We start from the raw sequence: 40790 nt of genomic DNA, 5'->3' as shown, positions 1-40790 counted from the left end.
GGGGCTTATGCTGACGGTACATCATGGCAACACGTTATTCCATTGTTAGAGCAGGATGGCTACAAAGTGACTGCTGTGCAGATTCCGCTCACTTCTCTTGCTGATGATGTGGCAACGACGAAGCGGGTGATTAATAATCAAAAAGGTTCTGTTGTAGTAGTTGGACATTCCTATGGTGGAAATGTGATTACGGGTGCAGCGGCTGGCAATTCACAGGTGAAAGCTCTGGTTTATGTTAATGCTTTCGCACCAGATGTCGGTGAAAAGACGAGTGATTTGAATAAAAGGTATGCAGCACCTCCGATTAGTACGGCAATTGTGTCTGATGCTGCAAACTTTCTCTATATCGATCGCGGGAAGTTTCACGAATTTTTTGCCCAAGACGTATCAAAGGCTGAGGCGCGAGTGATGGCAGCAACCCAAAAGCCGATCGCCAGCGCCGCGTTTGAGCAATCAGTGGATGAAATCGCCTGGAAAAAAATTCCTTCCTGGTTTCTAGTGACTCAAAGCGATCGCGCCATTAACCCTGAACTTCAACGATTTATGGCTAAACGGATTAATGCTAAGACAACCGAAGTTAACTCTAGTCATGTTCCTTTTATCTCTCATCCAAAAGAAGTTACCAAAGTGATTGAAGCAGCAAGCACGGCTCTGTGAAGTAATCCCAATTTAACGATTTGTTAGTGAGCTAAGTCCTGCGAACCAATGAGACGCAAGTTTGGTTTCTGGCAGAACATTTGGTGCATACACCATTGGTACGCAGTTAAATTCAGCAGATCGGGTGTTGTAAATCAAATAACTAACAGTATCTCAGCGATCGCTCTTTAAATGAATTCATTCTTGACTCCATTTATCCATTGTAGATAACAGAGGAAGAGAACTTTATGACTAATTATGACTACATTGTAATCGGTGCAGGTTCGGCTGGTTGTGTGGTTGCCAATCGTCTAACCGAAAACAATGACACAACTGTGTTACTCCTCGAAGCGGGTAATCCAGATACGAAACCAGAGATTTTCATCCCAGCGCAATGCGTCAATCTACTAGGCTCAGAGGTGGACTGGAGCTATTTCTCTGAACCAGAACCCTTCTTGAATAATCGCAAAATGTTTTGTTCCCGTGGCAAAGTCTTGGGAGGCAGCAGTTCGATTAATTTCATGATGTATGTCCGAGGCAATCATCACGATTATGACCACTGGCAGGAGTTGGGAAATCCTGGTTGGAATTACCAGGATGTCTTGCCTTATTTCAAGAAATCTGAACACCAGCAACGCGGTGCCTCCGCCTACCACGGAGTTGATGGGGAGTTGAGCGTTACCGATCTCATTGCGCCTACTGCAATTTCTCAACGATTTGTAGAGGCATCTGTGGCAATGGGATTTGACTACAATCCTGATTTCAACGGTACGCAGCAAGAAGGAGCCGGACTCTATCAGCAAACTATCAAGGAGGGTAAACGGCACAGTGCTGCTGCTGCGTTCCTTGTGCCCATTGCCCAGCGTCGCAATTTGACCATAACGACTGGGGCATTGGTGACTCGATTGTTGTTTGAGGGAACCCGCACCGTTGGGGTGGAATATCTGCACGAGGGAATGCTGCACCAAGTCAGGGTTGAGCAGGAAGTGATTTTAAGTGCGGGCGCGTTCGATTCGCCCAAGCTGCTAATGCTTTCCGGCATTGGGGATGCAGCACACTTACAAACATTAGGGATTCCTATTGTTGTCGAGCTGCCAGGTGTTGGGCAAAACCTGCAAGACCACATTTTCTCTCCTGTGGTATACCAGGCAACTCAGGATTTACACTTTGCCAGCACTAGTAGTATCGGGGAAGCTGGATTATTTTTGCATAGCAAGTGGAATTCAGCGGTTGCACCCGATTTACAGTTTCTCTTCGGTTCCATTCAGCTCTTACCCCCTGGCTATGCTCCAGCGGCATTTGGATTTACGGGTGCAGTCGCTTTGACCCATCTGCAAAATATTGGCAGTGTCGGTTTGCGATCGCCTGATCCTAAAGACACACCGATGTTGCGGATGAACTATCTGCAAAATGAAACCGATGTGAAGAAGCTGGTTGAGGGAATTAAATTAATGCGCCAATTGTTTCACATGAGTCATTTTGATGAGTTTCGGGGGGCAGAAATTGCTCCGGGTGCTGAGGTTCAGAGTGATGAAGCACTCGTTGCTTACATTCGGGACACTTGCAGCACTGTGTGGCATCCGGTTGGCACTTGCAAAATGGGCATTGACCCAATGGCAGTGGTCGATCCTGAGTTGCGGGTACATGGGGTTGAAGGCTTGCGTGTCGTGGATGCCTCCATCATGCCAACAATCACCACGGGAAATACGAACGCACCCACCATCATGATTGGTGAGAAGGCAGCGGATTTAATTAAAGCAGGTCGCACAGCACGAACGATTCTCAGCAAATCTAACGTCCAAAATCCGGCGTATTCATCTATTTAGAAACGAGCGATCATCTTTGATCGATCTCAGATTATCTACCTGTTGAGTGTTTATCGGTCGATGTTAGGCAAACAGAACACTCGACCTCTGTAAAGGAATACACAATGGCACTGATTACAACACCATTCGGACGACATTCCACCGCCGCCGAGGTCGTAGAAGGAATTGATCTTTCCGGCAAGCGGGCGATCGTTACGGGAGCCGCATCGGGCATCGGCGTAGAAACGGCGCGGGCACTGGCTCAAACTGGAGCGATCATCACACTAGCTGTGCGTAATACCGATGCTGGAGCGCAAGTCGCGGCTGACATTATGGCTACTACTGGGAACCGGAATATTCATGTTGCTCCGCTTGATTTAAGCGATCGCAACTCAATTGCCAAGTTCATTGCTGCCTGGCGTGAGCCGCTGCACATCCTCGTTAATAATGCAGGGGTAATGGCACTGCCCGAACAGCGCACACCCGAAGACTGGGAGATGCAATTTGCCACTAACTATCTCGGACCCTTTGCCCTAGCGCTCGGACTACACGACGCTCTCGCAGCAGAGGGTGCCGCCCGTATCGTGTTGGTTAGTTCTAGCGGGCACCTGATGTCGCCCATTGTGTTCGATGATATTCACTTCATGTTCCGTCCTTACGATCCGTGGTTGGCATATGGACAGTCCAAAACCGCAAGCATCCTCTTTGCTGTGGGTGCTACTGCGCGCTGGTTCAAGGATGGCATTACCGCTAATGCCCTGATGCCCGGGGCGATCGCAACCAACCTCCAGCGTCATACGGGCGGTCTTAGAACCCCACCTGAGCAGCAGAAGACAATAGCGCAGGGTGCGGCAACTTCCGTTCTGTTAGCAACCTCTGGGCTACTAAAGGGCGTTGGCGGACGCTATTTCGAGGACTGCAATGAAGCCACTCTCGTCACCAACGGGAACGGCTATATGAGCGGAGTTGCCCCCTACGCCTTGAACCCAGACAATGCCGATCGGCTCTGGAATGAATCGTTGCGCCTGCTCGCTTGACCTAGCAGTAACAGTGAGCTTCACGCTGTTGATGAACGAATTGCCGGTCGTAAGCTTGCCAGCTTTTCGTCCATCATGCCAACAATCAACACGGGAAATACAAACGCACCCACTATCATGATTGCTGAGAAGGCAGCAGATTTAATTAAAGCGGAGCGTACCTCGCAAAGTTTTCCCAACAAGCTTAATGTTAAAAATTTGTCACACTTGTCTATCTAAAAACGGCATGAACGCCTGCCTTATCTGAACCGCAAACTTGAGCATTCGTAACACAATTCATTCATTAGAAGCATCTATTCCATGACAAAATCATTCTGGCTTCTTGGTTCTCGCCTCACTATCCTCGCCGATCGCACCACAACTGACGGTAAATACGACCTGATTGAGGGCTATTTCACTCCTGGTACGCAGACCCCACCCCATCGCCATACACGCTATTCCGAACAACTTTATGTGCTGGAAGGAGAGTTTACTGTCTGGGCAGGTGAAAACAAGGTTGTGCTAGGCGTTGGTGAAAGCTTTTTCATTCCGCCTAACACCATCCATGTAGTCGCCGCACTTAGCGATAAACCAGCTCGCGGGTTGGTTGTTGCTGCGCCTAGTGCCTTTGCTCAACTAATAGAAGCAACAGGGACGCTAAACGAGAATGAGGAAACTGACTTGGCATTATTCATGCGCGTCTCTAGCGAAATTGGCGACGAAACTCTGGGTGCGCCCGGAGATCTCCCTTAGAGATTAAGCTGACTATTCTTCCTTCTGACTCCACTCTCCATTAGTAACTGACCGCTTTAAACCCAACAATCAAAGGATTAGCATAATGAGAAAACTGGAAGGAAAAATCGCCCTTGTCACGGGTGGCAACAGTGGTATCGGTCTTGCCACAGCTAAACAGTTTGTTGCTGAAGGTGCCTATGTCTACATCACGGGTCGTCGCCAAGTCGAACTGGATGCTGCTGTAGAAGCCATTGGTAAAAATGTTACGGCTGTGCAGAGCGATGTTTCTAATCTGGCAGACCTCGATCGTCTGTTTGCCACCATTAAGCAAGAACAAGGACACCTCGATATCATCTTCGCTAATGCTGGCGGTGGACAAATTGCCCCACTTGGAGCAATCACTGAGGAACACTTTGACAAAACATTCAACGTAAACGTCAAAGGTTTGCTGTTCACCGTACAAAAGGCGCTGCCACTGTTACCAGAAGGCGCTTCTATTATCCTGAATGCTTCGATTACTTCTATAAAAGGTACGCCAGCTTTCAGTGTTTACAGCGCCACCAAAGCCGCCGTGAGATCGTTTGCTCGAAATTGGATACTCGACCTCAGAGAACGCAAGATTCGAGTGAATGCCATTAGCCCTGGTGTGGTTCCGACTCCTGGTTACGATCATTTGGGACTGAATGACCAGCAGTTGCAAGAATTCGTGGACAGCCAAGCTAACACCATCCCACTGGGACGAGTCGGCACACCCGATGAGATTGCCAAAGCCGTTGTCTTTCTCGCTTCAGATGACAGCAGCTTTGTGAATGGCATTGAGTTGTTTGTTGATGGCGGTATGGCACAGATTTGAAGTCCAAAAGGAGTTGAAGATGAAGCTGATCTCTGTTAATGTCGGCCTGCCGCGTGAAGTGACCTGGAAAGGAAAACTCGTCCGCACTGGAATTTTCAAAGAGCCAGTTAATGCCAGAGTGATGGTACGTGAACTCAATTTAGATGGCGATCGCCAAGCGGATCTCACCGTTCATGGCGGAGTTGACAAAGCAGTTTATGTCTATCCTTTTGAGCATTATGACTACTGGCGAAGCGAATTGCCTGACACAGAGTTAACGCCAGGAATCTTTGGTGAAAATTTCACAGTTACAGGATTTCAAGAAGAGGAAATTAACATTGGCGATCGCTTCAAAATCGGCAGTGCTGAATTAATGGTGACTCAACCACGCTTACCCTGCTACAAACTAGGGATTCGCTTTGGGCGAGCAGATATGGTGAAACGATTTCTCACCAGCCGTCGCACCGGATTTTACTTTCGGGTTTTGCAAGAGGGCGAAGTTGGAGTCGGAGACACTTTAGAGTTGATGAGTCGAGATACTAACAATATTACTGTTGCTAATATCATTCAGCTTTATGTTCGTGAGCGAAACAATCCAGAGTTACTGCATCGTGCTGCTCAACTTGAAGCCTTGCCCGAAAGTTGGCGGGACTACTTTCAGGAGCAGATCCGTCGTCAGGATGTGAGATAGATCGACCTGTCGTAAAACGCCATCATGTCACTTTTATCACTTACAAGGGGTAATTTCATGACTACATATCGCACAGTTTCGATCGATGGTTTAGACATTTTCTACCGTGAAGCTGGTTCTCGTAATAATCCGACGATTTTGCTATTGCACGGCTTCCCAACGTCGTCTCACATGTTCCGTAATCTCATACCAGCACTTGCTGATAAATTCCATCTCGTTGCACCTGACTATCCTGGCTACGGCAACAGTTCGATGCCAACTGTAAATGAGTTTGATTACACGTTTGATCGCTTGGCTGAGATTGTAGAGAAATTCATTGCTGCGATCGATCTCAAAAAGTACAGCCTTTATGTGATGGATTATGGCGCACCGATTGGCTATCGGATTGCCGCTAAATATCCTGAGCGCGTGCAATCTCTGATTGTTCAAAATGGCAATGCTTACGAGGAAGGTCTGCGCGAATTCTGGGAGCCGATTAAGGCATACTGGCAAGAGCGATCGCCTGAGAATGCTGAAAAGCTCAAATATCTTGTCAGCTTAGAAGCAACGAAGTGGCAATATACCAACGGTGTTCGCAATCTAGAAGCGATTAGCCCCGATACCTGGACTATCGATCAACATTTCCTCGATCGCCCTGGCAACGGTGAGATTCAACTGGCACTGTTGTATAGCTATGGTACTAATCCACCGCTCTATCCCCAATGGCAAGAGTATTTCCGCAACTATCAACCTCCGACCCTGATTGTTTGGGGCAAGAACGACTACATCTTTCCTGCTGACGGTGCTTATCCCTACCAGCGTGACTTGAAAGACGTTGAGTTCCATCTACTCGATACCGGACATTTTGCCCTGGAAGAGGATGGGGATGCGATCGCAAACTATATCGATCAATTTCTCACATCACGACTGCAATCTGTTCTCACCTGATTGGTGGAAATTTCCTATACCCGACACCCTGCCCTCACCAGGTTTCACGTTTTCTTAGTGCCATTCAGTCGAGGGAGCTTATGCCTACAAACGCGATTTAAAAAACCTGGAGTTTCATTTGTTTGATACGGGGCACTTTGCTCTGGAAGAAGATGGGGACGCGATCGCAGACTATATTCGTCGCTTTATGACCACTCACGTTGTAGATAATACCAAGCTAACCCCTAGTAATAAATAGTTTTGGCTGAGAAATGATGTCGGTAAAAAGTGATTGTGATTTTATAATTACTGCTTATCAAGCAGCAGTGTTAAATCAATTAACTTAACATCTCAACAGATTGTTTACAATTTCTTAAAGGAGAATGTCATGGTTGCTCAAGTAAACTCGCAAGCAGTAAAAATTCTTGAAGTTGCCGACGATCCACGTCTTTCCAAAGGAACAAAGGAATTTTTGAAAGTGCTGAATTCAGGGGGTGTGGCGTTGGAGAAACTCACTGCACTCGAAGCACGTCAAGTCCTTGTAGATGCACAGGCTTCTGTTTCAGTACACCTTTCAGGTATTGAAGAGTCCCAAAAGACGATTACTGCTGACGGTTATTCAATTACCCTCAATATTGTACGACCTGAAGGGGTCAAAGGCACATTACCTGTTTTCATCATTCATGGTGGTGGTTGGGTGCTGGGTGATTACCCAACACACAAGCGCATGGTTCGCGATCTGGTTGTACTTTCAGGGTTTGCAGGTGTCTTTGTCAACTACACTCGCACGCCAGATGCTCAGTACCCACAGGCGATCGATGAGATTTATGCTGCAACCAAATGGGTTGCCGAGCATGGTGAGGAGATTGGGGTGGATGGCAAGAATCTGGCAGTCGTTGGCAACAGTGTCGGCGGTAACATGACAACTGTCACTGCTTTGAAGGCGAAAGAAAAAGGAGGGCCACACATCAAGCTGCAAATCCTAATGTGGCCCATTGTAGATGCTGATTTTGAAACGAATTCTTATCATCAATTTGGCGATCGGCGTTTTTTGACTGTACCAACGATGAAGTGGATGTATGACATGTACATCGCTGATCCAGAAAAGCGCAAAGACATTTATGCTTCTCCCCTACAGGCGACGGTTGAGCAACTCAGAGGCTTGCCTCCGGCGTTAATTGTGGTTGCAGAGAGCGATATCTTGCATGACGAAGGCACAGCCTACGGACGCAAGCTCGATGAAGCTGGGGTAGAAGCGACAACGGTGCAGTACAACGGCATGATTCATGACTTTGGACTGCTCAATGGTTTAGCCGAACTGCCAGAAGTCCGCTCTCTGTTTGTTCAAGCTGCTGCCCAATTGAAGAAATATCTGCAATAGGATGCAGAGAGGGAGACGCAAAGAGGGGAAGACACGATGACGCAAAGAGCTAAAAAATTGATTAAGAGTCTCTGCGTCTCCCCTATCTCCGGATTTTCTTGTCATTCTCGATGAGGTAATTTCAATAGCGCATATTTGAAGGAGGTACTGTATGAGACGGATCGCTTTATTACTAGTTGCAGTTGTAATGGTGGCCAGCGTGGTTATCTGCGTGGTTCCCCCCTCTCGCTACGCTGATGGAGCGGCCGCCCCAATCTTCGGAGGCAAAATCCCCCCTGGATACCGCGACTGGACGTTGATCTCTGTAGCCCGCGAAAAAGGCGACCTCAACGATATACGCGCCAAATTGGGCAACGATGTAGCGATCAAGGCATACCGGGAACGGAAGCTTCCGTTCCCGGACGGCACAATCATTGCCCGGCTCGCCTGGAGTTACGTCCCATCGGAGGAAAACAACAGAGCCTTTGGCCGCCTCCAATCTTACGTAGCTGGGCCGCCCAAGGAGGGGGTTCAGTTTATGGTCAAGGACTCAATAAAATACGCCTCGACCGGCGGCTGGGGGTTCGCTCAATTTAACGACGGCAAACCCGCCGACGTAGCGGTACACAGCTGCTTTTCCTGCCATGTGAGCGTCAAAGCTCGCGACTTTGCCTTTACGCATTACGCGCCTTGAATGCCGAAGGTGCGTTAGCCAACATCGTGAGTTTCAGCAAGTTTTGTGACACCGAGATGTCAGGCAGCACATCCGAAGCTAACCTCCTGCCAGTAGCGCTGGTAGTCCATCGGCTTGGAGAAACATGAATGTCCGAAGAAGTCAACGATCAAACTAAAGAGATTAACAAATGTCTGAAAGAATCAACTATCATCGCCGTCGCTTTTGGGCACTGCGTTCCGCCCGATCGCCTCATCCACCAATTCAATGAACAAATCCCATGCTCAAAGCAATTAAACACAACCGCCGCCGCTTTTTGGGAACGGCGGCAGCAAGCATTTTCACAGAAATGGCACTCATGGGTACTGCACACGCAAGCTTCGACAAGCCCAAACGATCTGAATTGAGGTTTACTCCCATCAAGCAGATCAAAGCGGGTGTCCTCGACATCGGTTACTACGAAGCAGGACCGAGCGATGGCTCTCCGGTGTTGCTGCTGCATGGGTTCCCGTATTCCATCGATAGCTACATTGATGTTGCACCAATGCTTGCTGCACGCGGATGTCGGGTGATTGTTCCCTACCTGCGGGGACATGGATCAACCCGTTTTCTCGACAGCGCCACACCACGCTCTGGGCAGCAAGCCGCCATCGGTGTTGATGCGATCGCCTTGATGGATGCATTGCAGCTGAACCGTGCTGTGCTTGCTGGTTATGACTGGGGTGGACGAGCTGCTTGTGTTGTTGCGGCTCTCTGGCCTGAACGATGCACAGGTCTGGTGTCCGTCAATAGCTACCTGATCCAGGATATTGCCAAAGCAAGGCTGCCACTTTCACCCGCGATCGAATCTGGTATCTGGTACCAATACTATTTCCAAACCGAGCGCGGACGCGCCGGACTGACGGCTAACAGACGTGAGATTGCGAGGATTCTCTGGACTCGTAATTCGCCGAACTGGCACTTTGACGAGGCAACGCTCGATCGACACGCCAGCGCCTTCGACAACCCCGATTATGTGGAGGTCGTCATTCATTCCTACCGCCATCGCCTTGGACTTGCTGCCGGCTATCCCATGTATGAGGAGCTTGAGCAGCGACTTGCCGCGCAACCGACCATTACAGTGCCGACGATCACGCTGGACGGGAACGCAGATGGTGTCGTGCCAGCAACCGATGGAAAATCGACGGCAGCGAAGTTTAGCGGCGAACGTCAGCATCGGGTCATTCCAAACGTCGGTCATAACCTGCCCCAGGAAGATCCGAAAGCATTCGCAACTGCGGTCTGGGAACTTGCATCAAAGAAACGTTAATGGCTTCTCTGGAGCGATAACACTGCGCCGTTTCACCTTTAAATGGATCGTAATATCAAACTACTCTCAGGTAATTACCTGCTATGAACAGCCACACACCGAGCGCTAGGGACATTATCGGATCATCACCGTTGATTGCGATCGAAAACGAAGCACCACCCAAGCTGATTGTCGATCCACCGCTTCCCGAACCACTCGCCCAGGGTCACGTCTTCATCCAGTACCGGACGGAGAATTTGCGTGTGTTGCCGGTGTTCGGCAAAAGTGCCCTCGAAGTATCGCCGCGCATCGGTCATATCCACATCACCGTTGACGACGCGCCGTGGCACTTTGTAGATTCCAGTGGGGAAACGATCATCCTGGTCGGACTGGAACCTGGCGTACACAAGGTGCTGATCGAACTAGCTGACCCCACGCACAAAGTAATCACTAGCGAAACTGTGGAGTTCACGCTGCCCGATCCTAAGAAATCATCATGAAAAAACTAGAGGGAAAAATCGCAGTTGTGACGGGGGCATCTAACTGCTTTTGAGGTAATTCAGCCGCCACGCGACTTACAGCCGAATTCAGAATCCAAAAGTAAAACAGGGTTTATACCTGGCTTTGGGACTTAGTTTGTGTCTTTACCAAATTGAAATATGCTGTAATTTTAATCCAATCATGCTGAAGCGATCGCCATTTTACACTGCCTATGACCAACGCCGAAAATCTTCTACTACTCCTGCCGCCTTTCAATAATGAATCCGCCATCCAAAAAGTCAGAATCGCAGAAGATGCTTGGAACACACGTAACCCTGAACTAGTAGCACTTGCTTACACATCGGATAGCGTTTGGCGCAACCGCTCAGAATTTCTATCTGGTCGTGAAGCGATCGCACAATTCTTGACACATAAGTGGCTTAAAGAATTGGACTACCGTCTGATCAAGGAGCTTTGGGCTTTTCAAGACAACCGCATTGCTGTCCGATTTGCTTACGAATGGCATGATGATTCCGGCAACTGGTTTCGCTCTTACGGCAATGAGAATTGGGAGTTTGATGAACATGGATTCATGCGATCGCGTATTGCCAGCATCAATGACCTGCCAATTTACCAAAGCGATCGCAAATACCACTGGATACTAGGTCGTCGTCCTGACGATCATCCAGGATTGTCAGACCTCAATCTTTGAAAAGCCCAACTACCATATCACCCAGTTTTTATCCTAGAAGAAGTCCACTGCTATGAATGCAAACAACGGCATCATTAGCCAGCTCAGTCAATATTCAGTGCCTGTAACCATTGATCGATTAGAAGCCATTCTTAAAGTAAAAGGCATCACCATTTTTGCCCACATCGATCAACAGGCTGAAGCCGAAAAAGTCGGACTAAGCCTGTGTCCTACACAATTGTTGCTGTTTGGCAACCCGAAAGCCGGAACTTCCCTGATGGTGGCAGAACCAACGATCGCCCTGGATTTACCCCTGAAAGTACTGGCATGGGAAGCGACTGACGGCAAGGTGTGGGTGAGTTACAACGATCCTAATTACTTAAAACAGCGATTTTCTCTCTCCGATGAGTTGGTGAAAAATATCGCTATCATTGCACCTTTAATCTATCAAGCACTTAGTTCCGCCGATCGCCAATAAGTTGCAGAATTAGCACGCGATCGCACCTTGGCGTTTTTGAAACAGCATTTAGGCAGTGGTGTCAAAGTTTGAAACAGGGCGACTACTGCCAGATCATTCGCCCACCGCGATCGCTCTGGCAACCAAGATATTCTGATTCTGAATCATTGGGAAAACGCTGCATATCGCGGGTGGTTTTTAAGAAAGAGAACGGTGAAAATCAACAAGCAACGAGAAAAAGCATGAACATCAACAAGAATGACACCGCAGTAGTTGTCATCGATCCGCAAAACGATGTCTTGAGCGAAAAAGGGGTTTCCTGGGATTTGGTGGGTGAGAGTGTTAAGGATAACAAGACCATCGAAAACATTGAGCGAATCTTCAAAGCCGCGAAGCAGAATGGATTTGAAGTTTTTATCTCCCCTCACTATTACTACCCCACCGACTATAGTTGGAAATTTGCTGGAAACCTAGAGCAAATGATGCTTGAGGTTAAGGAGTTCGATCGCCGTGGTGCGTTGAGCCTTGATGGATTCCTGGGATCGGGTGCTGACTGGCTCGATCGCTATAAGCCCTTCATTGAGGATGGCTTGACAATTGTGGCCAGTCCTCATAAAGTCTATGGGCCGCAAACCAACGATCTCGTTTTGCAACTGCGTAAACGCAAGATCAGCAAAGTTATTCTACTTGGAATGTTGGCGAATCTTTGTGTTGAAGCTCACCTACGCGAATTGCTTGAGCAGGGATTTGAGGTTCTTGTTGTTAAGGATGCAACAGCAGCTCCTCGGCATCCGGAATTGGGTGACGGCTACAAGGCAGCACTGATCAACTTTGGCTATATTGCCAATGCAGTCCTTTCTACAGATGAAGTTGTAGCAGCAATCAAGTAATGTCAAACTCATCAATTTTACAAAACTTATGAAAATATCCGCGTTACTCCTGGCTCTGCCAATCAGTATCTTAGCTAATTTTTCCTTAAGAGCTTCTGCTGACTCTACTGCTGGCCTCATCCTGAGTACAAAATGCCAGGGTCGGTACAACATCAATATTTGGCAGAATTATAATTCCGGTGAATTGCTCTATCGCGCGACCAGTCCCAACGGTAATTTAAGTTTGGGCAAAGGAACTAGCCAAGCGACAGAAGGTGTTCGAGTGTATAAGTTTCGGAGTGGAATTTATGAATATTGGGTGTGGGATGGCACGTTGGATAACCCGCAGTCTGGAACTTTAGAGGTGTATAAAAACAACCGTATCTTGATGAAGCAAGCTTGTAGAAAAAGTTGAATCCTAAGCACGGGTGTCATGAACTTTTTGGAAAATCAGCTAGGGCAAGCATCTTGAGTTACGCTCGCCAAATACGTTATCGCTAAAACCCTCTTAGTCAACCAGTTTTTTCTAAAATTCATAACAAACAACTTCTAGAAATCGTATTCACCCGATCAAACCCAAAGGATATGGAAGTGGACACTCAACACTATGACGACATTATTATCGGCGGCGGCAAGGCGGGTAAAACACTTGCACCGGCGTTAGTCGCTGACGGACGTAAAACCGCTCTGGTTGAACGCAGCTTAAACATGATTGGTGGCGGGTGCATTAATATTGCCTGCATTCCTACTAAAACTATGGTGGCGAGTGCCAATGTAGCAAACACAGTGCGAAAAAGTACCGCTTATGGGCTTAAAACCAATACACCCAGCGTTAATTTAGCAGAGGTGATCCAACGAAAACGATCGGTTGTGCAAGGGATGCGTGAAATGAACTTGCACAATTTAGAAACTGCTTTGGGTCACGAACTGATCATTGGTACAGCCCGCTTTGTTGCTCCCAAAACGATTGAAGTGACGACGACTGAGGGGAACAATCGCTTACTTACCGCCGAACGCTTATTTATTAATACAGGCACACGACCGTTAATTCCATCTGTACCCGGACTCACAGAAGTTGAGTTTTTAACGAGTGAGTCGATTATGGAGCTAGAATATTTGCCTGAGCACCTGATAGTTCTCGGTAGTGGCTATATTGGTTTAGAGTTTGCCCAGATGTTTCGGCGCTTTGGCTCTGGCGTTACTGTCATTGGGCAAAGTGAGCAAATCCTGTCACAGCAAGATCCAGATATAGCGATCGCAGTTCAAACACTGCTAGAACAAGATGGTATTGAATTCTTGCTGAAGGCGAAGGTGTTAAGGATCGATCGCACTGATAATGAAACCATCCTACAAATCCAAGTTGGCGATCGTGAAATCACCCTTAAAGGGTCGCATTTGCTCGTCGCCGTTGGTCGTGCGCCCAATATCGAGAGCTTAAATTTAGCTGCTGCTGGTGTGGCAACCAATACACGCGGATTTATTCAAGTCAACGATCGCTTAGAGACAAATGTACCCGGAATTTGGGCGTTAGGCGACATCAACGGCGGCCCGCAATACACTCATATATCGCTCGATGATTATCGCATTATCAAAGCTAATTTAATTAATGGGGGCAACCGTAGTACACGGGATCGCCTGGTTCCATCGTGTCTTTTCATCGATCCAGAACTGGCTCATGTGGGTTTAACCGAAACTGAAGCACAGCAACAAGGATATGCCATCCGCGTGGCGAAAATCGATGTGTCAGCCGTTCCCAGAGCAAGAACACTCGGTCAAACCGATGGACTGCTAAAGGCGATCGTGGATGCAGATACAGGTCGTATACTAGGGTGTTCCCTGTTGTGTCATGAAGCAGGTGAAGTGATTTCAACGGTGCAGATGGTGATGCAAGCTCAGATGCCCTACACCGTTCTGCGCGATGGTATTTTGACTCATCCCACGATGACCGAAGGGTTAAATATATTGTTTTCCAAGTTGTAAGAAGACAGCAATTGCAGACCCAAGGATTTACCAAACAAACGACATTTCACTCTTGAAAAAAGTAGATATAGCATCATGAGTAAAACATCTAAAGTCGGTATTATTGGTGCAGGTAATGTAGGTGCAGACGTTGCAAATGCTTTAGTTTTACTCGGTAGATGTGTAAGGGTTGTCCTTTTTGACCGAACTTTATCAAAAGCTGAAGGACAAGTATGGGACATTGAAGACAGCATTCCCCTACTCAAAGAGATGGAAATTATACCATCAAACCAGTATGAAGATTTAGCTGATTCAGATATCATTATTGTGACTGCTGGGGTACAGCCAAAACTTGGACAGACCCGATTAGATACATTGAGCGACAATGCAGAGATTATACGTTTGGCAATCAAAGAATTGGATCGAGTTGCACCGAATTCAATCGTACTTATCATTAGCAATCCAGTGGATGTACTCACGCGGATTGCTCAAGCTACTTCCACCAGAGCAGAAAATCTAATTTTCGGTTCGGGAACTGTTCTTGATACTGCTAGACTGAGATATCAACTTGGAAAGCAACTGAATGTTGCAAAACAAGACATTCATGCTTATGTGATTGGAGAGCATGGAGACAGTCAATTTGTCGTTTGGTCTAGTGCATTTATTGGGGGAATTCTATTAACTGAATTTCCCATACCACAAGGGGCAACGCTAGAACAAATTCAGCAAGAGTACGCACAGTTAACTCGTAAACGAGGTCATAGCATTTTTGAACGCAAAGGAAATACAAGCTATGGTATATCAACAGTAGTTTGTCAGTTAGTTGATACCATCCTGCGAGATGAAAAGCAGATATTTCCAGTATCGGCTAGAGCAGATTCTAACTATGGAGTTGGCAGTGAAGTTGTTTTTGGACTTCCATGTATCATTGGCTCAACAGGTATTGAGCGCCAATTGCTGTTATCAAGAAATGCTCATGAACAACGCTTATTAGAAGAATCAGCCAACAAACTCAATGAAGCCTATAATTTTTTGCATAATTAAAATCAAATTGGAACCCTATTAAACAACATACTCGACATTACATCCCAATATGTTCTGGAAAAATGAACGATCGTTAGCTTAGTAATTTGCCCCGCAGCAAGAGCCGCACTGTCCCTAGAGCAATACTGCCGATCGCAATATTTGCGCCAATGAATAGCAGTAGTGCCAATTCTTGCATCACTCCAGTCATGCCGCGTTCAACAAGGCGCAAGGATGCCAGCGACAAGGCGGCAATGCCGAGGGTGAATGCCCAGTAGGTAGCTGTAAAGGGTTGTTGAAATAACCACGGTAGCAGCCGCAGTAGAATCAGTCCTTGAAACAGTCCATAGCCGAAGAGGAACTGAGCAAAGGCATCGGGCTGACCACTGGTGAGACTCAAATAAGCAACACAGCCAACAGCAGGGGGGGCAAGTTGAATGCCCAGCGTTGGACGTAGTGGTTTAGGCAACGCTTCTAACAAGTAGAGGCGCTGCATAATCATCGACTCCAGTGCTAGCCACGAAAACAGCCCTCCTCCAAAAAACAACGGGCCCCATTCTCGATAACCGAGGGTACTAGCAACGATCGCACTGACAAAACTACCCGCGACTGTAGAGAGGTAGAGAATGGGTGTAATTATTTCTGGCTTACGTCCTCCCATCCATAGCTGACCGGAACGATACACGCCAAAGCTTAACTGCCCAATTGCACCGACAACAAATAATGTGATGGCGATCGCACGAGAGTAGGGTGCGATCGCTAGCGCCACAAGTATCGTAGACACAGGCACTAAGCTGATAAAGCAACACAAAATAGGATGCTCAAATTCAGCTAAGGCATCTGCTCTCGCCCACAGCCATTTACCCACATAAAGCAGCAACAACACGAGCCAGATTGCAATTGTCAGCAACATAATTGCTTCGCTAATCCAGGTAGGCAAGTGCCAAAGTTTAGCAGCTACTCGCCAGCAACTACCTAATCCTGCCAAACCCAGAATCATGCCAAAAAAGGAAGCAGGAATGATGGCACGATAATCTTTCAATAGGGTAGGCTTTGGACGTGATTTTCTCATGATCTAGCTTTCCTGGCAGCAGTAGAGAGATGCAAGCGATGAAAAAAGTCAGGCATATTGGGGTAGGGAAGATTGCTTCAAGGTGAGGAGTCGGTTCGTAATAGATAGGACTTACGCACACTTTACGAACTCTCGGCGTTCTTGGCGTCTTCTCTACGAGACGCTGCGCGAAGGCGGTTCGACAAATTAAGCTTTTGGGCTATTTTTGCGTAAGTCCTATAGAGACAAAAAACCCAATTTTTAGGCTGTTTTGATAGACAAATTAGGTCAGTACAGGAGTGCGAATGGTCTCAGACTGTCCACTGTAAATATCCATGATTGTGTTGAGCAATCGCAGTGCATCTGGCTTGGAACGCTGGAAAGAATTGCGTCCGATTATCGAACCAAATCCATGTCCGGCATGAATGGCACGAACTTCATTGAGGAAAGCATCATCACTGTCGATCGGCCCACCCGAAAAAATGACAATCCGCCGTCCGTTAAACGCACATTGCACCACATGATGCACTCGTTCAGATAATGTTGCGATCGGAATTTGCTCTTGCTCATATACCTTGCGGGCTGCATCCTGTTCAACGTGTTCGTTGGGCAGTTTCACTTTGATGATGTGAGCGCCCAATTGAGCCGCAATCTGAGCCGCATAGCCAATCACATCGATCGCTGTCTCACCCACTTTACTTAAACCCGATCCCCGCGCATAAGACCAAATCATCACGACCAATCCATGCCGCTTTGCTACCTCGGCACAGGCTCGAATCTGCTGATACATCTCAAACCGATGGGCTGAACCTGGATAGATAGTGAAACCGATCCCCACACATCCTAACCTCAGCGCATCCTCCACGCTGCCAGTGAGTGCTTGCGTTGGATCTGACTCAGCTAGTAACATATCGCGATCGTTGGCTTTCAGAATTAGGGGAATTTCACCTGCAAATTCTCGCGCCCCCGCTTCCAAAAATCCTAACGGTGCGGCATAGGCATTGCATCCTGCTGCGATCGCTAACTCAAAATGATAGCGAGGATCGTAGGCTGGTGGATTGGGCGCAAAACTGCTAGCTGGCCCATGCTCAAAGCCTTGATCCACAGGCAGCATGACGACTTTGCCAGTTCCAGCTAGTTTGCCATGATTCAGCAACCGGGCTAAATTAGTTAACGTTCCGGGATTGTCGCTGCCATACCAACTGAGAATTTCTTTTACTCGATGAGTCATTGTGTTTCTCCTAAAATTATTGGTAAAACTTCTTTCCTTTGGGCTTACGACATATCTTGCCAACAGCGTCGGCAAAACCAATGCATCTGATGGTGACGAATGTGCCACAGGAGTAAACTAGTAGTCTGGCAAGTCAACTTTGCATGGTGGTTAGCAGAGGGGCAGAGGGGAAATAACTTGGTATAAGCGTCTCCTCTGCTCCCCTGCTCCCCTGCTTGCCACTACGCAAAGTTACCTTGGCAGACTACTAGAACAGCATAGACAGACTGTTTCATTCATTGCAGCGCTAAAGCGTTGATCGAAGACGCTTTTTGCGGATGTCTGCGGCATTGCTTCCTAAAATAAACTGTTCGACTGCATTGGCGAATTTTTCCTCTCCGTAAGCTAATCAGCATTTAAGTTGCATAATAAAAGCAGGGCTGAAGCCCTTACTACGAGCGAATCATTCTAGAAAAATGAATGACGATTAGCTTAGGATGTCGTTACGAACTGAGCTTGCTTTTGCACCATAGTTATTGTTTCATCAGAAGTCTGGCAATAATTTCGTAGCAATAACCACCGAGCAGTACACCGGCTGCTCCAATTAACCCCATAAGTGGAGGAACAGGTGCGGGTAGCTTTGTCGCCATAAACACCACACCGATAATCCAGCCACCTAATAGAGATAAACCTGCTTGTTTGAAATCCATTACAATTGCCCCTGCTTTCAACTCCCACCGTTTCCGCCATAGTAATCTGCACGTAGTCGATATTATTACGATTCCAGATAGGCTCAAACAGTCCATTCCCAAAGCGAAACACCATAATATTCTAGACAGTTTCTTTGCCCAGGTAGTTATCGATACGGTAAATTTGGCTTTCCTTCAGTACGCAACTGATATTTTAATTTAGGGTGCGAGCAGAATTTAGATGGCGTCCAAATGGTTTTTCAATAATGACGCGCCGCCATTGTTCGTCTTCTTCCTTAACCATTCCAGCCGAACCGAGTTGCGCGATGATGTTGCAAAAGGTTCAGCTGGATGAACCGAGCTTTCAACTTGAGACTGAGGTGCAGTGGCGATCGTCATGATTTTATTTCCGCCTGTTGTTCTACGTGTCCGCCAAACTGGAAACGCATGGCAGACAACAGCTTATCCGCAAAATCATTTTCGCCGCGTGAGCTAAACCGTTGATACAAGGCTGCGCTGAGTACAGGGACAGGAGTACCTTCGTCAATGGCGGCTGCGATCGTCCAGCGTCCTTCGCCTGAATCAGACACGCGCCCCCCAAAGCCTGATAGGTCTGGTTGTTCCAGGAGGGCGATCGCAGTTAGATCCAGTAGCCAGGAGGCAATTACACTGCCCCGTCGCCAAACTTCGGCAATATCAGGCAGATTAAAGTCATACTGATAATGTTCAGGATTGCGGAGGGGGGCCGTTTCAGCATTAGCCACACGGTTTTGCTTACCCACATTGGCGTGATGCAAGATATTCAATCCTTCTGCGTAGGCTGCCATCAAGCCATATTCGATGCCATTATGCACCATCTTGACAAAATGCCCCGCCCCATTCGATCCGCAGTGCAGATAGCCTTCTTCAGCCGTACCGCCTACCTTTTCCCGTCCAGCAGTACGCGGAATATCACCCCGTCCGGGAGCTAATGATTTAAAAATGGGATCGAGATACTGAACCGCCATCTCAGATCCACCAATCATCATGCAATAACCCCGCTCTAAACCCCATACTCCGCCACTGGTTCCCACATCTAAGTAGTGAATGCCCTTTTGCATCAGATCGTTTGCCCGTCGAATATCGTCAATGTAGTAAGAGTTGCCGCCATCAATTAAGATATCGCCGGAATCCAGTTTTGCAGCCAGTTCCTTCACCATCTTCTCGGTTGGTTCTCCGGCTGGCACCATCAACCAAATCGCACGAGGTTTATCGAGCTTCTGGACAAAATCATCCAAGCTGTAAGTGCCGATCGCCCCTTCTGATGTAAGCAGTTTCACTTTGTCAGGTGTGCGATTGAACACCACACATTCATGGTTGTTTTGCAGCAGTCGCCGAACAATGTTCGCACCCATACGTCCCAGACCAATCACTCCCATCTGCATAATTTTTCTCCAATGTAATTCTCGTTTGCATAGAGTCGGTTCTGATTAGAGATAAGATTCTGGTTCATTAACAGAACAGCAATATTTCATCTTTCCTGCTCAAGTACATCACCTGTGCAAAAGGGAGGCGATGGGCTTAAGCCTCGCCAGAAGCGATCGCAACTCCGTTCGATGTATTGTTTTATCGATTATCGATTGATTTCTCAAATGTATATAATTGTGAGTGACCCGTTCTAGTTGGGGCTGAGATGACAAATCGACTCACCCCTTGCTCCCACTTTGCGGTTGCATCAACGGTATAAGGACTAGCGGTGCCAAACTGGTTAAGGCTGCTGGGTGGAGGGGTGAAAACCAGATGAAACTTACTTCCGCGATGATAACCGCTAATTTGAGCAAAGTTCTCACCATCATTAGACTTCAAACTTCCGTACAGTTTGCCGGCAGGATCGATAAATACGAGTATCTGCCCCTGAGAACCGACAGTACGGAAGGTTCCCGTCCAACTGCCCCGATAGGAAAGTACATAGTCTTGAGAGGGATTTGGTTGAGCTTGGCTGACTGTAAACGCGAAGAGCGGCTGCGAGTGTAGCAGTCCAATCATGCCAATCGTTAAGATTCCACCAACTAATCGTTTTGTTGTTCGTGTCTTCATCAGAAAAATGGGTAGAAACGCCGTCATAAAGGACGGCTTTACATGGAATGTGGTAAAAAGTTTTTGCTTGGCGGCGGTGAGGGGGTTGTCCACTCTAATCCAGTGGCATACACAGATGGATGAGCGATCGCTCTCGTTGTTCAACCGAAGAGAGAGGCTATTTTGCGATGGTTTCTGGCTTTATCTTGGGTCTGTGATAGCGATGGAAAGTTTCTTCCTTCAGCCATTCTGTGGTTGCCTTAAAGTCATGCAGTGGGGTGGGCAGCATTTCCAAATACGCTGCACTGCGAATTAGATCGCCAAGTTTGCCAGTTATCTGCACTTTGTGAAACAAGCTTGCTACCCCATTTCCTAAACCCAATTTCATTAGCGTACCCCGAAGATTCACATGGGCTGGGCTAGGGGATGCTCCTTTAGCAAGGGCAATCAAATTGTGGGCAATGCTCGCACCTTGCTGATATGCCACCTGCGCTAGAGCTGGTAAGAGTTGTGGCTGCACGTCCGCGCAATCGCCTGCGGCAAACACTTCTGGAAAATCCAGCAGTTGCAGAGTTGAGTTGACAAGCGGTAGCCCATGCTTATCCAGGTGATCTGCGGGAATTTGGGACTTGAGATTTTGGATGAGTGGGTTCACGGCAGTCCCGGCTGTCCAGATAGTGGTTTGAGTCAACAGCGTTTTTATCTCAGTGCTGTTGGCAGGTTGATACTCCAGGTAGTCTTTATTAACAGCTTTCACCCCTACGCCTAATATCAACTCAACAGGTACTGTTCGAGTTCTGAAAGCTTGGAGAGCCTCTTCCTGCAAACCCGTGTTGACATCGCCTGCGAGAATCGTCTTGCCATGATTGATTAAGACAATGCGAATCTGACGAATATCGCCGCCGAGTTGGGCGTACCAGTTGGGCAACAAATCTGCCAGGGTTGCCGCCATTTCTACCCCTGTCGGGCCTGCGCCAACGACAGCAAACGTGAGGAGCGATCGCCGTTGTGTTTCGTCATCCGTTTGGCTAGCACGTTGCAAACATTCTCGTAACTGGTGTTCCAGAGCGATCGCGTTCTCTTGTGTCCGAAATGCGAATGCGTTTTTTTGTGCGCCCTCTGTTCCTAAATAACCCTGAATACTGCCAACAGCTAAGACTAGATGATCGTAGATATAATCTGAGCCAGAAGCTAACTTAAGACGTTTTTCTTGCAGGTTGATCGCCACTACTTTGTCCTGTACAAAGTTGATATCACTGCCTTGCAGCAATTCTTTATAAGTCGGACAAACGGTATCTTCTGAAAATTCACCTGTCAATAGTTCATACAACATTGGCTTGAAGACAAACCGTTCTTGTGGATCGATCAAAATGATCGAGCGCAAGTCTTGCTGATGACGCAGATGCAAGGCTGTAAAAAGACCTGCAAAGCCTGCTCCGATAATCACTGTGGGGCGAGAAGAATTCATTTTAGGAAGTGGTTAATAAACAGCAGCAAGCAATTTAACCAACGGCTTAACAATGTCGCTCTCTTTGCTCAATTAAAGATGGATAAGCAATCAACTACGATCGCCACAGATAGCAACATTATTTGAACTCATCCCCGTCGTAAACGGTCGGGGATTCTGAAGTAATAAGTAATAAGTGGATCAGAAACGGATATTTACTCATTACTCGTTACTCATTACTCATTACTTAATATTTACCCTACTCTTGAACGAGGCAGAAAAACTAGTCCAAACGAATTACTAGATGGGAAAAGCCTTCATTTGCACAGGCGGTTTCTGCTTTCACATGAGATGGAAAAATGTTCACAGCTTCGTATTTGTCTGACATAGATTTGACTCTAACTCTCGCTCAGTCAACGTTTCAATAGTAAGGATTTGGCTGTATTCCGGTTCTATGGCTCGAATTGCAATTGTTTCAGCGTGGTTGCTGCCATCAGCTTGAACAGGATTTGCTTGTTGAAGCAATCTAGCGACTTCTTGGGCGACAGCAGTGAGTGCATGATTAATAGGAGAATTTCCAAAAAAGTTACTCTGAGGTGGAACTTTGGAATACTCAAAATCATCTTCAACTCGTAATGGCATACGTGTCATAAAATTATCCTCAACGAAATATTGATTGAGATTACTGACTCAATTAATAAATGATCCAAGCTGTTTGAAATACTGAGAAATTATTCTGTTGCTAGAAGACCATGAATAAGAATCAATAACACAATTGATCTGACGATGACGTAAAGCCGATCGTGCTGTTGCCAAAACGCGAACATTGATGCGAGCAATGTACACTTTTTTAGATATATCAGGCAGGAATTGGGAAATATCAGGTCACGGTCAAACCTCACTGATACTGTATGTTCAACATCAGCGTTGAGCATACAACCCTCTTCTTACTCTCTTTGTGTCAAGTAAACTGAAATATTGCAACTAAATTACTCTCAATAATTGCCTGAGTTAAATATATGCAATTAACTCTAACTTGTCGTCCACTCAAAGTTGAGACTTTTGTACAATACAATGATTGATGAATCAGTCCATATATCAATGTAAGGTTAGCTCCAACTAAGGTTGGAATCTAAATTCATACTAAAGTTCAATACCTTAGCCAATTTACGAGGGTTCAACGCCTGTGGAAAGGGAATGGATACGTCCCAAAGAAGTGAGCTTGGCAAAAATTTGGGCTAATAAAATAGGCTCTAAGACTAATTCCTAGATGTGGACAGTACATCATTGAAGTAGTTTATGAGTTGGAGGCAACACCACAACAATTAAACCCAGATTGGGTAGCAGGCATTGATATTGGGTTAGACAACTTAGCGGCGTTACCCAATGCATCCTTGAAGCGCCCCGGTCAAATTTACTACTACACTGTGGACATCTACCGTTTCTTTTCAGTATTAACTCTAGTCTAAAAGTATTTATTCTAACTAGCTACTGAAACCTCTGTTTTAGCGATCGCTCGTTTCTTGGCCGACTTCAGAAAATCGCGTTGTTCCCACCCAACTTAGTTATGGCGTATCTTTTTGTTGCTTTCACTACTGTGCTTTTTGATTTACTTGTAACCAAATTTCTAAACTAGCAAGCAACCACAGCTTTACTCCATACCGACTCCAAGTATCTCCTTGATAGTTTAACCAATTACGAATTGGCAACTGGTTTAAGTAAGGAGTAATACATGCATTTCGATTGAGCAATAAATCTCTGGCTTCTTGCTGCCAATATTTCCGAAATCCTAACTGCACCGGAACCATCATGCCACTTTTGGGACGATGAATAATTGTGTCTGGTAAAATATCTGCGCTCGCTTGCTTTAAAACTGCTTTTTCTTCCACTCCAGAAAGCTTATACTCTGGAGGGATCTCCATGCTTAAGTCTACTATTCGTTGGTCAAACAGAGGAGAACGACCTTGCAAAAGAGCAGCTTGAGTCAAGTTACTGACTTTCGTCAAAATTTGGTCAGCACCTTTAAATTTGATATTCATTGCCATCAAACGATTCAGATAGTTTGCTTGGGAATATAAATCTTCTGCAAAAATCCAAGGTGCTGTTTGTACTGCTGTCCAAACTTCTGGTTTTAAAAGTTGCGGTAAGTCAACAGCGCACTTTTGGAAGGATATTAAATAAGCTTGCAATGCATCCTGATTGGTGACAGAGCCATATAAACTATTAATTAACATCGGCTGATTTTTTGGCCCGCCAAAACAAGGGTCGCCACCTTCACCATTTAAAACTACTTCTACGCTTTCTCTCGCCAGTCGTCCCAGCAGCAGGTTAGGAACAGTTAGTGGGTCGCCAATGGGGTCATCTAAATAAGCCATTGCTTCCGGCAGACGTGACCACATATCCTTAAAAGTAATTTCTAAAATGTGGTGCTGCGTCTGACAATGGGATGCAACGAGACTGGAAAATTCTAACTCATTGGGACATTCCGAACCAAAATGAATCGAGAAAGTGTGGACTGGTGCTTTGTGGAATTTTGCTACTAAAGCAGTGATACTGCTAGAATCCAAACCACCAGAAAGAAAAACGCCAACGGGTTCATCTGCTGGTGGTAAATATTCTTGAACAACTAGCTCTAGGAGTTCTCGCAAGCGATCGCCATGCCATGCTAAGGATCGATCTATTGCTGTAATCTGTTCTTGAAGCTGCCAATAAGCTGTAACTTTGCGGTCGGGAAATTCTAAAACGGTTCCAGGTCGCAGTTCTCGCACTTGTTCCCAAAGGGTTCGTTCGCCGGGAACAAAGGCACAACAAAGATAATCTCGCAACGCCACTAAATCTAAATCGGATGAACGATGGGGTGCTAAAGTTCTCAGTTGAGGCGCAATCCAACGAACTGAACCAGTAGTAGTGTAATAGAGAGTGCGAACACCGATGCGATCGCGAACCAATCTCAACACCTGTTTCTCTCTATCCCAAACCACTAGCGCAAACATCCCCACAAGTTGGCTAAGACTTTCATTGCCCCATCGTTCCCAAAGATTGGCCAGCAGTTGCAGAGAACTTCCTTGAAAGCTATCTGGTTCAATTCCCAACTTTTGCAGCAACTGCACTCGGTTAGTTAACCAAACATCACCAACAACAACAAATCGTCCTCTAGAACTGATTGCTAATTTCTCCGTCGGAAATTCTGAAGTTGTGGGTGGTAAAATTACAACAATTTTTTCATCTCGCCAAGCTATATTTTCATAGTTTGCATCAACTGTTCCCCATGCTACGCGCCAGGTTGGGTTAGTTTTGATGAATTTGATTTTAGGAGATTTACGATTTTTAAACGCATCAAACAGCATGGGAAATTTTCAACGCATAATCCAACCTTTTTAAACGCAGGTTCCAACTGAGCCTCCTGCCTCCTGCCTCCTGCCCCCTGCCTCCTTATAAAGATCCAGCAATCATCCCAGCAAGTAAAATAAAACCAATCCACACGTTTTGCTGGAACATCTTACCATAAGCAGAATTAGGTAAGTGTGGCTCTCTTAATCGCAGAGACTGCCAAACCCAGCCGATAGTAGCAACTGCAAGGCTAATCCAGAAGGCTAAGTGCAGATGTATAACTACGCCTAACCAAGACAATAACAAAATTGTGCCAGCAAAGAAAATTCCAATGGCTAGAGGGGCATAATTACCAAAAAATAGGGCGCTAGAATTAACACCAATGCGGCGATCGTCTTCCTTGTCGCTCATGGCGTAAACTGTATCAAATCCCAATGTCCACAGTACTGTCGCGCCCCAAAGCAACCAAGTTGGTTGAGAAATGCTTTGCGTTACTGCACTCCAGCTAATCAATACCCCAAAACCCCAAGCGATGGAAAGCACCAGTTGCGGTACGGGAAACACCCGTTTTGCACCTGGATAAAGCAAAATTACAGGCACTGCTGCCACGCATAACCAGAAACTCAGGGGGTTAAGATAAAAGGCCAAGACTGCTGCACACGCTAAAGAGACGATCGCAACTACAATCCCAACTTTCACAGATAAGGCGCGAGAAGCGAGGGGGCGATCGCGTGTTCTCTCCACTTCTGGATCGATATCCCGATCCCACAAATCGTTGACAACACACCCAGTCGCACTCGTGGCTAGAGTACCCAATATAATCACACCAACCAGAGGTAAAGGCGGTTTTCCTGAAGCTGCCAAAAACACAGCCCAAAGGGCAGGAATCATTAAAATTAACCGCCCTTCTGGTTTATGCCAGCGTAATAGCCGGATAATTACAAGCCAAATTGGTGACTGGGGGCGTTCTGGCGTCGTTAACATAGAAATCAACAAATAACTTTAGAGAGATGAATTCACACTTCTTTACATCTATAGAATAACGTTATTTGTTATTTGTAAAAACATAACCCAAAGTGACAACTTTAAATATCTTTAAATAGTCACTCAGGTTATAAATAGTAGGGTAAATAGACATAGCTCAGTTACCCTCGATCAAGCTGAGTGGCGAATGCTGAGTATTTTTTAATTTACTCAATATTCAGTACTGGCTCAAGGCCCTGCTACCGCTAACAGCACTCAGTCTGAGCAAGTGTGTTGTCATAAATATCAGTGCTAGCTACCCCGACGTATCACCGTTTGCCATCATTTCTTAATAAAGAGAGAAAACTAGATGCTGAATTTAGTTTCTAGCTGGGAGAGTATTCCTACTCAACCATCTAAGCAACATCGGATTATTGCTGCCATTGACCTGGGAACAAATTCTCTACACATGGTAGTAGTCAAGATTGACCCCACACTACCAGCTTTCAGCATTATTGCTAAAGAAAAGGAAACTGTGAGGCTTGGCGATCGCAATCTTACCACTGGAGAACTCAAACCAGAGATCGTTAAAAAGGCGATCGCGGCTTTAGGACGCTTTCAAGAAGTTGCCAAAACTATCAACGCTGAAACAATCATCGCTGTAGCAACTAGTGCTGTGCGAGAAGCGCCCAATGGTAAAGATTTTTTGCACACAATAGAAACGGAGTTGGGTTTAAGCGTTAACTTGATTTCTGGTCAAGAAGAAGCGCGGCGAATTTATCTTGGTGTGCTGTCGGGGATGGAATTTAACAACCAGCCCCACATGATTATTGATATTGGTGGTGGTTCCACAGAATTGATTTTAGGCGATAGTCATCAAGCCCGGACTCTCACCAGTACCAAAGTTGGTGCAGTGCGACTCACTAGCGAGTTAATCACTACTGACCCCATCAGCAACACTGAGTTCCAGTATCTGCAAGCTTATGCACACGGGATGTTGGAACGTTCTGTAGAAGAAATCTTAGCAAACCTAGAGTCTGGGGAATCTCCGCGTTTGGTGGGTACGGCGGGCACAATTGAAACCCTAGCGATGATTCATGCACGGGAAAAGTCGGGTGTCATTCCTTCCACTCTCAATGGCTACCAATTTAGTCTTCAAGACTTGCAAGAGTTGGTAAATCGCTTGCGGAAACTGAGTAATTCCGAAAGGGCTGAAATTCCTGGTATGCCAGAGAAGCGCCCTGAAGTTATCCTCGCTGGCGCAGTCATATTACAAGAAGCAATGACCCTTTTAGGTAGTGAATCGATTACAGTTTGTGAGCGTTCTCTGAGAGAAGGCGTAATCGTAGACTGGATGCTAACCCACGGTTTAATTGAAGATAAGCTGCGCTACCAAAGTTCAGTTCGGGAACGGAATGTTCTCAAACTGGCGGATAAATACCACATCAACTTAGAATACAGCGATCGCGTGGCAAAATTTGCCGAGAGTTTATTTGACCAAACTCAAGGTACTCTACATCATTGGGGAACTGACGAGCGACAAATGCTGTGGGCAGCGGCAATATTACACAATTGCGGTCATTATATTAGCCATTCGTCTCACCACAAGCACTCTTACTATTTAATTCGCAATGGAGAATTACTCGGTTATACAGAAACCGAGATTGAAATCATTGCCAATTTAGCGCGTTATCATCGCAAATCGCCGCCCAAGAAAAAACATGAAAACTACCAAAGTTTGCTGACTAAACAACAGCGACAAATTGTTAGTCAATTAAGTGCAATTTTAAGATTGGCAGTAGCATTAGATAGACGACAAATTGGTGCGGTTGCTCAAGTACAATGTGAGTATTATTCACAACTTCATCAAGTCAATCTGCTAATTTTCCCCACTCAATTGGATGATGATTGTGATTTAGAACTTTGGAGCTTAAATTATAAAAAAGGAGTGTTTGAGGAAGAATTTGGAGTGAAATTAGTAGCAAGTTTAGAAAAGTCTAGTATTCCTAACTTGTCTTAGAAATTAGGGTGCGTTAACTACTGTAACGCACCTGCACATAGCTTATAAGGCTTGCGATCGCTAATCAGCTTGAGAAGTTAGTCTCAGTATAAAAGTTTAAGGTAAAACTCAGAAAAATTTATTTATTAAATAAATTTTTAGGAAGGTATGATTAACAAGTAACATTCTATTATATAATAAAAATCTTAATTAAATTTGTAACCTGCATTAGGTTAAAATATGCATCTAATTTTGACATCCAACTTAAGGACGAATTTATAACTGTCCCAAGAAGCATTTAAAAACAAAAAATAGTAATTAGAATAGAGTTAACAATCTATTAAATGTAGGTTATGTTGCTAGTGGATATCTAAGCCGGGAAACTTAGATATCCTTATATAAAATTTCACTAGTTTAATAAGTAATCATGCAGACATAGTATTGAGGGCTGCAAAAGAAACTTGCGCAGAAGCTTAGAAAGAAGTAGGGGCTTTTGGCCTTGCGCCCCTACGACAGGTGTGGTTCAAATAGATGAAAACTGCTGTAGCTGTTGTTTGCGCTCTGAAGTTATTCAGGCACCTGATATCTTGCACTCTTGCACTGGAAGTCGCGGCTACACAGGCAAAACCCGCACAACTCTTGGAGACGCTGCGCGTAGCTTGCTTCCCCGGAGGGGTACGACATGGTTCGACTCCGCTCACCAGCCGCTCAGTGACCACCTGCGCGGGTTGAAAACCTTGATTTTGCATTAGTCCGCGTGGTGCGCAAAGCGTGATAGGCGGACTTTGTTTGTATAGCCGCGATTTCTAATCGCCAGGGCTAGGTGCAAGATATGAGGCACTGCGATCGCCTAATACAGTTTTTGGAGGGTTAATAACATGACTTAGTATAACTTTTAACTGTATCCATATCGAAAGCTAAAGGAGCTGAAACCTATCCAGGCTTATTGGTTGTGTGATTGCACTGAATAAATTTACTAACTAGTGCTTTTTAGCTTGATTAGATAGATAATAAAACTAAGTATGAGAAAAATAGAGAACTCACATTTAAGGAGCTTTAATGACTAGACCTATTAGGAGTGCTGTAAATTCATTAGTAGCAAACTTCTCGCGACGAAATGCACTTTTGTGGCTTGGAGGTAGTGGAATAACTACCGCCTTGATGGTGGGAACACAAAAGGAAGTGAGCGCTAAAGACAACAAAGAGTTGAAATTGGTGAACCCACCAACATTATATAATGCACCCCAAAATGGCTATAGCCATATAGCTGTGACACCATCAAGGGCGAGAACCGTCTATATTTCTGGTCAATTTGGTTCCGATTTACAAGGGAATCTTGTCTCCAATGAATTTGAAAAGCAGTTAATACAGGCTTTTAAAAACCTCCGTTATGCCTTAGCAGCCGTTGGGGCACAACCACAAGATGTTGCAAAAACTACTATTCTTATAGTGGATCACAACCAAAATAAATTGATCCCATTAGGACGTGAAATTATAAATTTATGGGGTAATCAACCACCAGCAAACACTCTTATTCCCGTTCCTAGACTTGCACTTGACGGTATGTTGTTTGAAATTGATGCTTATGCGGTAATTCCAGATAACCGTAGTTGAGGACTGGTTATAACATAACCCTATCTAATAACAGTTGGCGGGGTAATAAACTTCCGCTACTGTCAATCAATAATAGTCTCTTCTATTTGAGTAGGTAATTGCCTTTAGTCAGACTACGAAACTTAACTAAAAATCCCAGCAGGTACTAGTAGTTTGCTCTTGTTAACTTGGTTCTTTAAAGTTAAAAGGGAAAAGGTTAAAAACTTTCACCTTTTCCCTTTTAATCTTTCCCTAGCCTTTACAAGCATATTTTTGAGTTAAAAAATTCCTAATTTACGCTTTGCAGGTTCCTAATTTCCTACTGAGAACCTTGACGCTTTGTGTGAGATATTCTATCTCTGCATTGGATGCTTTAAAGCTAAAGCAGCGTGTAATGTACCCTACAATTTAAAGCTTATCTTCATAAATGGTCTCGAAAGTAAAGCCATAATAATCTTTATTAATTAACATTAAACTGCCGTTATTAATTTGGGAATAATTAAGTTATAAATTACTCGGATTTAACAGTATGTTTAGCACTAATGTTAATATTTCTGGATACCAAATCATTGAAGAAATCTACAATGGTTCGAGAACTATAGTTTATCGGGGCTATCGAGAAAGTGACTCATTACCTGTAGCGATCAAACTGCTGAAAAATTCATATCCATCCTTCAACGAACTGGTGCAGTTTCGCAATCAGTACACCATTACCAAAAATCTAAACTCATCTTTAATCGTCCAAACCTACAGCCTGGAGGTGTATCAAAATGCCTATGCGTTGGTGATGGAAGATTTTGGCGGCATTTCTCTAAAAGATTATTTTGTTCGCGATCAAATGCAGGATATCAGGTTTTTACAAGAGTTTTTACAAATAGCGATCGCACTCTGTAATACCTTAGAAATACTCTATAGTCAGCGCATCATTCATAAAGATATCAAACCGAGCAATATTTTAATTAATCCAGAAACCAAACAAGTTAAATTAATCGACTTTAGTATTGCCTCTCTATTACCAAGAGAAACGCAAACGCTAATCAGCCCCAATGTATTAGAAGGAACACTAGCTTATATTTCTCCAGAACAAACAGGGAGAATGAATCGGGGAATTGACTACCGGACTGATTTTTATTCACTTGGTGTAACTTTTTACGAATTACTCACAGGTGAGTTACCTTTTCAATCAAACGATCCAATGGAGTTGGTGCATTCCCATATTGCTAAGGTAGCCTCATCGATAGATGTAATTAACTTACAAATTCCGGCGGTAATTTCGGATATCGTTAGCAAATTAATGTCAAAAAATGCTGAAGACCGCTATCAGAGTGTATTAGGATTGAAGTATGATTTAGAAAATTGTTTAGTTAAACTGAAAACAACTGGTAAAATTGAAAGTTTCCCAATTGCCCAAAGGGATGTATGCGACAGATTTATTATCCCTGATAAACTCTATGGACGAGAAGCAGAAGTAGAAACTCTGCTAGAAGCATTTGAAAATGTCAGCCTGGGAGCAACAGAAATAATCCTGGTAGCTGGGTTTTCAGGGATTGGTAAAACTGCCGTTGTAAACGAAGTGCATAAACCTATTGTTCGTCAACATGGTTATTTTATTAAAGGCAAATTTGACCAATTTAATCGGAACATTCCTTTTTCTGCATTTGTCCAAGCTTTCCGTAACTTCATGGAGCAATTACTAGCAGAAAGTGATGTACAAATAAACAAATGGCAAAATCAAATTATTCAAGCATTAGGTGAAGATGGACAGGTAATTATTGAAGTCATCCCCGAATTAGAAAAAATTATTGGCAGACAACCGCCTGCACCAGAATTATCAGGTAACGCAGCACAAAACCGATTTAATTTATTATTTCAGAAATTTCTCCAAATATTTACCACTAAAGAACATCCTTTAGTTATATTCTTAGATGACTTGCAGTGGGTAGATTCGGCTTCATTAAAACTAATGCAATTATTAATGAATGAAGCTAATCAGGGATATTTATTGTTAATTGGTGCGTATAGAGACAATGAAGTATTCCCAGCACATCCATTGATGGTGATGTTGGATGAAATTCGCAAAATAGGTGTAAAGGTAAATAGTCTTAACCTAAAACCACTCAACCAATTACAATTGAATCAACTTGTAGCTGACACGTTAAATTGTGCAGAGAATGTGGCATTATCTCTTTCACAATTGATTTACCGTAAAGCTCAAGGAAATCCATTTTTTGCAACTCAAATCTTGAAATCATTACATCAAGACCAACTAATTCAATTCAATTTTACCGAGGGATGCTGGCAATGTGATATTTCTCAAATCAATCAGCAAACTCTAGCAGAAAATGTTGTTGATTTTATGGTTTTTCAATTACGAAGATTACCAGAATCAACTCAACAACAATTGAAACTAGCTGCTTGTATTGGTAATCAGTTTGATTTAAAAACATTAGCGATTGTTTCTAAACAATCAGAGATAGAAACCGCAGATTGCTTGTGGAAGGCTTTGCAAGAAGGGTTGATTTTGCCACAAAGTGAGGTTTATAAGTTTTTTGTTGGTTCCGAAAATCAAGCAGCTACTCAAGAACAGTCTGAGATGGTTGTATATAAATTTTTACACGATCGCGTCCAGCAAGCTGCCTATTCACTCATTCCAGATGCACAAAAACAGTCAACACACTTGCAAATTGGGCAATTGTTATTGCAGAATACACCTAAAGAGCAGCAAGAGTCAGGAATTTTTGCGATCGTTAACCAATTCAATTACGGACTGGAATTATTAGAAGAAGCTAACGAACGAGAACATTTATCCCGGTTAAATCTGATAGCTGGTTGTAAAGCCAAAAACTCGACTGCTTACGCCACAGCAGTTGAGTACTTAAAAGTGGCGATCCTTCTATTACCGATAAATGCTTGGCAAAGCAGCTACGATTTGGCCCTTGCTGTTTACGAATCTGCGGCTGAGGCAGAATATCTGAATACAAACTTTGAGTCATCAAAATCATTAGTAGAGATTATCCTCAAAAATGCTAAATCTCCATTAGAAAAAGTTCGTACCTATGAGATTCAAATCCAATCTTATACGGCACAAAATAAATTCATTGAAGCAATAGCCACAGGTAGAGAAGCACTGCAATTATTAGATTTGACGTTACCTGAAGAGGGCAACACTCAAATGATTTTTGATGAACATGACAAATTACAACAAATGTTGGTTCATCAATCGATAGCAGCATTGGCAGATATGCCAGAAATGATTGATCCCCAAAAATTAGTTGCGCTCCGCATATTATCGGGTTTGTTTGCTCCAGTTTATATAGCCAAACCGATGTTATTGCCGCTCAAAATTTTTACAATGATCGAGATTTGTATCCAGTATGGCAACTCACCACAGGCAGCTGTTGCTTACAGTCTCTATGGATTATTTTTGTGCAGTATTGGTGCAATTGAAGATGGGTATCAGTTTGGCAAACTAGCAGTACAACTTTTAGAAAAATTTCAAACTAAAGAACTTAAAAGTAGAGTTTATTTAACATTTAGTTTGTTTATAAAACATTGGAAAGATTCAATTAAATCTACATTGAATCTATTTTTGGAGGGATTACAAAGTGGATTAGAAACCGGAAATTTAGAATATGTAGGCTATTGCGCCAATTGTTATTGTCAATTTCTCTTTTGGAGCGGAGAAAACCTAGAAAATGCTGTGCTGGAAGCAGATAAATATTGCGATCTCATGCAGCAAATTAAACAAGAGGTATCTCTGGTTTGGGGAAATATCTGGCGGCAGACAGTGCTAAATTTACAAGGAGAAGCGGCTAATCCCTGTTGTTTGATTGGTAAGCATTTTCACGAAGTCGAAATGTTACCGACTTTAATTGAAACAAACAATATTAATGGTATTTGTTATGTCTATCTAGCAAAAACGCTCTTAGCTTATCTTTTTGGTGAATATGAATCTGCTTGGGAATATTCCCAAAAATTTGAGCAGTATGAGCAGGGAGCAGCAGGTTTATTAATTGTTCCTTTGCGGAATTTCTACCAATCTTTGAGTTTGTTAGCTCTTTGTTCTCAGGTAAATGAAGCACAGCAACAGCTTTATCTCCAGAAAGTAGCCGAAAACCAGTCAAAAATGCAAGAATGGGCGGCTCATGCACCCATAAATTATCAGCACAAGTACAATTTAATTTTAGCTGAACAAGCTCGTGTAACTGGCGATCGCTTACAAGCCGCAGATTATTATGAAATAGCGATCCAAGAAGCGATCGCCAATGACTATGTTCAGGAAGCAGCGATCGCTAACGAACTCGCTGCCAAATTTTACTTAGAATGGGGTAAAGAAAAAGCCGCAGAAGGATATCTGCAACAAGCATATTACAGTTATGCCCGTTGGGGAGCAAAAGCCAAAACTGATGACTTGGAAAAACGCTATCCCAAATTACTCAAACCCATTTTGCAACAGCAAGAATTCAACTTAAATCCCTTAGAAACCATAGCCAGCATTGCTCGTACCTCTAGTTACACTACCAGCAGCACTAATATTTGTGATGCTCTAGATTTAACCTGCATTCTCAAAGCAGCTCAAACTATCTCCAGTTGTATTGAATTAGACGCACTTATCAGCAGTCTCACTCGCATTATCTTAGAAAATTCTGGTGCGAAAACATCTGTATTAATTCTTCCTCAAGAAGATATTTGGCAAGTGCGGGCAATTACCTTTATCAATGAACAGTTAAATTCCCAGACGGATGTCAAAACCATTCTTGATTCACAACTAATAGATGCTTGCCAATATATTCCGCGAAAACTAATAAATTACGTTAAGAATACTCAAGAAACTGTCATCATAGACAATTGCAAAACAGATATTCCTGGTGTAATTGGAGAATATATGCTCTTACATCAACCTCAAAGTGTATTATGTACGCCCATTATTAACCAAGGTCATTTGGTAGGGATTCTCTACCTAGAAAATCAATTGAATCAAGGAGTATTTACTAGTAACCGTTTACAGGTGATTAATTTACTGTCCTCCCAAGCAGCAATTGCCTTAGAAAATGCTCGGCTTTATCAGCAAGCTGGGCAAGCTTTACAAGATTTGCAACAAGCTCAATTACAAATCGTCCAAAGTGAAAAGATGTCTGCATTGGGTAACTTAGTTGCTGGCGTCGCTCATGAAATGAATAATCCTCTTGGTTTTATTGCTGCCAGCCTCAAACAAGCTAAACCAACATTTATTGATGTTATCGAACACTTAAAACTATATGAACAAAAGTTTCCTACTCCTGGAAATGAAATTTTTACCCATGCCGAAGAAATCGATTTGGAATATAGCTTAGAAGATTTGCTCAAAATGATTGATTCGATGACAATAGCGTGTGACAGGCTCAAGAACATTAGCACCAGTCTTCGTACTTTCTCCCGTGCCGATAGAGATTACAAAGTACTGTTTAACATTCATGAAGGCATTGATAGTACGATTTTAATTCTCAAACATCGCCTGAAAGCTAACGAAGAACGTCCAGCTATTGAAGTCATCAATGAGTACGGAAATTTACCCCAAATTGAATGCTTTCCTGGGCAATTAAACCAAGTATTTATGAACATTTTAGCAAATGCTATTGATGCCTTGGATGAATCAAATACAGGTAAGAGTTTTGAAGAGATTCAAGCTAATCTCAACCAGATTACAATTACCACCTCTTTAAAAAATAAACAAGTTGAAGTGAGCATTGCTGATAATGGTCAAGGCATGAGTGAATCAGTCAAACAAAAAGTATTTGACCACTTATTTACTACGAAAGGTGTTGGTAAAGGAACGGGATTAGGATTAGCGATCGCTCAGTCTATTGTTGTAGAAAAACATGGCGGTTCACTGGTTGTGAATTCTACCCAAAGTGAAGGAACAGAATTTGTAATTAGCTTACCGATTCTGGCTCAGACTCAAAATTAACTTGCAACCACCAGCCAATAGCAAAAGTTAGAGTTGAGCCAATACAGTTCAGAATGAGCAACAAAACCCTGATGTAGAGACGCGATAACCCGCGTCTTAAAAGACCTTTTTGCAAAATTGGGATGCTCATTAAAAATCTGGATTTATACATTTAAGATGCTCACAGCCAAAACCTTGAGTCATCATTGCAGATAGCTGTGGAAAAACTTGTTCGTCAAAGTTGAGTTCTCGCATTATTTGGTCATAAGCTTGTCCCTGCGCTATCCGCTTTGCCATTTCCTGAAACTCTACCCAAGTTAAATCACTCTCAACAAATGCTTTAGCAAGGATAATTACCAGTTCTTCATAATCATTGTCTTCCAATTTTGTCATCATTCGGTGTTCAATGTGAAGCGAATCATCGAAACAGTAATACCAGGATTTCGGTTGCTGTCTAAGTACTCTTCGGAAAAAATCCTGCTGTTTCGAGCGACTAACAACACTATCTGCCTCACTACATACCATTAAGATTGGGGCAGAAACACAGCCTTGAGCCTTGTCTAAAACCTGATATCCCAATTCCAGAAATATCCGTAAGGCCTTAAGACGAAAACCTTTATAACCAAAATTACCAGGTGCATTTTTGTTGAACCATTCAAAGTAAATTGGCAGAATTTTGATGAGTTGATCGAATAGTAAATAGCGGCTACCTAAATAAGGCGTAAACAATAAAGTGCGGTCAATCTCTTCAGGATGCTCTAAAGCTAACCAAGCAGCTAAAGTTCCACCTGTTGATAATCCACCAATCACAACTTGTTGCCCTAGTGTTTTGGCAATCTGCAACCATTTGATGACAAATTGTTGATAAATCTCAATATCTGTTGGTAGTGGTGGAGGATTTTGAGACCTCCAGTCACCTGAGCGTCCATGACCGGGTTGTAAAGGAATCAGAACGTTATATCCCTTGTTAAAGAAAGCTTTACCAAGCGGCTCGAACTGGTAAGGGCCTGCGGTAAAACCATGCAAAAACAAAAAAACTTTTGACGTGAAGTCAGGATGAATCAAAAATTTAGAACGGCAGGCTTCATTTTTAAGACCTAGTGCCGACTCTAATTGGTGAACTTGTTCTAGAATTTCTACTGTATTTTGAATGCCAACTTTCATTTATGTAATTATTATGTTCATATACATATAGGAATCCTACTTGAATCTTGCTCAGTATACTCAAAAGAAAATCTTTGCCAGGCAGGCTTTTAAGCAGCTTAGTTATTCAAAAATTAAATAGGAGTCCTAAATATATGTTACTTTATGAATTAAGTAGTTACTCCGAGTCTAGCAGAGGACATATTGTTGAGTTGCCCTGTCAGAAGTAAGAAATGTTTTAAAGTCGGATGAGTATTCACTCCAAACTAATTTTCCACAACCCATCTAGCGGATTAGACAGTTGGAATTGACTATCATTGCTACCGAGCCAATTATTGTCATACACCAACCCAACACTGAATGTTCTATTTAGAGGATATTGTCCTAGTTTTCCAAAACCTTCAATATTCTTTGAGTCAGCGATCGCTTGCTGGTTCAACTGTATAGTTGTTTGGTTGCCGTCGTCAAAGTAAATTGTGGCTCGTTTGTTGTGAAAGCGCACCTGAACTTTGTAGACCCCACCAGTTGCATAGTAATAAGCTGTAGCAGGCAGCTTTTGACCATCAATATTTTGTCCTTTAAGCTCAACTGCCATAGCAGGACTGCATAGCAGCAACAGGATTGGCAAGACTGACCCTAAAACTTTCATTGGTAGTAACAAACATTTTCAATCAACTACTTTCTACTTTAAAACATAAGTAGAGCGACTTCAAAGAAGTAGACTATAGCAGGCCTAAATCAATTGTGAAAACTTCTTTTTCTTTTCTTGGCGCTCTTGGCGTCTTGGCGGTTCGTTAATTTTCACAACTTAAATAAAATTGCTATATGTGAAGATAAGTAAATACAGATTGCGATCGCGGTAAAAAACAAGATGCATACATTTCCAATTTTGACATACAGCGATCGCGAAAAGATGAAATAAGTTTCACAGCCAATGCCAGAAAGTCGTCTTTCCATACTCTTGTAGAGAGACGCGGTATAATCTCGCGTCTCTACCCTTACTCCCTACTCATGAAATAAATCCAAGTCTGTGACAGCACCAACACTACTAGAGGAAACTAACTTAGCATATTTTGCTAAGATGCCTTTTGTATAACGGGGTGGACGGGGTTGCCATTTGGCGCGGCGATTGGCTAATTCTGCATCGGAAATATTGATTTGTAACAAGCGAGAGTTAGCATCGATAGTGATACTATCACCTTCTTCGACTAGAGCGATCGCACCACCAACGGCGGCTTCGGGAGCAACGTGTCCGACTACCATCCCGTAAGTACCACCTGAAAAGCGTCCATCAGTAATTAACCCGACTGCATCACCTAAACCCGCACCAATAATTGCTGAGGTGGGTGCTAGCATTTCCCGCATCCCAGGGCCGCCTTTCGGCCCTTCGTAGCGGACGATAATTACATCACCGGCTTTAATCTTACGTGCAAGGATGGCATCTAAGCATTCTTCCTCAGAATCAAATACCCGTGCAGGGCCAGTAATGCCGGGATTTTTTACCCCAGTAATTTTTGCTACTGCTCCCTCTGTAGCAAGATTCCCTTTCAAGATGGCTAAGTGACCTTGAGCATACATCGGGTTATTCCAAGGACGAATCACATCTTGATTGCTTGGTGGTTCATCGGGGACATCTGCTAAAATTTCGGCGATAGTTTTACCTGTGATCGTGATACAGTCACCGTGAAGTAATCCATGCACCAATAGCATTTTCATCACTTGGGGAATACCACCAGCTTGATGTAAGTCTGTGGCGACATATCTACCACTGGGTTTTAAATCGCATAAAACCGGGACACGATCGCGGATAGTTTCAAAATCATCTAGATTAAGTTCTACATCAGCCGCACGAGCGATCGCTAGAAAATGTAACACGGCGTTAGTTGAACCACCCACAGCCATAATTACAGAAATAGCATTTTCTATAGATTTGCGCGTAATAATTTGCCGGGGTAATAGTTGATTGCGAATTGCTTCTACTAATACCTTGGCTGATTCTTCGGTGCTATCGGCTTTTTCGTCATCTTCCGCCGCCATTGTGGAAGAATAGGGTAAACTCATACCCATCGCTTCAAAGGCCGAGGACATAGTATTGGCTGTGAACATCCCACCGCAAGAACCAGCACCAGGACAAGCGCGGCGTTCTACTTCCATCAATTCGGTGTCGTCAATTTTACCAGCACTGTATTCACCCACAGCCTCAAAGGAACTCACAACAGTTAAGTCGCGACCCTGGTAGTGTCCGGGTTTAATTGTCCCACCGTAAACAAAGATAGCTGGGATATTCATCCGTGCCATTGCAATCATTGCCCCTGGCATATTTTTATCACAGCCACCGATTGCGATCGCACCATCCATACTCTGACCATTACAGACGGTTTCAATGGAGTCAGCAATTACTTCTCGTGACACTAGGGAATATTTCATTCCCTCAGTTCCCATAGAAATCCCATCACTAATAGTAATTGTGCCGAATATTTGCGGCATTGCCCCGGCTAGTTTAATTCCCGCTTCAGCTATGAGTGCTAGTTGATTAATTCCTATGTTACAGGGAGTGATGGTGCTGTAGGCATTAGCCACACCGACAATTGCTTTCTTAAAGTCTTCATCCTGAAAACCTACTGCACGCAGCATAGCCCGATTTGGCGATCGCTGTACCCCTTGTGTAACAACTTTACTTCTGAAATTCTCTGACGTTGTTTTTTCACTCATTGCCTTGGCCTCAATCAAATCTCTGTATGAGTATGATATGTAGGCTTTTTTGAGATGTCCAATATATATTTATTTTAAATTGAGACTTATAAAGTATCAAAAAAAATGGGATTACGAGATCTGCGCTACTTTATTGCTGTAGCTGAGGAATTACATTTCAGCAGGACTTACACAAATGTATAATTTTATTCAGCCATAAATCGAATCGCTCTCTGCGTTCATATTACTCAGCCACAGAAATTATCAACCCTCAACTCGCGCCACACATCAGACGGTTGCCAGCCAGAGTTACCAACGGAACGCAAAGGGCGATAGTGTTCACAGATGTAGTCCGATTCGGATGCTTCGATGTACACAGGTAGATTTGGTTCAACCACCGATTCAGGAATATCTTGACTCTCAGGCATCTCAATGGGTTCAGTCGATGGTGGAGTTACTTCTGTTATCTTGGGAATTGGGTTAGAAGTTTTTTTGATGAGTCGTTGCATATTCAGAGTCATTATTTGGCTTTCAACAAGGTAGGATATCCCAGAATACAGTAAGTTATCAGACAATCCGAAATATTTTGTTGGAAAGTTTGGCGTTGCATAAATGCGGGATAAATTAGCTAAATACAGGTATTTCTCTATACTGAAAATAAGAAAGTAACAATCAATTCAAACATTCAAGTATATCTACTTACTTAAAATAGCATAATGTTTTTTTATGTAGGTGTGCAAGATAATCACGTAAACGTGTATTTTTACCTTCTAAGTAAGCAAGTGGTAAAATTTACAAGTATGTCACTGCGAGTGAAACGGAGTGTAACCTTCGCGGAGCGTCTCGTAGAAAAGCAATGACAAGGACTTTGACGGTTTTACATTTTATTACATAGTTAGATTAATTCGTGCCTACCTATTTACTCTGGTCATATATGTTTTAGTGACGATACAATCTTTTGGGTTAATAAAACTGAGGTAAACTTTCCATCATCACATAAAAATAGCACTGACAACTGCAAAAAATGTCCCATAAAGGTTTAAATTTTTAAGCACTACGATCTCCTAAAACTCAAGCTAAAATTCCAAAACCTTTTCACTTATCAAGAGGGATTTAGCAACAAAATTAACTAACCATTTTATCAAAAAAATCATGAGCAAAATTAAATTATTTAACCAAGTGAAACGCAGATTTTTCAATCAGATGGCTGTTAAAGCGCTGTTATTTACAATAACACTATTATTTACAATAGTTTTATTAAATCATAGCACT

Annotated in this window: 36 protein-coding genes and 2 pseudogenes (1 of these 38 running past the window's edge); 23 read left to right on the top strand and 15 right to left on the bottom strand. The window is 43.9% G+C overall.

Annotated features, from left to right (window positions below; translation table 11 throughout):
• From AC1F2U_RS16140 to AC1F2U_RS16055, 18 genes are all read left to right on the top strand, one after another.
• The coding region (locus AC1F2U_RS16140) for an alpha/beta fold hydrolase (RefSeq protein WP_480262009.1) at positions 1-657 on the top strand (657 nt) is incomplete at its 5' end.
• Between the two features lie 227 nt (positions 658-884).
• Positions 885-2462: a GMC family oxidoreductase gene (locus tag AC1F2U_RS16135; protein ID WP_480262008.1), complete on the top strand. Its 1578-nt coding sequence runs from the start codon at positions 885-887 to the stop codon at positions 2460-2462.
• Between the two features lie 104 nt (positions 2463-2566).
• Positions 2567-3478, top strand: coding sequence for an SDR family NAD(P)-dependent oxidoreductase (locus AC1F2U_RS16130; RefSeq protein ID WP_480262007.1), 912 nt, complete (start codon positions 2567-2569; stop codon positions 3476-3478).
• A gap of 300 nt (positions 3479-3778) precedes the next feature.
• The gene (locus AC1F2U_RS16125; protein WP_480262006.1) at positions 3779-4210 is read left to right on the top strand and encodes a cupin domain-containing protein; all 432 of its coding nucleotides are present in this window, start codon (positions 3779-3781) and stop codon (positions 4208-4210) included.
• An 85-nt stretch (positions 4211-4295) separates the two neighbouring features.
• Positions 4296-5045 (top strand): glucose 1-dehydrogenase, encoded by a 750-nt coding sequence (locus AC1F2U_RS16120; RefSeq protein ID WP_480262005.1) that lies wholly within the window; start codon positions 4296-4298, stop codon positions 5043-5045.
• Between the two features lie 19 nt (positions 5046-5064).
• A complete protein-coding gene (locus AC1F2U_RS16115) occupies positions 5065-5715 on the top strand; it encodes an MOSC domain-containing protein (RefSeq protein ID WP_480262004.1) in 651 nt (216 codons plus the stop codon).
• Positions 5716-5772: 57 nt separating this feature from the next.
• A complete protein-coding gene (locus AC1F2U_RS16110; RefSeq protein WP_480262003.1) occupies positions 5773-6642 on the top strand; it encodes an alpha/beta fold hydrolase in 870 nt (289 codons plus the stop codon).
• 367 nt (positions 6643-7009) lie between these two features.
• Positions 7010-8002, top strand: a complete 993-nt coding sequence (locus AC1F2U_RS16105; RefSeq protein WP_480262002.1) for an alpha/beta hydrolase — start codon at positions 7010-7012, stop codon at positions 8000-8002.
• Between the two features lie 151 nt (positions 8003-8153).
• Positions 8154-8675, top strand: a complete 522-nt coding sequence (locus tag AC1F2U_RS16100; RefSeq protein ID WP_480262001.1) for a cytochrome P460 family protein — start codon at positions 8154-8156, stop codon at positions 8673-8675.
• A gap of 128 nt (positions 8676-8803) precedes the next feature.
• On the top strand, positions 8804-9061 hold the full coding sequence (locus AC1F2U_RS16095) for a hypothetical protein (protein WP_480262000.1): 258 nt from the start codon (positions 8804-8806) through the stop codon (positions 9059-9061).
• On the top strand, positions 9013-9963 hold the full coding sequence (locus AC1F2U_RS16090; RefSeq protein ID WP_480261999.1) for an alpha/beta fold hydrolase: 951 nt from the start codon (positions 9013-9015) through the stop codon (positions 9961-9963). Before AC1F2U_RS16095 ends, AC1F2U_RS16090 begins: the two co-directional genes overlap by 49 nt.
• Before the next feature lie 83 nt (positions 9964-10046).
• On the top strand, positions 10047-10442 hold the full coding sequence (locus AC1F2U_RS16085; protein WP_480261998.1) for a DUF6130 family protein: 396 nt from the start codon (positions 10047-10049) through the stop codon (positions 10440-10442).
• Between the two features lie 212 nt (positions 10443-10654).
• Positions 10655-11134, top strand: coding sequence for a nuclear transport factor 2 family protein (locus tag AC1F2U_RS16080; protein WP_480261997.1), 480 nt, complete (start codon positions 10655-10657; stop codon positions 11132-11134).
• 52 nt (positions 11135-11186) lie between these two features.
• Complete coding sequence (locus AC1F2U_RS16075; protein ID WP_480261996.1) at positions 11187-11591, top strand: DUF302 domain-containing protein; 405 nt, start codon at positions 11187-11189, stop codon at positions 11589-11591.
• Between the two features lie 68 nt (positions 11592-11659).
• Entirely contained in the window at positions 11660-12460 is an 801-nt protein-coding gene (locus tag AC1F2U_RS16070; RefSeq protein WP_480261995.1) for a cysteine hydrolase family protein, read from the top strand.
• Positions 12461-12488: 28 nt separating this feature from the next.
• Positions 12489-12854, top strand: a complete 366-nt coding sequence (locus AC1F2U_RS16065) for a hypothetical protein (RefSeq protein ID WP_480261994.1) — start codon at positions 12489-12491, stop codon at positions 12852-12854.
• A 170-nt stretch (positions 12855-13024) separates the two neighbouring features.
• Positions 13025-14419 (top strand): mercuric reductase, encoded by a 1395-nt coding sequence (locus tag AC1F2U_RS16060; RefSeq protein ID WP_480261993.1) that lies wholly within the window; start codon positions 13025-13027, stop codon positions 14417-14419.
• Positions 14420-14494: 75 nt separating this feature from the next.
• Positions 14495-15442 carry an L-lactate dehydrogenase gene (locus tag AC1F2U_RS16055; protein ID WP_480261992.1) on the top strand — a complete coding sequence of 316 codons (948 nt, stop codon included), beginning with the start codon at positions 14495-14497 and terminating at the stop codon, positions 15440-15442.
• Between the two features lie 73 nt (positions 15443-15515).
• On the opposite strand, the gene tehA is transcribed toward AC1F2U_RS16055, so the two are convergent.
• From tehA to AC1F2U_RS16015, 8 genes and pseudogenes are all read right to left on the bottom strand, one after another.
• Positions 15516-16493 (bottom strand): dicarboxylate transporter/tellurite-resistance protein TehA, encoded by a 978-nt coding sequence (gene tehA, locus AC1F2U_RS16050; protein WP_480261991.1) that lies wholly within the window; start codon positions 16491-16493, stop codon positions 15516-15518.
• Between the two features lie 262 nt (positions 16494-16755).
• Complete coding sequence (locus AC1F2U_RS16045; protein WP_480261990.1) at positions 16756-17703, bottom strand: class I fructose-bisphosphate aldolase; 948 nt, start codon at positions 17701-17703, stop codon at positions 16756-16758.
• A 512-nt stretch (positions 17704-18215) separates the two neighbouring features.
• Positions 18216-18392: a DUF1427 family protein gene (locus AC1F2U_RS16040; protein ID WP_099102416.1), complete on the bottom strand. Its 177-nt coding sequence runs from the start codon at positions 18390-18392 to the stop codon at positions 18216-18218.
• Positions 18393-18402: 10 nt separating this feature from the next.
• A pseudogene (locus tag AC1F2U_RS16035) lies at positions 18403-18711 on the bottom strand (glucose-6-phosphate dehydrogenase); the annotation flags it as partial.
• 55 nt (positions 18712-18766) lie between these two features.
• A complete protein-coding gene (gene gnd, locus AC1F2U_RS16030; protein WP_480261989.1) occupies positions 18767-19795 on the bottom strand; it encodes a phosphogluconate dehydrogenase (NAD(+)-dependent, decarboxylating) in 1029 nt (342 codons plus the stop codon).
• Positions 19796-19976: 181 nt separating this feature from the next.
• Positions 19977-20447 (bottom strand): hypothetical protein, encoded by a 471-nt coding sequence (locus AC1F2U_RS16025; RefSeq protein ID WP_480261988.1) that lies wholly within the window; start codon positions 20445-20447, stop codon positions 19977-19979.
• Between the two features lie 157 nt (positions 20448-20604).
• Complete coding sequence (locus tag AC1F2U_RS16020) at positions 20605-21894, bottom strand: NAD(P)/FAD-dependent oxidoreductase (protein ID WP_480261987.1); 1290 nt, start codon at positions 21892-21894, stop codon at positions 20605-20607.
• Positions 21895-22236: 342 nt separating this feature from the next.
• Positions 22237-22524 (bottom strand): hypothetical protein, encoded by a 288-nt coding sequence (locus AC1F2U_RS16015; RefSeq protein WP_480261986.1) that lies wholly within the window; start codon positions 22522-22524, stop codon positions 22237-22239.
• Positions 22525-23177: 653 nt separating this feature from the next.
• On the opposite strand from AC1F2U_RS16015, the gene AC1F2U_RS16010 reads away from it, so the two are divergent.
• Positions 23178-23342: a hypothetical protein gene (locus AC1F2U_RS16010; protein ID WP_480261985.1), complete on the top strand. Its 165-nt coding sequence runs from the start codon at positions 23178-23180 to the stop codon at positions 23340-23342.
• A gap of 123 nt (positions 23343-23465) precedes the next feature.
• Here AC1F2U_RS16010 and AC1F2U_RS16005 read toward each other — a convergent pair whose 3' ends face one another.
• On the bottom strand, positions 23466-25220 hold the full coding sequence (locus AC1F2U_RS16005; protein ID WP_480261984.1) for an asparagine synthetase B family protein: 1755 nt from the start codon (positions 25218-25220) through the stop codon (positions 23466-23468).
• 85 nt (positions 25221-25305) lie between these two features.
• Complete coding sequence (locus AC1F2U_RS16000) at positions 25306-26187, bottom strand: 4-hydroxybenzoate solanesyltransferase (RefSeq protein ID WP_480261983.1); 882 nt, start codon at positions 26185-26187, stop codon at positions 25306-25308.
• A 349-nt stretch (positions 26188-26536) separates the two neighbouring features.
• Here AC1F2U_RS16000 and AC1F2U_RS15995 point away from each other — a divergent pair, with 349 nt between their 5' ends.
• The 3 genes from AC1F2U_RS15995 to AC1F2U_RS15985 all read left to right on the top strand — a co-directional run bounded on the left by AC1F2U_RS15995 (position 26537) and on the right by AC1F2U_RS15985 (position 35705).
• Complete coding sequence (locus AC1F2U_RS15995) at positions 26537-28186, top strand: Ppx/GppA phosphatase family protein (protein WP_480261982.1); 1650 nt, start codon at positions 26537-26539, stop codon at positions 28184-28186.
• 1038 nt (positions 28187-29224) lie between these two features.
• The gene (locus tag AC1F2U_RS15990; protein WP_480261981.1) at positions 29225-29779 is read left to right on the top strand and encodes a RidA family protein; all 555 of its coding nucleotides are present in this window, start codon (positions 29225-29227) and stop codon (positions 29777-29779) included.
• Positions 29780-30287: 508 nt separating this feature from the next.
• Positions 30288-35705, top strand: coding sequence for an ATP-binding sensor histidine kinase (locus AC1F2U_RS15985; protein WP_480261980.1), 5418 nt, complete (start codon positions 30288-30290; stop codon positions 35703-35705).
• Positions 35706-35834: 129 nt separating this feature from the next.
• On the opposite strand, the gene AC1F2U_RS15980 is transcribed toward AC1F2U_RS15985, so the two are convergent.
• From AC1F2U_RS15980 to AC1F2U_RS15960, 5 genes and pseudogenes are all read right to left on the bottom strand, one after another.
• On the bottom strand, positions 35835-36848 hold the full coding sequence (locus AC1F2U_RS15980) for an alpha/beta hydrolase (protein WP_480261979.1): 1014 nt from the start codon (positions 36846-36848) through the stop codon (positions 35835-35837).
• A 235-nt stretch (positions 36849-37083) separates the two neighbouring features.
• A complete protein-coding gene (locus tag AC1F2U_RS15975) occupies positions 37084-37422 on the bottom strand; it encodes a hypothetical protein (RefSeq protein ID WP_257236594.1) in 339 nt (112 codons plus the stop codon).
• Between the two features lie 410 nt (positions 37423-37832).
• Positions 37833-39539 (bottom strand): dihydroxy-acid dehydratase, encoded by a 1707-nt coding sequence (gene ilvD / locus AC1F2U_RS15970; protein WP_480261978.1) that lies wholly within the window; start codon positions 39537-39539, stop codon positions 37833-37835.
• 227 nt (positions 39540-39766) lie between these two features.
• Positions 39767-40039, bottom strand: a complete 273-nt coding sequence (locus tag AC1F2U_RS15965) for a hypothetical protein (RefSeq protein ID WP_480261977.1) — start codon at positions 40037-40039, stop codon at positions 39767-39769.
• Positions 40040-40438: 399 nt separating this feature from the next.
• Positions 40439-40562, bottom strand: a pseudogene (locus tag AC1F2U_RS15960) (IS1 family transposase); the annotation flags it as partial.
• Between the two features lie 108 nt (positions 40563-40670).
• On the opposite strand from AC1F2U_RS15960, the gene AC1F2U_RS15955 reads away from it, so the two are divergent.
• On the top strand, positions 40671-40790 hold the 5' portion of the coding sequence (locus AC1F2U_RS15955; protein ID WP_480261976.1) for a PQQ-dependent sugar dehydrogenase. It continues 1326 nt past the right edge of the window; only the first 120 of its 1446 coding nucleotides appear in the window; its start codon is at positions 40671-40673; the stop codon falls past the right edge of the window.

It is taken from the genome of Nostoc sp. LEGE 12454 (assembly GCF_056620565.1).
This window is presented reverse-complemented; position numbering and strand designations above follow the sequence as displayed.

What these genes read in the sequence shown, in the direction of transcription:
- AC1F2U_RS16135 (WP_480262008.1), top strand. Translation starts at nt 885, where the DNA reads ATGACTAATTATGACTACATTGTAATCGGTGCAGGTTCGGCTGGTTGT.
- AC1F2U_RS16130 (WP_480262007.1), top strand. Translation starts at nt 2,567, where the DNA reads ATGGCACTGATTACAACACCATTCGGACGACATTCCACCGCCGCCGAG.
- AC1F2U_RS16125 (WP_480262006.1), top strand. Translation starts at nt 3,779, where the DNA reads ATGACAAAATCATTCTGGCTTCTTGGTTCTCGCCTCACTATCCTCGCC.
- AC1F2U_RS16120 (WP_480262005.1), top strand. Translation starts at nt 4,296, where the DNA reads ATGAGAAAACTGGAAGGAAAAATCGCCCTTGTCACGGGTGGCAACAGT.
- AC1F2U_RS16115 (WP_480262004.1), top strand. Translation starts at nt 5,065, where the DNA reads ATGAAGCTGATCTCTGTTAATGTCGGCCTGCCGCGTGAAGTGACCTGG.
- AC1F2U_RS16110 (WP_480262003.1), top strand. Translation starts at nt 5,773, where the DNA reads ATGACTACATATCGCACAGTTTCGATCGATGGTTTAGACATTTTCTAC.
- AC1F2U_RS16105 (WP_480262002.1), top strand. Translation starts at nt 7,010, where the DNA reads ATGGTTGCTCAAGTAAACTCGCAAGCAGTAAAAATTCTTGAAGTTGCC.
- AC1F2U_RS16100 (WP_480262001.1), top strand. Translation starts at nt 8,154, where the DNA reads ATGAGACGGATCGCTTTATTACTAGTTGCAGTTGTAATGGTGGCCAGC.
- AC1F2U_RS16095 (WP_480262000.1), top strand. Translation starts at nt 8,804, where the DNA reads ATGTCCGAAGAAGTCAACGATCAAACTAAAGAGATTAACAAATGTCTG.
- AC1F2U_RS16090 (WP_480261999.1), top strand. Translation starts at nt 9,013, where the DNA reads ATGGGTACTGCACACGCAAGCTTCGACAAGCCCAAACGATCTGAATTG.
- AC1F2U_RS16085 (WP_480261998.1), top strand. Translation starts at nt 10,047, where the DNA reads ATGAACAGCCACACACCGAGCGCTAGGGACATTATCGGATCATCACCG.
- AC1F2U_RS16080 (WP_480261997.1), top strand. Translation starts at nt 10,655, where the DNA reads ATGACCAACGCCGAAAATCTTCTACTACTCCTGCCGCCTTTCAATAAT.
- AC1F2U_RS16075 (WP_480261996.1), top strand. Translation starts at nt 11,187, where the DNA reads ATGAATGCAAACAACGGCATCATTAGCCAGCTCAGTCAATATTCAGTG.
- AC1F2U_RS16065 (WP_480261994.1), top strand. Translation starts at nt 12,489, where the DNA reads ATGAAAATATCCGCGTTACTCCTGGCTCTGCCAATCAGTATCTTAGCT.
- AC1F2U_RS16060 (WP_480261993.1), top strand. Translation starts at nt 13,025, where the DNA reads ATGGAAGTGGACACTCAACACTATGACGACATTATTATCGGCGGCGGC.
- AC1F2U_RS16055 (WP_480261992.1), top strand. Translation starts at nt 14,495, where the DNA reads ATGAGTAAAACATCTAAAGTCGGTATTATTGGTGCAGGTAATGTAGGT.
- tehA (WP_480261991.1), bottom strand. Translation starts at nt 16,493, where the DNA reads ATGAGAAAATCACGTCCAAAGCCTACCCTATTGAAAGATTATCGTGCC.
- AC1F2U_RS16045 (WP_480261990.1), bottom strand. Translation starts at nt 17,703, where the DNA reads ATGACTCATCGAGTAAAAGAAATTCTCAGTTGGTATGGCAGCGACAAT.
- AC1F2U_RS16040 (WP_099102416.1), bottom strand. Translation starts at nt 18,392, where the DNA reads ATGGATTTCAAACAAGCAGGTTTATCTCTATTAGGTGGCTGGATTATC.
- gnd (WP_480261989.1), bottom strand. Translation starts at nt 19,795, where the DNA reads ATGCAGATGGGAGTGATTGGTCTGGGACGTATGGGTGCGAACATTGTT.
- AC1F2U_RS16025 (WP_480261988.1), bottom strand. Translation starts at nt 20,447, where the DNA reads ATGAAGACACGAACAACAAAACGATTAGTTGGTGGAATCTTAACGATT.
- AC1F2U_RS16020 (WP_480261987.1), bottom strand. Translation starts at nt 21,894, where the DNA reads ATGAATTCTTCTCGCCCCACAGTGATTATCGGAGCAGGCTTTGCAGGT.
- AC1F2U_RS16015 (WP_480261986.1), bottom strand. Translation starts at nt 22,524, where the DNA reads ATGACACGTATGCCATTACGAGTTGAAGATGATTTTGAGTATTCCAAA.
- AC1F2U_RS16005 (WP_480261984.1), bottom strand. Translation starts at nt 25,220, where the DNA reads ATGCTGTTTGATGCGTTTAAAAATCGTAAATCTCCTAAAATCAAATTC.
- AC1F2U_RS16000 (WP_480261983.1), bottom strand. Translation starts at nt 26,187, where the DNA reads ATGTTAACGACGCCAGAACGCCCCCAGTCACCAATTTGGCTTGTAATT.
- AC1F2U_RS15995 (WP_480261982.1), top strand. Translation starts at nt 26,537, where the DNA reads ATGCTGAATTTAGTTTCTAGCTGGGAGAGTATTCCTACTCAACCATCT.
- AC1F2U_RS15990 (WP_480261981.1), top strand. Translation starts at nt 29,225, where the DNA reads ATGACTAGACCTATTAGGAGTGCTGTAAATTCATTAGTAGCAAACTTC.
- AC1F2U_RS15985 (WP_480261980.1), top strand. Translation starts at nt 30,288, where the DNA reads ATGTTTAGCACTAATGTTAATATTTCTGGATACCAAATCATTGAAGAA.
- AC1F2U_RS15980 (WP_480261979.1), bottom strand. Translation starts at nt 36,848, where the DNA reads ATGAAAGTTGGCATTCAAAATACAGTAGAAATTCTAGAACAAGTTCAC.
- AC1F2U_RS15975 (WP_257236594.1), bottom strand. Translation starts at nt 37,422, where the DNA reads ATGGCAGTTGAGCTTAAAGGACAAAATATTGATGGTCAAAAGCTGCCT.
- ilvD (WP_480261978.1), bottom strand. Translation starts at nt 39,539, where the DNA reads ATGAGTGAAAAAACAACGTCAGAGAATTTCAGAAGTAAAGTTGTTACA.
- AC1F2U_RS15965 (WP_480261977.1), bottom strand. Translation starts at nt 40,039, where the DNA reads ATGACTCTGAATATGCAACGACTCATCAAAAAAACTTCTAACCCAATT.